This is a genomic window from Mesorhizobium sp. LSJC285A00, assembly GCF_000503155.1.
In the GTDB taxonomy this organism is placed as follows: domain Bacteria; phylum Pseudomonadota; class Alphaproteobacteria; order Rhizobiales; family Rhizobiaceae; genus Mesorhizobium.
Window position 1 is genome coordinate 1 of record NZ_AYVK01000012.1, and the last position, 57671, is coordinate 57671.

The following is a 57671-nucleotide window of genomic DNA, read 5'->3' on the forward strand; positions in this document are numbered from 1 at the left end:
GGCTGCGCCAGCCGCGCCGCGCCCAGCTCCACACTCTCCAGCCCCGCACGCCCCGGCCTCGGAAAGGTCGGGCAAGCGCGGCGTGCCCGGCATCGAGGCGATCATCGCGGTGGCGTCCGGCAAGGGCGGCGTCGGCAAGTCGACCACCGCCGTCAACATCGCGCTTGGCCTCGCCGCCAACGGTTTGCGTGTCGGCGTGCTCGATGCCGATATTTATGGCCCGTCCATGCCCAGGCTGCTCAACATCCATGGCCGGCCGCAGACCGTCGACGGCAAGATCCTGAAACCGATGGAGAATTACGGCCTTAAGGTGATGTCGATGGGCTTCCTCGTCGACGAGGAGACGCCGATGATCTGGCGCGGTCCGATGGTGATGTCGGCGCTGACGCAGATGCTGCGCGAGGTCGAATGGGGCCGCCTCGACGTGCTCGTCGTCGACATGCCGCCCGGCACCGGCGACGCCCAGCTGACCATGGCCCAGCAGGTGCCGCTGGCCGGCGCCGTCATCGTCTCGACGCCGCAGGATCTGGCGCTGATCGACGCCCGCAAAGGATTGAATATGTTCAAGAAGGTCGACGTGCCGCTGCTCGGCATCGTGGAGAACATGAGCTATTTCATAGCCCCCGATACCGGCAAGCGCTACGACATCTTTGGCCATGGCGGGGCGCGGCGCGAGGCCGAGCGACTCGGCGTGACCTTCCTCGGCGAAGTGCCGCTGGAAATGGGCATTCGCGAAAGTTCTGATGAAGGTGCTCCGGTGGTGGCGTCGAAGCCAGACAGCGCCGAGGCGAAGATCTATCGCGGCATTGCTTCGAAGGTCTGGGACCGGGTCAACGAAGAACGCGGCGCGGCCGAAGCGGCGGTGCCGAACATCGTGTTCGAGTAGCTCGGATGGTCCCTCCCCCTTGAGGGGAGGGTGGCCCGAAGGGCCGGGTGGGGTCCGCGGTGACACGCTCGACGCTATTTCTTTACAAGTCGAGGCAGCTCAACTCACGTTGAGGCAGTTGAGGCGACCCCACCCGCCTCGCTTCACGAGGCACCCTCCCCTCAAGGGGGAGGGGAACCCACCTTCTCGCCAAAGCTTGAAAAGAACTGCCCGGCCAGCTTCTTCGAAGTCGATTCGATCAGCCGGCTGCCGAGTTGGGCGATCTTGCCGCCGACTTCGGCTTTGGCCGCGTATTTGAGGACCGTCGCATCCGGCCCGTCCGCCGTCAGCGTCACGTCGGCGCCACCCTTGGCGAAGCCGGCAATACCGCCCTTGCCCTCGCCCTGGATGGTGTAGGAGTGCGGCGGCTTCAGGTTCTTCAACGTCACCTCGCCGTTGAATGTCGCCTTGATCGGTCCGATCTTCAACACCACCGTCGCCGCCATTTCGGTCGGCGATTTCATGTCCAGGTGCTGGCAGCCGGGAATGGTCGCCTGCAAAACCTTCGGATCGTTCAGCGCGTCCCACACTTTCTGCAGGGGGGCGACAATGCGTTCCTCGCCTTCGATCACCAAAGCCATCGACACCTCCCGGACAGACTTCGAAGGCCTAACGCACGGTCTGGTCTGTGTCTATCGCACCAAAGTCCGGTTGCGACGGTGCGCCCTCTTGCCTGCTTCCGCGCGTTGCCATATCGATTTGTCTTACAAATACGGAGACCATGATGGCAGGCGCCCCCACCGGAAAGAAGAAATTTCGCTCGCAGGAGTGGTTCGACAATCCCGACAATCCAGGCATGACCGCGCTCTACCTCGAGCGCTACCTGAACTACGGCCTGACGCGGGCCGAGCTGATGTCTGGCAAGCCGCTGATCGGCATCGCCCAGACCGGCTCGGATCTGTCGCCATGCAACCGCCATCATATCGAACTCGCCAAGCGCGTGCGCGAAGGCATCGTCTCGATGGGCGGCATCCCCTTCGAATTCCCGTGCCATCCGATCCAGGAGACCGGCAAGCGCCCGACCGCGGCACTCGACCGCAACCTTGCCTATCTCGGCCTGGTCGAAGTGCTTTACGGCTATCCGCTCGACGGCGTCGTGCTGACCATCGGCTGCGACAAAACCACGCCGGCGCTGCTGATGGCGGCGGCCACCGTCAATATTCCGGCCATAGCACTTTCGGTCGGACCGATGCTCAATGGCTGGCACAAAGGCAAGCGCACGGGATCCGGCACCATCGTCTGGGAATCGCGCCAGCGGCTCTCCGCCGGCGAGATCGACTATGACGAGTTCATGGACATCGTCGCCTCATCGGCGCCGTCGACCGGCTATTGCAACACCATGGGCACCGCCACCACGATGAACTCGCTGGCAGAGGCGCTCGGGATGCAATTGCCGGGCTCGGCTGCCATTCCGGCACCCTACCGCGAGCGCGGCCAGATCTCCTATGAGACGGGCAAGCGCATCGTCGAGATGGTGCATGAGGATCTGAAGCCATCCGACATCATGACGCGCAAGGCGTTCGAGAACGCCATTGTCGTCAATTCGGCGATTGGCGGCTCGACCAATGCGCCGATCCACCTCAACGCGATTGCCCGCCATCTCGGCGTGCCGCTCACCAATGACGACTGGCAGACGGTCGGCCTCCATGTGCCGCTCATCGTCAATCTGCAGCCATCTGGCGAATATCTCGGCGAGGACTATCATCATGCCGGCGGTGTGCCGGCTGTGGTTGCCGAACTGATGAAGGCCAAGCTGCTGCCCTATCCCGAAGCCATGACCGTCAACGGGAAATCGATCGGCGACAATTGCAAGGGGGTCGCCAACGAGAATACCGATGTCATCCGCACTGTTGCCGAGCCGCTGAAGGCCAATGCCGGCTTCATCAATCTCAGCGGCAATCTGTTCGATTCCGCCATCATGAAGATGAGCGGCATCTCGCCGGAATTCCGCGAACGCTATCTCTCCAACCCGAACGACCCGGAAGCCTTCGAAGGCAACGCCATGGTCTTTGACGGGCCGGAGGACTACCACGCCCGCATCGACGATCCGGCGCAAGGCATCGACGAGCACACCATCCTATTCATGCGCGGCGCCGGCCCGATCGGCTATCCCGGCGGCGCCGAGGTCGTCAACATGCAGCCGCCCGCTTATCTCATCAAGAAGGGCATTCACGCGCTGGCCTGCATCGGCGATGGCCGCCAGTCGGGCACATCGGGGTCGCCCTCTATCCTCAACGCTTCCCCGGAAGCCGCCATTGGCGGCGGCCTGGCGCTGCTCAAGACCGGCGACCGTGTGCGCATCGACTTACGCAAAGGCACTGCCAACATCCTCGTCTCCGACGAGGAAATCACGCGGCGCCGTGCCGAACTGCAGGACGATGGCGGCTATCACTATCCCAAGCACCAGACGCCATGGCAGGAAATCCAGCGCTCCATGGTCGACCAGTTCTCGGAGGGCATGGTGCTGAAGCCGGCGGTGAAATACCAGGACGTCGCCCATACCAGCGGCGTGCCGAGGGACAACCACTAAGCGTTGCAAGTTTGGTGAAATCGAAGGCGGCTTGCCATCGGGTAGGCCGCCTTTTCTCATGGCAACGCTCTTGTATCGATTGGGCCAAGTCTACAGATACGTCGTCTCGACAGGTCCTGCACGAGGGATAACACCCATCAATGACGAAGCGGCGCTCTTCCCTCGGTTTCCTCGGCATGTTCGGCCGCTCGGGTGACTTGCGGGAACTGGACACCGCGCTGCGCGGCGCCGATCTGCATCCGGCGCTTGTCCCTGAGGGGGTAAAGCTCACCATCGTCAATTTGATGAAGGATCATTGGCCGGACGAGCCGCCGCCCGACGCCTACCGGTCCGTGGCGCAGCTGTTCGGCTTTTGCATCGCGGGCCCACAAACCTTCGAGCAGGCCAATGGGCCGGAGCGGCGGCTGGACGCTGAGCGCCGCATCGAGGCTGCGCTTGAAACCGGCGACAGCCTGGATGCCCAGATCGTGTTGATGGCGCTGCATGGCAAGCTGATTAGCGCCGAAGTGGTCGAGCGCTTTGGGTTAAGTGCGGACTGACCTACGTAAGGTGAAGCTTACCCGCCCATGCCGCTGCGTGGCAGCTTGATCATCTCGCCGAAGCGGGCGCGCAATTTGTCGTCGAGCAGCTTCGGCACATGGCGCGGGAAGCGCTCGGCAAGCACGCGCTTCTTTTCGATGATCGCCCGCTGCAAGATGTCGGGCCGGCCCTTCTCGTTCCATTCCTTGGGCGAAAAGCGGTCGCCGACGGCCGGATAAAAATACTCGGTCTGCATCAGGCGCAGCGTCTGCTCGTTGCCGAGATAGTGGCCCGGGCCATTCATGCAGACTTCGGTGATGGTGTCGATCGACAGCGCTTCGTCGGTCACTTCGATGCCCCGCACGCAGCGCAGGCAGTGGCCCAGCATGTCATTGTCTATGATCAGGCTCTCCAGGCAAAAGCCGAGCAGCGAGGCATGCATACCGGCCGATTCATAGACCAGATTGAGGCCGGCAAGGCCGGCCATCACGTCGGTGATGCCCTTTTCATAGCCGGACTGGATGTCGGGCAGTTTCGAATCCGTCATGCCGGCGGCCGAACCGCCCGGCAGATCGTAGAACTGCGCCATCTGCGCACAGGCCGAAGTCAACACTGCCTGCTCGGCCGAGCCGCCCGACATGGCGCCGGTCCTGAGGTCGGAGACGAACGGCCAGGTGCCGAAGATCGCCGGATGCCCGGGCTTGATGGCGTTGACGTAGATGAGGCCGACAAGCACTTCGGCCACCGCTTGCACCACAGCGCCGGCAATCGCCGCGGGAGCGGTGGCGCCGGCCTGGCCGGCCGATAAAAGCAGGATCGGGATGCCGCCGTCGACACAGGCTTCGAGCACGCCGCAGGCGTCCTCGGCAAACTTCATCGGCGGCACGACGAAGCAATTGGAGTTCGACACGAACGGCCGGGCGCGGAAATTCTCCTCGCCGCCGGCGATCGCATAAAGCATTTCCAGCGCCGGCTGCACGTTCTCGCGCACCGTGAACGAGGTGCCGACATGCTTCGACGTCCCCATCACGCAGGCATAGAGCGTGTTGAAGTCCATTTCGAGCGGATCGGGAATGTCGCGCGGCACCATGGGCCGCTGGAAGAAATGGATGTTGTCGAGCCCTTCGACGAGGCGGGCGGCGTCGTAAATGTCCTGCACCAGCGACTCGCGGTATTCGCGCTTTTCGACATCGACCAGATGCACCGCCGCACCCGCCGTGCCGTAATGCACGCGCTTGCCCTGGATCAGCATGTCATGCCTGGGGTCCTGGCCGTGCAGCGTAAAATTCCGCGCGGCTCGTCTGATCGTGTCCATCACAAGCCCGCGTGGGAAGCGGACGCGGCCGTCATCGCCATAGACGGCGCCGACCCCGGTCAGCGCCTCGATGCAGGAGGGAATGGCATTGGCGAAGCCGACGGTCTCCAGCAGCGTCAGCACCGCTTCATGGATGCGCTCCTGGTCGTTCTGGTTGAGCGGCCCGTAGCTGCCGCCTTCGAGGCCGGCGCGCACCGGCCGGATATCGTCGGCAAGCGGTGCGGCCCGCATGGCGCGGCGCGCTTCGCGCCCGCCGGATCGGCGCGAACGCTGGTCGGCTGATGCATCTTTAGGAGCCGCATCCTGCTTTTCAACAGCCACTGACATGGGGGCACTCCACCTTTAGCTCGCGAAACACGGCGCGGTGATTGGTCCACCGTCGGCTTGCTTCGTCCCTCTGTCAGCCGACTATGCCGTTGCCATTGGCCCAGCCTATGGGCCAGTCAACGCAGCCGAGTATGCCAGAGAGCTAATGCAGAATGTTGGTGATCATGCCAAGGGCCGGGACTGTTCAAAGCCCCGGCACAGGCAAATCAGGCTGCAGCGGGCCTGCGTCCGGCTGCGGTCGCGAGCTCGCGAATACCCGGCTCGATGTGCTGCAATGCGATCGAGGAAATGCCCAAGCGCATGAAACGCGACGGCTTTTCGGTGCGATCGAAGAAACGATCGCCGGGCTCGATTATGACGCTGCGCGACGCCGCGGCCTCGGCCAGTCCACGTGAATCGGTGCCGCGCGGGCCTTCCAGCCAGAGCGATGTGCCGCCGGCGGAATCGGTCGAGCGCCATTCCGGCAGGAATGCGGAAATCGCATGGACCAGACGCTTGCGCCGCTCGTCGAAGGCCGACGACAGCCGCCGCACCAGGGCTTCGTGATGGCCGAGCGACAGGAACAGCGCAACCGCGCGCTGGTTGTTGGCCGGCGGGTGCCTGAGCATGAAGCGGCGCAGCGCCCTGAGCTCGGAGATTAGTCCAGCCGAAGCGACGATGTAGCCAAGCCGTAGGCCCGGAGCCAGCGTCTTCGACATCGAGCCGACATAGACGACGCGACCCGAGCGATCGAGGCTCTTCAGCGCCTGCTGCGGCGCCTCGTCGAGAAGCTGGCTGTCATAGCCGTCCTCGATGATGATCTGGTTGTGGCGGTTGGCGCGCGCCAGAAGGTCCTGCCGCCGCTCCGCCGACAGCGGCACCATGGTCGGGCAGTGGTGGCTGGGGGTGACGAAGACAAAGCCGGAATCGTTGGGAATGGACGAGGTGACGATGCCGGACTGATCGACCGGAACCGGCTGGATTTCGGCGCCTGCCAAGCGGAAGATCGAGCGCGCGTCGGGGTATCCCGGGTCTTCCATCGCGACCTTGGAGCCCTTTGTCATCAGCAGTGTCGCCAGCATATAGAGCGCGTTCTGGGCGCCCAGCGTGACGATGATCTCGTCCGGATTGGCGAAGATGCCGCGCCGCGGCAACAGCCGCGCCTGGATCTGCTCGATCAAGAGCGGATCGTCACGATCGACCATGTCGGAGGCCCAGTTGCGGATTTCGAGCACGGCCAGCGCCATGCGGTTGCACTCACGCCATTCGGCTGTCGGGAACAGCGCCGGGTCGAACTGGCCGTAGACGAAGGGGTAGGAGGACTTGATCCAGTTGTCGTGCTTGGCCGGTGGCGGCATGTCGCTGGCGGCGATCTGCCGGCGTGCCTTCCAGTCGATCTCGTTCTGCTGGTCGGGCGCCTTCTGGTGCGGCTTGGCGGGGGTGGCCAGCACATCCGGATTGACGAAATGGCCGCGCCGTTCGCGCGCCACCAGGAAACCTTGGTCGACCAATTGCTGGAACGCCAGCACCACAGTGCCGCGCGCGACGCCGAGTTTTTCAGCCAGGATGCGGCAGGACGGAAGCGGCATCGAAGCGGCGATCTGCCGGTCGAGAATGGCGGCGACGATCGCCTGACGGATCTGCGCCTGCAGGGTCTGGCCCGATTCCGCCGAAATCCGGAACAGGCCGGACCATATGGCCGTGTCGTTACGCTGTGGCATGGAAGGTGTTCCTCGATGGCCAGTCTTTTTTGCTTGGCTGGACCAGCGGAAGGTAACCGTGGCACAAGGGGTTGCGCCAATCAATTTTTCTGATCGCTGGGATTTATGCCAGTGATCTATGCGCGACGCGCAGCGTCGTCTCATCCCCGGGTGACGCTTGCGTCATCCCGCAGCGCGGACGCCCGCGCGATGCGAAGCGTCGTCGCGCCTCATTATCCCCAGCGCGACGCGCAGCGTCGTCGCTACTCCCATCAAATCATCCAGCGCGGCGCGCAGCGTCATAGCTCCATCACATCGCACTATGCTGCACTGCGTCATCCCCACGCATTGAAACATGCGGAATTCGGCTCAATAAGATCAGCGCGACGACACGCGCCGGAAACATCCGGTCTGATAAGATGTCGTGAAAAACGATCAGGAGCCGAAAGTGGATCATTCCTCCTTCGACAAACAGCTTGTCGCCTTGCGTGCTGCGCGCGCGGCGGCATCGGGTACGATGCGCGAGGCTTTTGCCGCCGACCCCAAGCGCTTCGAGACGTTCTCGGCCAGCGACGGCGACCTTTTTCTCGATTGGTCGAAATGCGCGGTCGACCAGGGCACGATGGAACTGCTCGAGAAGCTCGCCGCCGCCGCCGATCTCGAAGGGCGCCGTGCCGCAATGTTTTCCGGCATGAAGATCAACATCACCGAGGACCGCGCCGTGCTGCACACGGCGCTGCGCAACCTCTCGGGCAAGGGCGTCACCGTCGACGGCCAGGACGTCAAGGCGGATGTGCTGTCCGTGCTCGACGCCATGGGCGCTTTCGCCGATGCCATTCGCTCCGGCAAGGCCGCCGGCGCCACCGGCAAGAAAATCACCGACATCGTCAACATCGGCATTGGCGGCTCCGATCTCGGCCCGGCCATGGCGACGCTGGCGCTGGCGCCCTATCACGACGGCCCGCGCGCGCACTACGTCTCCAACATTGACGGCGCCCATATCCACGACACGCTGAAGGGCCTGTCGGCCGAAACCACCCTGTTCATCATCGCCTCGAAGACCTTCACCACGGTCGAGACGATGACCAATGCCGAGACGGCGCGCGAATGGGTGCAGAAGGCGCTCGGCAAGGAAGCCGTCGGCAAGCATTTCGCCGCCGTCTCGACCGCGCTCGACCTGGTTTCCAAGTTCGGCATCGAAGCGGATCGCGTGTTCGGCTTCTGGGACTGGGTCGGCGGCCGCTATTCGCTGTGGGGCGCCATCGGTCTGCCGGTGATGATCGCCATCGGTCCGCGCAATTTCCGCGCCTTCCTCGATGGCGCGCATGAGATGGACGAGCACTTCCGCACCGCACCCCTGCAGAAGAACCTGCCGGCGCTGCTTGGGCTGGTCGGCTGGTGGCATCGCGTGATCTGCGGCTATCCGGCGCGTGCCGTCATCCCCTATGACCAGCGACTGTCCAGGTTGCCGGCCTATCTGCAGCAGCTCGACATGGAATCGAACGGCAAGGGCGTCACCCTCGACGGCACGCCGGTGATGACGCCGACCGGACCGCTGGTCTGGGGCGAGCCCGGCACCAATGGCCAGCACGCCTTCTTCCAGCTGCTGCACCAGGGCACCGATTTCATCCCGGTCGAGTTCCTTGCCGCTGCCGTCGGCCATGAGCCTGATCTCAAGCACCAGCACGATCTACTGCTTGCCAATTGCCTGGCCCAATCGGAAGCGTTGATGAAGGGCCGCACGCTGGACGAGGCTCGCGCGCAGATGCTGGCCAAGGGCATGAAGCCGGCCGATATCGACAGAATAGCCCCGCACCGCGTCTTCTCCGGCAACCGCCCCTCGGTGACGATCCTCTACCGCAAGCTCGACCCGCGCACCTTCGGCCGGCTGATCGCGCTTTACGAGCACCGCGTCTTCGTCGAAGGCACTCTGTTCAACATCAATTCCTTCGACCAATGGGGCGTCGAGCTCGGCAAGGAGCTGGCGACCGGCCTGTTGCCAGTCGTGGAAGGCAAGGAGAGCGCCGCCAAGCGCGACGCATCGACGGCCGGGCTGGTGGCGCGCATCCAGCAACTGCGGGGGGCTCAATGAAAAATCCGGCCGACATCAAGGGCATCTTGTTCGACAAGGACGGCACGCTTGTCGATTTCAACGCGACCTGGCTCGGCATCGCCGATTTCATGGCCATGGATGCTGCCGAGGGCGATCGCTGGAAAGCCGACAGGCTGCTTTCAGCGGCGGGCTTCGATTTTGTCGCCAAGCGCTTCAAGCCGGATTCCATCTTCGCCTCGGGCACCAATATGGATGTCGTCGAACTGTGGTTCCCGCGCCTGTCCGACGAGGACCAGATGCTGGCCGTCGCCCGCTTCAACGAGATCACCTCGGTGCAAGGCTCATCGATGGCGGTGGCCTTGCCCGGCATCGTCGCGGCGCTGACGGCTCTGCACAAGCGATCCTACCGGCTCGGCGTCGCCACCAATGATTCGACTGCCGGTGCGGAAAAGACCATGGTCACGCTTGGCGTCGCGCAGCTGTTCACCGCCGCCTATGGCTATGACGCGGTCGCCAATCCGAAACCGGCGCCGGACACGATCGTCGCCTTTTGCGACCTGACCGGGTTGAAGGCGTCCGAGATCGCCATGGTCGGCGACAACCGCCACGACCTGGAGATGGCGCGTGCCGGCGGCTGCGGCCTGGCGGTCGGCGTGCTCTCCGGCACCGGCACGCGGGAATCGCTGGCGTCGATCGCCGATGTCGTTCTCGATTCTGTTGCCGACCTGCCGGACTTTCTGTCGGCGCGGGTCAAGGAGGCGATCTGACGGGGGAAGTTAGGGCAAGGCGAAAGTCAGCTGGGCTTTCCCGCCAATGGCCGAGATTGGTGGAAAGCGGAACGGCCGATTTCGGATTGGTTAAAGAAGAAGCAGTCTTCAGTAGCTCAACGCTTTCCCGGTTCCCCTAGCGGCGGCGTCCGCGCTCCGAATGCTTGTCGAAGGTTTCTTTGAATTCACGGTATTGGTGATAGAGCTTCGCAACGTATTTCTCATGGTGGCGCAGCAGGTAGAGCACAAAGAGACAGAACGCGACCGAGCCCGCCCAGAGCAAAATGCCAGTCGAATAGCACCAAAAGGCCTCGCATGTCCTCCAGCTAGTGAACCTGCCTTTCCATCGGCCGGTTGTGACAAGCAATATGAGCCGCCAGCTGGAGAAGGCGAGAACCACCAGAACCACGGCGTAGGAGATGATCTTCGCTCTCTTGGTCATCCGACTGCCCCCTCTATAGTATGGCCCCGAAAGCAATTGCCAAGGCCGGGCTCCGGTTCATGACATAGCCCGGGCCGAAGACGGCGGCGAGGGCGTCGGGATCGACACAGCGCACACTGGTACAGGAACCACCTCGCGAAACCGTGAAGATCGCAGTCGGAATCCGAGTTATCAGCGGCGGCGTGCGGCCTCCGGCCATGAACGGCAGAGATGGGGGCGAACTCACTCATTTCGACTGATCTGTTTTTGATCCTGGCGCTAGCTAGCAGTCTTCCTGCTCGAACGAAAACACCCCGCTCGGCCTGGTCACAGCACCCCTCACGTCGCCGAAATCCAGCACCTGATATTCGGCCAGCAACCGCAGCCGGGCTAGCGGCAGGTCGGCGCGGCGGGGATCGCCGACCAGCACCTCGATGCCGGCTGCCAGGCAGCGGTCGAGGAACGGGATCACCCGCAGAGCAACCTCGCGGCCGTAGAACACGTCGCCGGCAAGCACGAGGTCGACGGCCGGCGGCGGGCCTGTGGTGATGTCCTTGTCGACAATGGTGATCTCGACGCCGTTGGCCGCGGCATTGATGCCGATCGCGGCGACGCCGTTGCGGTCGATCTCGGCCGCGATCACCGCGCTGGCGCCGGCCTTGGCGGCGGCGATGCCGACAAGGCCCGAGCCGGCGCCGAGGTCGAGCACGCGGCGGCCGGCCACGCTTTGCGGATGGTCGAGTATATAGCGCGCAAGCACGGCGCCGCCGGCCCAGGCATAGGCCCAGTAGGGCGGCTGCGGCTCAGCTTCGTGCTCCTCGGTTTGGCTGCCGTCTTCCGGTCCATGAGCTCGCCACTCGACAAGCCGCCTCAGGCCGCTGCCGGGATGAGCCGTATAGAGCTGGATTTCAGGGAGCGCGGGAACGGGCGCAAGCCGCAGGTTCGCCCTGATGAACACTACTGCATCGGGACGCCGACTATCGTCCGCCATCCCGCCGTCGCCAGGCTCGGCGTTCAAACTTATTCCCGCAGCGCCCGGCGCAAAATCTTGCCCACCGGCGTCTTCGGCAGTTCGGTTCGGAACTCGATGTATTTCGGCCGTTTGTAGCCGGTCAGGTTCTCGCGGCAATAGGCGGTCAGTGCCTCGACGGTCAGCGCCGGGTCCTTCTTGACCACGAACAGCTTCGGCACCTCGCCCGAATGCTCGTCCGGCACGCCGATCGCCGCCACTTCGAGCACGCCCGGATGCTGGGCGACGACTTCCTCGAGTTCGTTCGGATAGACGTTGAAGCCGGAGACCAGGATCATGTCCTTCTTGCGGTCGACGATCTTGGTGTAGCCGCGCTCGTCCATGAAGCCCATGTCGCCGGATTTGAAAAAACCGTCCTTGGTCATCACCCTGGCGGTCTCGTCCGGCCGGTTCCAGTAACCGGCCATGACTTGCGGCCCGCGGATGCAGATCTCGCCGACCTCGCCGAGCGGCAGGTTGTTGCCGTCATCGTCGCGGATGACGATCTCGGTCGACGGCAGCGGCAGGCCGATCGTGCCGGTGAAATTGCTGTCGCTGAACTTGTTGGCGGTGGCTACCGGCGAGGTCTCCGACAGCCCGTAGCCCTCGGTGATCGAATTGCCGGTCAGCGCCTTCCAGCGCTCGGCAACCCCCTTCTGCACCGCCATGCCACCACCCAGCGTCATGATCAGCGGCTTGAAGTCGAGCTTGCGGAAATCCTCGTTGTTGAGCAGCGCGTTGAACAGCGTGTTGAGGCCGGGGAAAATGTGCATCGGGTATTTCTGCAGCTCCTTGACGAAGCCGGGAATGTCGCGCGGGTTGGGAACGAGCACGTTCTGGGCGCCCTGCTGCATGCCCATCAGCGCGTTCACCGTCAGCGCGAAGATATGGTAGAGCGGCAGTGCGCAAATGAAATTGAGATGCGCCGGTTTCGGCTTGATCGCATAGGCGTCCTGCAGCCACAGCGTGTTCTGCGCGACATTGGACAGCACATTGGAGTGCAGCAGCACAGCACCTTTGGAAATCCCCGTGGTGCCGCCTGTATATTGCAGGAAGGCGACGTCGCTGGCTTCCATCTTGGCCGGCTTGAAGGCGATGCCAGCGCCGGCCTTCACCGCCGCATTGAACTTGACATGGCCGGGCAGCGACCAGGCCGGCACCATCTTTTTCACCCGGCGCACGACGAGGTTGACGATCGTGCCCTTGAGGCCGCCGAGCATGTCGCCCATCGCCGCGACCACCACATGCTTGACCGCCGTCCTGGCAATCACCGCGTCCAGGGTGCTGGCGAAATTCTCCAGAATGACGATCGCCTGCGCGCCGGAATCCTTGAGCTGATGTTCGAGCTCGCGCGGCGTGTAGAGCGGATTGATGTTCACCACGACATAGCCGGCGCGAAGCACGGCCATCATCGCCACCGGATATTGCAGCACATTCGGCATCATCAGCGCCACGCGTGCGCCTTTCTGCAGGCCCTTCGATTGCAGATAAGCGCCGAAGGCGGCCGATTGCCGCTCGAGTTCGGCATAGGAGATCGACTTGCCCATGCAGACGTATGCCGGCTGGCCGGAAAACTGCTTGCAGGCGCCGACGAGGAAGTCGCCGATCGAACTGTAGGGCAGGGCGCCGATCTCCGCCGGCACGACTTTCGAATAGCTTTTTAGCCATGGCTTTTCCGGCAAGCCCGCGGCAAGCGCCGTCAGCGTATTCGGCAGTTTTTTGGCCGCGCCCGGCGACGGCTTCGAGGCGGGCTTCGCCGCGGCTGTCTTCGCGGCTGGCGGCTGGGCGGGCTTTGCAGCGGGTGTTGTCTTCGCCGCGCGCTTGACCGCAGGTTTCGCTGCCGGGTTGGCGCTTGCCTTCGCCGGCGTCGAGGTTGCCGTTGGCTTGACGGCGGGAGTGGCTTTGGCCGGTGGCGCTTTCGACTTGGCGGCAGCGGCGGCCGGTTTTGAAGCTTTCGCCGCTTTTGCTTTCGCCGGGGCCGTTGTCTTTGTTGCTTTCGCCACCTCTAGCCTCCCTCGGTCGTTCTGTTGCCTGCTCCTGCTGCGCCGCCTCGATGTGGTGAGGCGTCCTCCGCTGCAGCGATGTCGCGGATTCCCGGAAAATCCAGCGTGTCATCTATCTATTGCGACTATCGGCGGCCGTGCAAGTCTTGCCCCAGCGGCAGGACGGCAAAGATTTGCCGTCGAAATCCTTCCCGCGATGCCAGCTCAGGCAATGCCGTCCGGTCATCTCGGTGGCGAAACCCAGGCTTGTGGATTTTTGGCTTACGATTGCTGCGATCAATGAAAAAATGCGGTCGTTAACAATCCCGTGATTAGCAGATTTTGCTACTTGTTTCTGCAGTTCGTCAAAGACCGAGAAATATTTTCTGCTTACGGTGGGGTAGGCAAACAGGGTGTTCCAAAGCCGGAAAAACGGTGCTTATATGCGCGCTTCGCGAGCCTATAGAGGGGCTTGGAAGAACATCAGGGAGTGCTCAATGAAAAAGAAACTGACTTTTGCAGCCGCGTTGCTGGCTGCAAGCGTCCTCGGCGGTGTGGCCAATGCCAAGACGCTGGTCTATTGCTCGGAGGCCTCGCCGGCCAACTTCGACCCGGGTACCACGACGGGCGGCAACGACTTCGACGCCTCGTCGCGCACCGTCTATTCGCGCCTAGTCGAGTTCAAGCATGGCGGCACCGAAGTTGTGCCCGGTCTCGCCGACAAATGGGAGATTTCGGACGACGGCCTGGTCTATACTTTCCACCTGCATCCGGGCGTGAAGTTCCAGACGACGGATTTCTTCAAGCCGACGCGTGATTTCAATGCCGACGACGTCGTCTTTTCGTTCGATCGCCAGTTCAACAAGGAAAACCCCTGGAACGGCGAGAAGTACCTGCCGAACCTGACCTGGGACTACTACACCGGCATGGACATGCCGAAATACGTCGCCAAGTGGGAAAAGGTCGATGACCTGACCGTGAAGCTGACGCTGACCGAGCCGAACGCGCCGATGCTGGCCAATCTCGGCATGGACTTCGCCTCGATCGTGTCGAAGGAATATGCCGACCAGCTGGAAAAAGACGGCAAGATGGCCGACTTCTCGACCAAGCCGGTCGGCACAGGTCCGTTCCAGTTCGTCGACTACCAGCTGGATTCGGTCATCCGCTATGCGGCCAACCCGGACTACTTCAAGGGCAAGGAAAAGATCGACGATCTCGTCTTCGCGATCACGCCTGACGCCACCGCCCGCATCCAGAAGGTGCTCGCCGGCGAATGCGATATCGCGCCCTATCCGAATCCTGCCGACATCGGCACGATCAAGGCCAACGCCGACGTGACCCTGATGGATCAGGCTGGCCTCAACATCGGCTATATGAGCTATAACACCACCATCCCGCCGCTCGACAAGCCTGAAGTGCGCCATGCGCTCAACCAGGCGATCGATCGGGAATCGCTCATCAAGTCGCTGTTCCAGGACGCCGGCGCCACGCCGGCCGTAAACCTGATCCCGCCGACCATGTGGTCGTGGAACAAGGACGTGAAGTCCGACGCCTATGATCCGGAAGCCGCCAAGAAGGTGCTGGCCGATGCCGGATTGAAGGAGATCCAGCTTTGGGCCTCCGACCGCGTCCGTCCCTACAACCCGAACTTCCAGCGCGCCGCCGAACTGATCCAGGCTGACTGGGCCAAGGTCGGCGTCAAGGCGGAGATCGTCAGTTACGAGTGGACGAAGTACCGCGAAGAAGGCAAGAAGAAGGAGCGTCCGGGCGCCTTCCAGATCGGCTGGACCGGTGACAATGGCGATCCGGACAATTTCTTCGCCACGCTGTTCGCCTGCTCGGCCATCGGCGTGTCGAACTACTCCAGCTGGTGCGACAAGGACTTCGAGGATCTGATCCAGAAGGCCAAGAAGACCAGCGACCAGGCCGAACGCACCAAGCTCTATGAAGAGGCGCAGGTTGTCTTCCAGAAGCAGGCTCCGGCCTTCCTCATGGCACACAGCCAGGTCTACGCAGTCGTGCGCAAGAATGTCAGCGGCTTCATGATGGACCCGCTCGGCATTCATCGCTTCGACGGCGTCGACAAGGCCGAATAGAACTGTTAGGCGGGCGGCGCGCAATCAGGCGCCGCCCGCTTTTCAAGATGCTCCGATATCTCCTAAACAAAATCGTCTTGGTGCTGCCGACGCTGATCGGCATCACCATCTGCGCCTTCGCTTTCGTCAGGCTGCTGCCCGGCGATCCCATTCTTGCCATGGCCGGCGAGCATGGCGTGTCGCCCGAGCGTTACGCGGAACTGAAGGAACAGTTCGGCTACAATTTGCCGATCTGGCAGCAATACGCGCATTATGTCCGCGATGCCGCGACCGGCAATTTCGGCGTGTCGATTTCGTCCAAGCGGCCGGTCATCGAAGATTTCATGACGCTCTTCCCGGCGACCATCGAGCTCTCAGTCTTCGCCATGATCTTCGCCATGGTGCTGGCCATCCCGGCCGGCATCATTGCTGCGGTCAAACGCGGCTCCTGGTTCGACCAGGGGCTGATGGGCACCGCCCTTGTCGGCTATTCCATGCCGATTTTCTGGTGGGGTCTGCTGCTGATCATCTTTTTCTCCGGCTATCTCGGCTGGACCCCGGTTTCAGGACGCATCGGCCTTCAGTTCTTTATCAAGCCGATCACCGGCTTCCTGACCCTCGACAGCCTGCTCTACGGCAAATGGGATGCTTTCCGCTCGGCATTGAGCCACCTGGTGCTGCCGACAATTGTGCTCGGCACCATCCCGCTGGCGGTGATCGCGCGCCAGACGCGCTCGGCCATGCTCGAAGTGCTGGGCGAAGACTATGTGCGGACCGCCCGCGCCAAGGGCCTGTCGTCGTCCCGCGTCATCGGCGTGCATGCGCTGCGCAATGCGCTGATCCCGGTGGTCACCACCATCGGCCTGCAGGTCAGTACCCTGCTCGCCGGCGCCATTCTCACAGAAACCATCTTCGCCTGGCCGGGCATCGGCAAGTGGATGGTCGAATCCATATCCAAGCGCGACTATGTCGTCGTGCAGTCAGGCTTGCTGCTGATCGCCCTTATCGTCATGGCCGTGAACCTGATCGTCGACGTGCTTTATGCCGTCATCAACCCGCGCATCAGGGCGGCATGATGAGCCAGTCGACCGAAATCGCCCCGATGGCCGCCGGCAACCCTGACCGTCTGACCGGCTTCAGGACCTTCTGGCACTATTTCTCGGTAAACCGCGGCGCCGTCATCGGCCTGTTCGTCTTCATCCTTTTGGTGCTGGCCGCGCTCTTTGCACCGCTGCTGGCACCCTATGCGCCCGACATCCAGGACAAGACAGCTTTCCTGCGTCCGCCGGCCTGGCAGGCAGGCGGCAGCATGGAATATCTGCTTGGCACCGACGCGGTCGGCCGCGACATGCTCTCGCGCCTGCTCTATGGCGCGCGTTTCTCGCTGCTCATCGGCGCCGTCGTGGTCACGCTGGCGCTTGTCGGCGGCATCACGCTCGGCCTTTTGGCCGGCTATTTCCGGGGCTGGGTCGACGTGGCGATCATGCGGGTCATGGATCTGATCCTGTCCTTCCCGTCGCTGCTCTTGGCGCTGGTTCTGGTCACCATCCTCGGCCCCGGCCTGTTCAACGCCATGCTGGCCATCGCGCTTGTCCTGCAACCCCACTTTGCCCGTCTGGTGCGCGCTGCCGTCATGGCCGAAAAGAGCCGCGAATATGTGGTCGCCGCCAAGGTCGCCGGCGCCGGCCATATAAGGCTTATGCTGCGCACCATCCTGCCCAACTGCTTGGCGCCGCTGATCGTCCAGGGCACGCTGTCCTTCTCCAACGCCATCCTGGAGGCGGCCGCTCTCGGCTTTCTCGGCCTTGGCGCCCAGCCGCCGACACCGGAATGGGGAACCATGCTCGCCTCGGCGCGTGAATTCATCCTGCGCGCCTGGTGGGTGGTGACCTTCCCCGGTCTGGCCATCCTCATCACCGTGCTTGCCATCAACCTGATCGGCGACGGTCTGCGCGATGCGCTCGATCCGAAGCTGAGGAGGTCGTAATGGCGCTGCTCGACATCCGCAATCTCGTCGTCGAGTTCCAGACCGCATCCGGCCCGTTCCGCGCGGTCGATGGCGTCTCGCTCCATGTGAACGAACGTGAAGTGCTGGCCATCGTCGGCGAATCCGGCTCCGGCAAGTCGGTGTCGATGTTGGCTGTGATGGGGCTGTTGCCGTGGACGGCGACGGTCACTGCCGACGAGATGAGCTTCAAGGGCCGCGATCTCCTGAAGATGAGCCCGGCCGACCGGCGCAAGATCGTCGGCAAGGACATGTCGATGATCTTCCAGGAGCCGATGGCCAGTCTCAATCCGTGCTTCACCGTCGGCTTTCAGATCGAGGAGGTGCTGCGCTTCCATATGGGCATGGACAAGGCCCAGCGTCGCGAGCGCGCCATCGAATTGCTGACGCAGGTCGGCATTGCCGAGCCGGCCGAACGGCTGAACTCGTTTCCGCACCAGATGTCGGGCGGCCAGTGCCAGCGCGTGATGATCGCCATCGCCATCGCCTGCAATCCGAAGCTTCTGATCGCCGACGAGCCGACCACCGCGCTCGACGTCACCATCCAGAAGCAGATCCTCGACCTGCTCGTGTCGCTGCAGGTTAAATACGGCATGGGCCTGATCATGATCACCCACAATATGGGCGTGGTCGCCGAGACGGCCGACCGCGTCATCGTCCAGTACAAGGGCCGCAAGATGGAAGAGGCCGACGTGCTGTCGCTGTTTGAATCGCCGAAGAGCAATTACACCCGCGCGCTGTTGTCGGCGCTGCCGGATAATGCCGTCGGCGACCGGCTGCCGACCGTCTCGGACATGCTGTTCGAACCAGCTGCCGGGGGCGTCTGATGAGCATCAAGGTCGTCGAAGGCAAGGACATCGTGCGCGACTATCACGTCGGCGGCGGCCTGTTTCGCGGCGCGCGCACCTTGCATGCGGTCAAGGGCGTCTCGTTCAGCGTCGACAAGGGCAAGACGCTGGCCATCGTCGGTGAATCGGGCTGCGGCAAGTCAACGCTGGCGCGCATCATCACGCTGATCGATCCGGCAACGTCGGGCGAACTGTTCATCGACGGCAACAAGGTCGACATCGCAAGGAACGGCCTGACCAGGGAGATGCGCCGCAAGGTGCAGATCGTCTTCCAGAACCCTTACGGATCGCTCAATCCGCGCCAAAAGATCGGCGATGTGCTGGGCGAGCCGCTGCTCATCAACACCGACAAGCCGGCCGAAGAGCGGCGCGACCTCGCCATGAGGATGCTGAAGAAAGTCGGCCTCGGAACCGAGCACTACAATCGCTATCCTCACATGTTCTCGGGCGGCCAGCGCCAGCGCATCGCCATTGCCCGCGCGCTGATGCTGAACCCGAGCCTGCTGGTGCTTGACGAACCGGTCTCCGCGCTCGATCTTTCGGTGCAGGCGCAGGTGCTCAACCTGCTCGCCGACCTGCAGGACGAATTCCAGCTGACCTATGTCTTCATCAGCCACGATCTGTCGGTCGTGCGCTACATCGCCGACGATGTGATGGTGATGTATTTCGGCGAAGCCGTCGAATACGGCTCGCGCGAGGAGGTCTTTGCCGACCCCAAGCACAACTACACCAGGACGCTGTTCGCCGCGACGCCGCGCGCCGACGTCGCCTCGATCAAGGCGCGGCTGGCGAAGAAGAAGGCCGCCTGACCTCTCACCGAGAATTGTTTTTGAACAATCGGAAATGCGTCGCGGCGGTGGTTTGCCGGCAGGATTGATCGCGATCTGCGAGCTGCCGGGCGCAAGCCGCGTCGCAGGTTGGGGTGCGCCCCATCACTCACCCGCTCCGTGCTGGTAAAGCTCGTCCATGCTGAGCATTGCCAGGGTTGCGAAGGGGGCCTGTTTTTTCACCCGACCGCGGCTCAAGATCACCACGTCGTCGCAGAACGATATGGTGCTGTAATGATGACTGATGACAATGGTGGTGCGGCGGCCGGCCCGCGACTTCAGCGTCTCGACAATAGCGGCTTCTGACAACCCATCCACCGCACTGGTGGCTTCGTCGAGGATGAGAATATCGGGATCGCGCACCAGCGCCCGCGCCAGGGCGATCCTTTGCCTTTGTCCGGCTGACAGGTTGATGCCCCGGTATCCGACCAGTGTCGCGTAGCCCTGCGGCAGGTGCTCGATGAATTGATGTGCCTCGGCCAGCCTTGCGGCGCGCATGGCGTCGCTGGCCGACGCCGTGTCGTAGCCGTAGATAATGTTTTCAAAAATGGTGCCATCGACCAGTTCCAGCTCCTGACTGGCCAGGGCAATGTTCCGCCGCCACTGGCTTGGGTCCACTTCATCGAGCGGTGCCCCATCGACGAGGATCCTGCCGCTGTCGGGTTTGACGAAGCGGCACAGGAGATTGACGATCGTCGTCTTGCCGGCGCCCGAGCGGCCGATCAGCGCCGTCGAGCGGCCGCTGCGGATATCGAACACCGCCTTATGCAGCACCGCCTCGCGCGCGTCGGGGCCTGACAGGGGACCGGAATAGGCGAAGCTCACATCATCGAAGCTGATCCCTTGGCGCAAGCCGTCGAACGGCAGGCTGCCCTGCGGCGCCTCGGGCTTGTCGGAAGGATCGAGCAGCCATTGTACCTCCTCCAGCGAGCCGCTCATGCCTTGCAACTGACTCCAGGACATCTGCAAGGCCCGCATATGCGGCTGCAGTCGGTAGAGCAGGATGAGGAAGGCGACGGTCAGCGGGAAGCTTACATTCGCCAGCCAGGCTCCGATCACCACCGCCAGGAACAGCATTGCGTGCAATACCTCGGTCAGTGGCGGCAAGACGCCCTGGCGGATTGAAAGCACGAAAGCCGCCCGCCGCACCCCGTCGGACGCTTTGGCGAAGACCGCCTTTTCGCGGTTCTCCTGCCCGAAGATGCGAATCAGGCGCCCGGCATGCACCAGATGCAGCATCTGCGACGCCAGTGCGCTGTTGCGCGAGACGACGCTGCGGCTCGGCGCCTTCAGATTGGACGACAAAACCCCGTGCGCCAGCTGGACAAGCGCCAGCCCTAGAGTCACCAGCAGCGTCATCTGCCAAGAGAGGAGCAGGAGGAAGGCGAGCAGGATGACGGCGGCCGAGGCACTGACGATCGCGCCGAGCAGGGCCTGGATAGCGTCGGATGCTCGCCAGGATTCGTTGGAGATGATGTTGAGCAGCCGCCCGGGGCTTTGCTGCAGGAAAAAGGGGTAGCCGACCCTGAGCAACTGCTCCGACAGTGCGCTACGGATCGAATAACCTGCCTTGCCGTAGATGTAGCTGGTCAGCAGAGTGTTGGCGAAGGCAAAGACATTTTTCAGTACGATCGAACCGAGGATCGCGGCCGAAATGGCGATCAGCCGCTGGCGCTCGCCGAGGTCCGCTCCAACCTGCTGGAGGAGGGCGGAGAAACCGGCCATGCCTGATGTTTCGCCACGTCCCATAATGATGCCGAGCAGCGGAATGATGAGACCGATGCCGAGGCCTTCCAGCGCGGCGCCCGCAAGCCCGAGCCCCACCACGACGGGAACGAGCCGCAACAGCCTGCCACCAAGCGCGCGGCGCAGCATTGGCAGGGCTGACGGAATCAGTGACATTATCGCGCTCTGGCCTCCGCATTGGCTTCGCTGGCTTCTCGGTCGTGGCGCAGCGGCAGCCGTTTTGGCCATCCCATCATGACGAGCAGCGCAAATCTGGCGGCACCTGCCAGATTCATTACGACAATAGGCCAGTGCGACAGATCGAGGTCGCGGTCAAAGCGAGGACGGCCCGCCAGTTCCCTGAACGCGGCCCGCGCGGACCAATAGACATGGCGAAGCAGCCAAGGGGCGTGGCGGACATGTTTCAGGCACAGCGCACCATTACCGAGGCTATAGTCGCGGTGCAGCCTGTCGATCGATTTGCGGTCTCGCCGGCCGTGATGATGCAAGACCGTCATGTCGGGCACATACTCGACCGGCATGCCGAGCAGCATCGCCCGCACGAGATAATCAGTATCTTCAGCCGAGCGTAGCGGGCCGCCAGCGCCGAAGCGTTCGTCGAACGACCCGATGCGGGCCGCGACGTCGCGGTGCATGGTCATGTTGCAGCCGAGCACGAAGCCGCCGGGGTGGACCGCCGGGGTCAGCCGCTCGCTTGCCTCGCAGAGCTTTATGGTGAAGGGCAGGTCCCGGGCATCACCGAGTTCGACCCGGCCGCCGCGGATCAGCCACTTCTCGCCACTCCGGTAGTGCCGCTCCAGGTCGCGGAGATAGTCGCGGTCGAGCTTGCAGTCGTCGTCGACGAAGACCAGCACGCGGCCTCGCGCTCGCGCCAATCCGGCATTGCGGGCAGCGGCTAGTCCGGGGCGAGTCTCCGAGACGGCTGTGACTGGGATGTCGGAAGTTTCGGCGATAGCGGCCAGCCGCTTTGACGTGCCGTCCTGTGAACCATTATCGACCACCACCAACTCTGCCGCGAAGGTGGCGTGCACCCGGCATGCGGCCTGGATCGAGGCTATGCAAGCCTCCAGCACAGCGGCGCGGTCGCGCGTGCAGACGATGAAACTGACCTCGAGCGACGGCCGCTCCGATCGGGGAGATGTCGGGACCGGCGCACTCGCAAACTGGTGATCGCGCAGGAGCGGGTGGGGCCTGTCGGTCATACCAGTCCCCGCTGATAACGCGCAAGCACCGCTTCGGCCGGCGTGGTTTTGAAGAAGTAGGCCACCGCGTCCGCCCGCTTTCCGGCCCTTATCGAGAGCAGGCTGAGCCAAGGCGCCCAGACGCCGGGACGCAGCGCATATTGTTCGCGGCGCCGGATGAAATTCCATCTCGCCGTCCGCGTGAGCAATTCGTGGGTCAGCGGCGGTTCTCCTTCGTCGCCGACGAGTTGGTAGAGGAAATAGAACAGGTTCAGCGCGCCTGCCTCGAAGCTTGGCCGTGTGTCGGTCGGCAGCTCGGAAATCCGCTCTTCGAGCGCACGGATGAAATCGGCTGCGCGCGAAACCGTGTCGAAAGAGACGGCCTCGCCGATGTCGCGCAGATCCGCTGTGGTTTCCGCAAGCCCCTCACGCTCGAGATTTTCGGCCACGATCCGCAAATGCGTCCTGCGCATTTCCTTGGCATGCCGCATGGTTACGCTTCCCGCATGGATGCGATAGACGAGCAGGCTATCGGGCAATATGGTCGCCGGGAAACGGCCGGCAAGCCGTCTGAAGAGATCAAAATCCTCGGCATGTCTATATTTGGGATCGTAATAGAGATCGTTGTTCCCAATGACATTCCTGTTGTAGATCACCGTCGGATGTAAGAATATCGTAAAGAACATCGACAATATGTCGAGCCGGCCGAGCCGGAACACCGGGTCTAGCCTGCCTTTGGCGATACGGCCGTGAAGCAAGGTATCAACGCAGGCGCCGCAGAAGCCGAGATCGGGCCGCCGCTCGAACAGTGCGACCTGGCGCGAGAGGCGCCGGGGATAGGCGACATCGTCCGCATCCATTCGCGCAACAAGCTCGCCCTGGGCCAGTCGTAGCCCTTCATTGAGGGTGGCGACGAGGCCGCGGTTCTCACGCGAGATGACAGAAACGCGATTGTCTGCCCGGCGGTATCGTTCGAGAATCTCGAGCGAGTTGTCAGTCGATCCGTCATCGATAGCGATGACCTCCAGGCGATCGTAGTCTTGCCGCAGAATGCTCTCCAGCGCAGCGGTGAGATAAGGCCCGGCATTGTAGACCGGCAGCAGGACGGAGACGAGCGGCGCGGTGGTCATCTCTGCGCATCCGTTCGCCGGAGTTCGAGTGCGGCGCGGCCATCGGGGGATCCGCCGGGATAGGCGTCCGCCGCCCTGCCGAGCCAGCCGGCATCGCCAGAGCGTGCCTGGGAGCGGCGGCGCGCTACATAGGGGAAGCGGCGCTTGAGGCCGTTGAGCGGCTTTTCGAAAGCCGTCCACGAGATCGAAGCGACGGCGATCGTGGCGGCGCTCGCGACCAGGAAACGCCCTGGCCCCTGCTCCGAGACATTGAGCGGGATCCAGGGCTGTGACTTGACGGCGAGCGACAGAAGGATCGGATGGTAAAGATAGACGCCGTAGCTGATGCGGCCCAGTGACAGCAGCGGTGGCAGTTCGAAAACCCTGCCGAGGACGCCGCCAAGGCCGGCTGAACAGGCGGCGACAACGGCCACCAGCGGCACCAGGGGCAGGATCTGCAGCAACGCCCAGCGGGCCCATTCCAGCATAGGATCGGCCGGCGCAGGGATAAGCCACTCAATCGCCAGGAAGACAGCCGCAAGGGCTGGCCAGCCTAGCCGCATCCATTGCGGCAGGCCGGCGCCTCTGGTCCGCCGGCAGGCAAGCAAAGCACCAAACGCCAGCGCGTCCATCGATGCTGGCGGCAGCAGGTCGCGCGCTAGCGCCGGGGTGGCGGTGATCGGCCAGTAGAAGCGATAGGCCAGCGACAACAGGATGACGCCGATAGTGATCGCTTCCACCCGCCGGCGGGGTGCGAGAAGCACGACCAGCGGCCAGGCGATATAGAACTGCTCCTCGATGCTCAGGCTCCAGAAATGGCAGAGTAGCCAGGGCGTCCATTCGTTGCGCAGCGCGTACCAAAAATTCGACAGGTAAAGCGCATGCCAGACGAGCGATCCACTGGACTGCTCCAGATCGGTCAGCCAGACGAACCCAAGCACGGCGAAATAGGGCGGGAATATGCGCAGCGCGCGCCTGATGTAGAAGGAACTCAATGCAGGGCCGGCTTTGAATTCGGCCGCGGCGCGCGCTTCGAGCAGCAGTCGTGTGATCAGGAAGCCGCTCAGCACAAAAAAAAGCCGCACCCCGATGTGGCCCCAAAAGGAGGACCCGTTGGGTGCAAGGAAATGGGAATAGAGAACCATCGTGACAGCGATGGCGCGCAGAGCGTCCAACTGATTGTCACGCGCGACCGCCATCAGCCATTTCCGCCGGTCTGAAATCTCCGATGAAGCCAGCGGCCCTGCATTCCGGGCCTCAGGTCGAGGCCTGCCAGCGTCGAGAGTGCGCCGACAACATCAAACCCGCGCCTTTTGCGCGGGGCAGCCTCGAAATCGGTGCTGGCCAGCGAAAAATTCAAGCTGATCAACTTGGCGGAATCCTCCACGGCGCACTTCCCAGTACCAAATCCCCCAAGAAATGGTGCAACCGGGCAATGGTGCAGTGCAACACAAAATATCTATCGAGCTGTAATATTTGTGTGAGTTAGTGCTAAAAATGGGTATGATTTGCGAGTGCGTTGCGTCGCTGAGGGTTTTTCACGTCCGCAATGCTGTACGAGAAGTGGTACCATGTCAGAAAAGACACGGTTTAATTACACAACTATAATCCGGAGTGTCTGATATAGGTCAAAATTGACGAAGATTATTCTAAGATAGTGGTTTTGTATCTTATAAATTATGCTTGTATTGTCGGGTTCTCTAGGCTGTCGATCTTGCGCGATGCAGCATAGTCGATGGTCAAGCGTCTGACGACGCAATCCTGTGGCGGCGGCCATATGGCGCATGTCGACGAGGCAGACAGGAAGTGCCGGTGTTGGCGTAGGGAGTGACGTGCATTAGCCTTGCACCTGCCGTCACGCTTGCGTCGGATGGAGAACTGGTGCCGCTTAGGTGACTCGAACACCTGACCCCATCATTACGAATGATGTGCTCTACCAACTGAGCTAAAGCGGCCCAGGAAGCGCGAAGCCTCCAGGATCGGCTGGGTGATAGACTCAACCGGCCGCTATTTCAAGATGGGCAACCGTGATTTCAAGGCTGGATCCGGCAATTCGTCCCGTCATTTTCCATTGGCGCGGAATAAGCCATCGCCTCGTTTGCTTTTTCGATTACGCGGAGACGTCGCGCCGGACTGCGCGCAAATCGCCCGGCAGGGCGGCAAACGGACTGATTTTATTGCTAAAAGGCATCGAAATGGGCGTTGAACAGGCCTGTAAGGCAGAATGCGGGCGCTCGCCCGTTGATTGATTGGTCGCCTGCGGCTAACGATCATGGCAATGTAAGCGAACGGACAGGGGAATTCGCTTGGACGCGATCGAAAAAGCGATCCGCAACGCCTTCGAGAAAGGCAACGCCGAGGACCGGGCATTTCGCGAGAGGGTCTATCGGTCGGCTTTCGCGGCGCTCGACCGCGTGCTCCAGGCCAATCCCGGCGTGACGGTGGAAGCCGCCATCAAGCGCCGTAAGGCGGTGCAGGAAAAGATCGCCGAGATCGAATCCGAATTCCTGCCCGCGGTCCCCGATGTCGCCGCGCAGACGCAGAGCGCTGCGCAGACACAAGATACCGCGCTGACGCAACGCGTTGCGCAGCCGCAAGACGCCGTACAGGGCGCCGCCGAAGCGCCCGCGGTCGATGCCCCGACAGGTGTCGCGGCCGGACCGTCGCCGGCGATCGTCGTTGATGAACCGGTTCAGCCCGAGGCATCCGACGCGCCGCGTTCGCGCGTGCTGCCGGTCGTCCCCGACATCATGCCTGACGCCACGCTGCCCGGCGCCCCGGCGATCGATATGGCCGATTCCGCGCCGGCCGAGGCCGCGGCGGAAGTGGCGCCTGACCGTGATGAAAGGCGGATAAGGGGCCGCCGCCTGCCGCTGACGGCGATCTTCTTTGGCGTGACGTTGCTCGCCGCCGCCGGCATCGGCCTCTATTTCGCCGTGCAGACCGGGGTCTTCAAGACGCCGGCGCAGCTCGACACGGCGCCGCCCGAAGCGCCGCCGACCGTCGACGATGACGACTTCACGCCGCCTGCCGATACAACTGAGCCGCAGCAGCCTGGCGCGCCGCAGCAGCCTGGTGTCGCCGAACAGACGCGCGACTGGATCAACGTGTTTACACCCACCGATCCAACGCATGTGGCGACCCCGTCCGACGCCAAGGCCGATGTCGTGCAGGACGACACCGGCTCCTTCCTGCGCATCCGCTCCGGTGCTTCCGGCTCGGCCATCAGCTTCGATGTCGGGCAGGGCGTGCTGGAGAAGCTTGCCGGCAAACATGCCGTGTTCGACATCGTCGCCCGCGCCGAGGACGGCAAGGACACGCAGATCTCCGTCGACTGCAATTTCGGCGATCTCGGCGACTGCGGCCGCAAGCGCTATGCGGTCGGCCAGCAGCGTAACGAATATCTGTTCGACGTGAAATTCCCCGACAAGCCCCCGGGCGCGGCCGGCAGCATCGCCATCAATTCCGACTTCGACAAGCAGGGCAAGGCGGTCGACATCTACGAGATCCGCGTTTCGATCGAACCGTAAGCGCCGCCTAGCGATCAAGCAGCGCCTGCAGCGTCTCGATGCGGTCGGCTTCGGCGGTCGGCTTGTCCCAGCGCAGCCGTGAGATGCGGGGAAATCGCATCGCAACGCCGGATTTGTGGCGGGTCGAACGGTTGAGACCTTCGAACGCCACCTCCAGCACCAGGCCTTGGCTGCGGTCGGCGCGCACCGAGCGCACCGGGCCGAAACGCTCGACCGTATTGTCGCGGACAAATTTGTCGATCTGCTTCAACTCCTCGTCGGTGAAGCCGAAATAGGCCTTGCCGACCGGCACCAATTCCTCCGCGCCTTCCGGCCCCGACCAGACGCCGAACGTATAGTCGGAATAAAAGCTCGACCGCTTGCCATGGCCGCGCTGCGCATACATCAGCACAGCATCGACCGTGTGCGGATCGCGCTTCCACTTGAACCACGGCCCTTTCGGCCGTCCCGCGAGATAGGGCGAATCCCAGCGCTTCAGCATCACGCCTTCGATAATCGGGTGCGGCGGCGCGCGGCGCAGTTCCTCCAGCGTTTGCCAATCCCGGAATTCGACGAATGGCGACAGATCGAAACGGTGCGGGTCCAGCGTTGTGATGAAGGCCTCAAGACGGGCCCGCCGCTCGCGGAAAGGTAGCGCGCGCAAATCTTCGCCGTTGATCTGCAGCGCATCGTAGCAGCGCATGAAGGCCGGGTATTGCTGCTGTATCTTCGGGGCCACGCTCTTGCGATTGAGCCGCTGTTGCAGGTCCGAAAAGGTGCCGGTCGCCACCGGCTCGCCGACCAGCAATTCACCATCGAGCGCGGCGGAAAAATCCATTGCCTGGGCGAGATCGGGGAATGCGCCGGACACATCGTCGCCGGTGCGCGAATAGAGCCGGCGCACGCCGCCCTCGCACACCGCCTGAACGCGGATGCCGTCCCATTTCCATTCCGCGGCATAGTCGGCCGGATCGAGCTTTTCGAGGTCGCCGTCGCCGACCGGGTTCGACAGCATCACCGGACTGAACAGGGCAAGTGCGGTCCGCTTCGGCTTCTCGGCCTTGCCTTCCAGCCACGCGAACAGCGAGATATAGGGCGGCGTCAGCCCGTGCCACAGCTCCTCGATCTCGGCGACATCGACCTTGCCGAAATCGGCCAGCGCCTGTTTGGCCAGCCGCGCCGAAACGCCGATGCGCAAGCCGCCGGTGACCAGCTTGATGATGGCAAAGCGCGCTGAAATGCCGGCGCTGTCGAGCAGCCCGGCCAGCACCTTGGGTCCGTCCGAGCGGCTCGCCGCCTGCAGCGTCGCCACGACATCGCCAAGCGTCGGCTCCCGGTTGGGGATATGTCCCGGCGTTTGCGGCCAAACCAGCGAGACGGTTTCGGCAAGGTCGCCGACATAGTCGTAGGAATAGCCGAACAGCACCGGATCCATGCGCTCGGTGACCAGCGTGCGCAGCATCGCCGGCTTGACCGCCGCAATGTTGAGGTCGCCAGTGATAGCCGCCAGCGCCAGCCCGCGGTCGGGGTCCTCGACGCTGCGGAAATAATCGACGAGCAGTGTCAGCTTGCCATTGCGCGACGGCGTCAGCACCAGGCGGTCGAGGAGTTCGGCAAAGCGGTTCATGGATGCAAGGACCGCGTTGACGGCAGAGGTTTGCGCTCTGGCACACCCCCCTCTGTCCTGCTGGACATCTCCCCCGCAAGGGGGGAGATTGGCAGCCTTGATCTTGCCGCCCATCTTGCGAGGTTGGCGATTGGCGAAAGCGGAGGTGACATCTGATCTCCCCCCTTGCGGGGGAGATGGCCGGCAGGCCAGAGGGGGGTGGGAAGGATCGCCGCGCCGGCGATTTCTGGATCAAAAATCACCATCAATCGCCCTCGTCCTCATAGCCCACAAGGTGCAGTGGCGTGGCGGCGATGCCTTCCAGCTCGCACCAGCGCACCAGCGCTTCCTCGCGGCCGTGCGTCACCCAGATTTCGCCGGCGCCCGTCTCCTTGACGGTAGCGGTCAGTTCATCCCAGTCGGCATGGTCGGAAATGATCAGCGGCAGTTCGACGCCGCCTTGCTTGGCGCGCTGGCGGATGCGCATCCAGCCCGAGGCGAAGCATGAGATCGGGTCGGGAAAGCGCCGCGCCCAGCGGTCCGCGAAGGCCGATGGCGGGCCGACAACGATGGCCCCAGTGAAATCCTGCTTGCCGCCGCTGTCGACGGTTGCCGGCTCCAGCGTGCCGAGGTCGATGCCCTGGCTCTGGTAATATTCGCTGAGCTTGGCCAGCGCGCCGTGGATATAGATCGGCCTGTCATAACCGGCATCGCGCAGCAGCCGCATCACCCGCTGTGCCTTGCCCAGCGCATAGGCGCCGACCAGATGCGATCGCTCGGGAAACTGCGCCGCCGATTTGAGCAGCCGGGCGATCTCCTCCGTGTCGGGCGGATGGTGAAACACCGGCAGGCCGAAGGTCGCCTCGGTGATGAAGACGTCGCATTGGACCGGTTCGAACGGTGCGCAGGTCGCGTCCTTCTGGCGCTTGTAGTCGCCGGAGGCGACGATGCGCCTGCCCTTGTGCTCGACCGCGATCTGCGCCGAGCCCAGCACATGGCCGGCCGGATGGAAGGTGACGCTGACATCGCTCAGCGCCATCGCTTCGCCAAGCACGGCCGCTTGCGTTGTCCCGGCAAAATCCTCGCCATAACGCAACCCCATAATGTCGAGCGTCTGCTGCGTCGCCAGCACCGAACGATGGCCGGATCGGGCATGGTCGGAATGGCCATGCGTGATCAACGCCCGGTTGACTGGCCGCACCGGGTCGATGAAGAAATCGCCGCATGGGCAATAAAGGCCTTCAGGCCGGGGATGGAGCAGGTCGCTGGCGCGCATCCAGTCAAGATAGTGGCTAATTCCAGCGCGGGAAGCCTGTTGCAAGAGACTGCTGACTCGGCCTACAGCCAGCCACCGGCCGCATCAGCCGGCGGGGCCATCGCCATGCAACCGCTGAAAATCTTGTCCGGCGACCTGACCGCCGACCGTCGCGCCGACTATGCCGAGATGCTTTTCGGCTCGGGCGAGCACGCGGCAGCGGCGGAGCTGCTGCTCGGCGCGCTGGAACTGGCGCCGCAATGGGCGGCGGGCTGGTTCCGCCTGGGCGAGATGCAGGAGGCAACGGGGCTGCTCGACCTGGCGACGCAGGCCTGGGCGACGGCGCTGAAACTGGACCCGGCGGATCGCCTGGGTGCTGCGCTGAAGCTGCAGCTGATCGGCAAGGCGCCGGCTGCCGCAGCGCCACCCAGCGCCTTCGTCGAGACGCTGTTCGACCACTATGCCGAGACTTTCGAGGACTCGCTGGTCGACAAGCTCGGCTACCGGCTGCCGGAGTTTCTCGATCGCGCCATTCGCGCGGCAAGACCGGGCCGCTTTTCGCTGGCGCTCGACCTTGGTTGCGGCACCGGTCTGATGGGCGAGAAACTGCGGCCGGTCGCCGAACGGCTGGAGGGCTACGACATCTCCACCGCCATGCTGAAAAAGGCCCGCGCCAAAGGCGTCTACGATCTGCTCGCCAAGGCCGATCTGCAGCATTTCGCCTATGCCGGACCGAAAGCCGATCTGGTGGTGGCGGCCGACGTGTTCATCTACGTCGGCGCGCTCGATCGCGTGATGAAGACCGTCGCGGGCATTCTGGCCACCAATGGCCTGTTTGCCTTTTCCGTCGAAAAGCCAGCCAAGGGCGGGGCGGGCGGCGACGCCGGTTTCGCGCTGCAGCCGTCTCGTCGCTACGCCCATTCTCAAGCCTATGTCGAGCGGGTGCTTGCCGCAAACGGCCTGTCGGTGCTGTCGATGCAGCCGACCGTCATCCGCTGGGATCGCCGCCAGCCGGTCGACGGGCTTGCCGCGCTGGCGGTGCCTTCGTCCAAGGGTTGATGTCTCGTCTTGTTCGAAAACGTGAATAGGATTTTTGCGGCTGGCGCGGCATCAGGTAGGATACAAGCCGGGAAAAGCCCTCGGCAGGCATTGAGGAGGAACACATGCGCTGGAACATGATGGTCTTGGTGTCTTGCCTGGCAATGACCGGCTGCATGGGCAGTTCGATGTCGGAGCGGCAGGACCAGGACGTGCAATCGTCGCTGCAATATGACAACGTGCCTTGCGACCAGTTGCTGGCGCAGCGCAACGAACTGGCGCAGCAATACCATCTATCGACGGACGCCAAGCCGAGCTTCTCCAATCCAGCGATGGGCTTCGGCCCGTTTACGCCGGATATGCGCTCCAAAAGCAAGCGCGATACTGATCTGGCAAGTGGCAAGATCGACGCCATGAACCGCTCGATCGTCCGCCGCGACTGCGGCAAGCCCAACAAGCAGAAGAAGTTCACCCTGCCGAGCTGAACCTGAACTTCCTCAGTACCCCGCCTTGCGGTCGACCACGTTATCAAGCTTTTCGCCGCGCTCGAAGGCATCCATCTGCCGCAACATGCTCGGCGCCAGGTGGACAGGGTCGGAGGTCGCCGCCGCGTGCGGCGTCACGAACACTTTCGGGTGACTCCAAAGCGGACTGGTCTTCGGCAGCGGCTCGACCTCGAACACGTCGAGGCTCGCCTCCTTCAGCGTGCCGTCGTCCAGCGCTCGCAAGATGTCGGCGTCCTTCTGCAGCCGGCCGCGCCCGGCATTGATCAGCACCGAGCCGCCGAGGCCGTTTCGCTTGCGCAATTCCTTCAGCACGCCGTAATTGATGATGCCGTGCGTGTCCGGCGTCAGCGGCAACAGCACCACCAGTATGTCGGTGGCGTTGAGGAAGGGGATCAGCCCGGCCTCTCCGGCATAGGTCGCAACGCCTTTCATGGCCTTGTCGCTGCGCGACCAGCCATTTACGGCAAAGCCGAGCGACAACAGCACCGACGCCGCGGCGCGGCCGAGATTGCCGAGCCCCATAATGCCGACCGAGATGTCACCGGCCGGCCGCTGCGGCGGTTCGTGCCAGGTCTTCTTCGGCTGCTGCGCACGATAGAGCATGCCCTGGCGGTGATGGTCGAGCACGCGCCAGACGACATATTCGGTCATGTACTGCGTCAGGTTGTCAGCGACCACTTTGACGATCGGCACATCGGGCAGGCCGGGATCGGCGAAGATATGGTCGACGCCGGCCCCGATCGAGAAGATTGCGCGTAGATTCGGCAGCGATTTCAAGAGGTTCGGCTTCTGCTTCCACACCACCGCATAGGTGATCGACGGGTCAGAGGCGCCGTCCGGCTCCAGCACCACTTCGCGCTCGGCCGACAGCAGCTCGCGCCAGCGCTGCGGATGAAAGCCGGTGACGGCAAGCAGGATTTTGCCTTTTTCCATTTGCGGATTGTATTCCCTGTTATTCGCTAACGATACCGACTGGCGCCGTCTCGATCTTGAACGCGGCCGAGATCAGCGCCTTCGTATAGTCGGTCTGCGGGCGCTCGAAAATCTGTTCGGAAGGGCCGGCTTCGACGATCTTGCCATTGCGCATGACGATGACGTCATTGGCAAGGGCGCGAATGACTTTCAGATCGTGGCTGATGAACAGATAGGCAAGGTCGTGCTTGGCCTGCAGATTGCGTAAGAGGTCGACCACTTGCGCCTGCACGCTCATGTCGAGCGCCGAGGTCGGTTCGTCCAGCATGACGAAGCGTGGATTGAGCACCATGGCGCGCGCAATGGCGACGCGCTGGCGCTGGCCGCCGGAGAATTCATGCGGATAGCGGTTCCTGGTCGCCGGATCGAGCCCGACCTCCTTCAGCACGGCGACGACCTTGTCGTCGCGTTGGTCGGGCGACAGCTTCGGCTCGTGGATCTTCAAGCCTTCCTCGATGATCTCCGAGACCGACATGCGCGGGCTGAGCGAGCCGAACGGGTCCTGGAAAACGATCTGCAACTCGCGGCGCAGCGGCCGCATGGCGTTGAAGGAAAGCTGGTTGATGTCGCTGCCATTGAACTGGATGGTGCCGGTCGATGAGATCATCCGCGCCAGCGCCAGGCCGAGCGTCGTTTTGCCGGAGCCGGATTCGCCGACGACGCCGAGGGTCTGGCCGGCGCGCACGGTGACGTCGATGCCGTCCACCGCCTTCACATTGTCGACGGTGGTGCGAAAGAAACCCTTCTTGATCGGGAACCAAACCTTGATGTCCTTGCCGGTCATAACCGGCTTGGCGGCGTCGTTGGCGGCCGGCGGCTTGCCTTTCGGCTCGGCGGCGAGCAGGTGCTTGGTATAAGCGTGCTGCGGGTTGGCGAAGATGTCCTTCGTCGGTCCGGTCTCGACGATCTTGCCTTTGGTCATCACGCAGACGCGGTCGGCGATCTTGCGGACGATGCCGAGATCATGGGTGATGAACAGCATCGACATGCCCTTACGGCTCTTCAACTCCGCCAGCAATTCGAGGATCTGCGCCTGCACGGTGACGTCGAGCGCCGTCGTCGGTTCGTCGGCGATCAGCAGTTCCGGTTCGTTGGCCAGCGCCATGGCGATCATGACGCGCTGCCGCTGGCCGCCGGACAATTGGTGCGGATAGGCGTCGAGCCGCTTTTCCGGTTCGCGAATGCCGACCTCGTTGAGCAGCGCCAGCGTGCGCGCCTTGGCCTGGCGGTCGCCCATGCCCTGATGCAGCGCCAGGATCTCGACGATCTGCTGCTCGATCGTGTGCAGCGGATTGAGCGAGGTCATCGGCTCCTGGAAGATCATGGTGATCTTGTTGCCGCGCACGCTGCGCAACTGCTTTTCGTTCATCGCCAAAAGGTCGGCGCCCTGGAACAGGATCTTGCCCGAGGGATGGCTGGCCGTCGGGTAGGGCAGAAGCTTCAGCACCGACAGCGCCGAGACCGATTTGCCGGAACCGGATTCGCCCACAAGCGCCACCGTCTCGCCCTTGGCGAGATCGAAGGAGATGTGGTCGACGGCGGTCGACTCGTTGCCGCCTTGGGTGAAGGCAACGCTGAGATCGCGGACGGAGAGCAGGAGTTCGCTCATCGGAACGCCTTGCGCGGGTCGAAAGCATCGCGCGTTGCTTCACCGATGAACACCAACAGCGACAGCATCAGCGAGATGACGATGAAGCCCGATATACCGAGCCAGGGGGCATTGAGGTTACTCTGCGCCTGTTTTAGCAGTTCGCCGAGCGACGCGGTGCCGGGCGGCAGGCCGAAGCCGAGATAGTCGAGCGAGGTCAGTGTCGAGATCGAGGCGCTGACCAGGAAAGGCATGAAGGTCAGCGTCGCCACCATGGCATTAGGCAGAAGATGGCGCAGCATGATGGTGCGGTTGGACACACCAAGCGCGCGGGCCGCGTTGACATATTCGAAGTTGCGTGCACGCAGGAATTCGGCGCGCACCACGCTGACAAGCGACGTCCAGGAGAACAGCAGCATCAGCCCAAGCAAGATGAAGAAGCCCGGCGGCAGGATGGCGGCGACGATCAGCAGCAGATACAGCAGCGGTATCGCCGACCAGATTTCTATGAAGCGTTGAAAGAGAAGGTCGGTCCAGCCGCCGAAATACCCTTGCAGCGCGCCGGCGGCGACGCCGATAACCGACGAACCCGCAGTCAGGATCAACCCGAACAGCACGGAAATCCTAAACCCGTAGATGATGCGCGCCAGCACGTCGCGCGCCTGGTCGTCGGTACCCAGCCAGTTCCAGTTGCCGACAATGCAGTCAGGATCGGCAGCGCCTTGCGGATATTGGCTGCATCGCCTCTGCGCGTCATACTCCCATGACGGTTTTGCGGGAGCGGCGTCGGGGATCGCATTGTTGACGGTGCGGTAGGAATAGCGGATTGGCGGCCAGATCATCCAGCCATTGGCGTTGATCTCGTCGCGGATGACCGGGTCGCGATAGTCGGTGACGGCGTAGAAGCCGCCGAATTTTTCCTCGGGGTAGGCGACCGCCACCGGGAACAGGATCTCGCCTTTGTAGTAGGCGACGATCGGTCTGTCGTTGGCGATCAGTTCGGCAAACAGCGACAGCACGAACAGAGCGAGGAATATCCACAACGACCAGTAGCCGCGCCTGTTGGCCTTGAAGTTCTGCCAGCGCCGCTTGTTGAGCGGCGACAGCCAGGGGCGGGCGATCCTTATCGGTGTGATCTCGGCTGCAGCCTGCGTCATCAGACGTCTCTCCGCTCGAAATCGATGCGCGGATCGACCCATGTGTAGATCAGGTCGGACAACAGCGTCACGAACAGGCCAAGCAGCGAAAATATATAGAGGTTGGCGAACACGACCGGATAGTCGCGCGCCAACACGGACCTGAAACCGAGCAGCCCGAGACCGTCGAGGGAAAAGATGTTCTCGATCAAAAGCGAGCCGGTGAAAAAGGCCGAGATGAAGGCCGCTGGAAAGCCGGCAATGACGATCAGCATTGCGTTGCGGAACACATGTCCGTAAAGCACCCGCCGCTCCGACAGGCCCTTGGCACGGGCCGTCACCACATACTGTTTGCGTATCTCTTCCAGGAAGGAGTTCTTGGTCAGCAGCGTCGTCGTCGCGAAGGCCGACAGCACCAGCGCCGTCAGCGGCAAGGTCATGTGCCAGAAATAATCGACGATCTTGTCGGGCCACGACAATTGGTCCCAATTGTCGGAGACGATGCCGCGCAGTGGGAACCAGTCCCAGAAGGAACCGCCCGCGAACAGCACCATCAGCAATATGCCGAACAGGAAGGCCGGTATGGCATAGCCGACGATGATCACGCCGCTGGTCCAGACGTCGAAGGCGGAGCCGTCCTTGACCGCTTTGCGGATGCCAAGGGGGATCGAGATCAGATAGGACAACAGCGTGATCCACAGCCCAAGCGAGATCGACACCGGCATCTTCTCCAGGATCAGATCGAGAACCGAGATGTCACGGAAATAGCTGTCGCCGAAATCGAAGCGGGCATAGTTCCATAGCATCATGCCGAAGCGTTCGAGCGGTGGTTTGTCGAAGCCGAATTGCTTTTCCAGCTTCTTGATGAATTCAGGATCGAGCCCTTGCGCGCCGCGGTACTTCGAACCGACATCGCCGGCCACATCGAAATTGCCGCCGCCTCCTGCATCGCCGCCGCCGCTGCCGAGGCGGTCGCTGCCGCCCTGGTTGGTCAGGCTGGCGATGACCTGCTCGACCGGTCCACCCGGTGCGAATTGAGTGACGACGAAAGCAACAGCCATGATGCCGAACAGGGTCGGTATCATCAGCAGGATACGGCGCAGTATGTAGGCGCCCATCAGCTTTCACCCTCCCCCTTGTGGGGAGGGTCGATCCGCGAAGCGGAGCGGGGTGGGGGTAGTCTCGATCCGGCGTACGCCGTCACACCCACCCCGGTTCGCCATTCGCGCTGCGCACGAAGTGCTCACCGACCCTCCCCACGAGGGGGAGGGTAAAGTGCCGCGCAACAGCCTACCCTTTGCCAATTTTTGCCGCCTTGCCCTTGTCGACCCACCACAGCGCTTCGACCGGGAAGTCGAAATCGGGTTTCCGCTCGGGAAAACCGAACATGTCCCAATAGGCGCTTCGATGATTCGCCAGGAACCAACTTGGAATCCAATCCCTCCGTGCACGCAAGACCCGGTCGAGCGCGCGCATGGCAATTGTCAGGCTTTCGCGACCCTCGGCGGCACCTGCGGCGTCAACCAGGGCGTCGATGGCCGGGCTCGACGTTCCCGGCAGATTGCGAGAGCCCGATACGGTAGCTGCTCGCGAATGGAAAATGGTTTCGAGGTCGTCACGGGTTGGCGTCGCCGGAAACGAGGCCGCGACCGAGACGAGGTCGTAGTCGAACGAATTCTGCCGCAGCTGATATTGCGCGGCATCCACCAGCCGGATCGAGGCATCGATGCCGACCGCCTTCATGTTTTCGACCCAGGGCGAGTAGACCTGTTCGAAGACTTCGTCGTCGACAAGAAACTCTGCGGACAACCGACCACCCTTGTCGTTCACGACGAAATTGCCGGACCGTTTCCAGCCGGCCTCGGCCAGAAGCTTGGCCGCCTTGCCAAGCAACTGCCGGTCGCGGCCGGAGCCGTTCGACGCGTCCTGGATCACGGCTTCGCCAAAAGCCTCGGCGGGAATCTGCTCACGCAGCGGCTCAAGAAGAGCCAATTCTTGTGGCGACGGTCTGCCCTCGGCGCGAAATTCGGATTTCTCGAAGCAGGATTGCGAGCGCTCATAGGAACCGTAGAAGAAATTGCGCCGCGTCCATTCGAAGTCGAAGCAGAGCCCGATCGCCTGCCGCACGCGCGAGTCGCGAAACTGCTCGCGCCGCTGGTTGACGGCGGTGCCCTGCATCGAAGGCACCGTTTCGGCCGGGAATTCGTGCTTCACTACCTTGCCGGCAGTGAAGGCTGGGAAGTCGTAGCCGGTCGCCCAGACGCGCGAGGTGAATTCCTGCCTGTAGAGGATTTCTCCCTTCTTGAACGCTTCGAAGGCAACGCTACGGTCCTGATAGAACTCAACGCGGATCCGCTGAAAATTGTTCTGGCCGCGATTGACCGGCAGGTCGTTGCCCCAATAATCAGCCACACGCTCATATTCGATCCAGGCCCCGGCCGACCAGCGACCGACCTTGTAGGCGGCTGACCCCAACGGCGGGTTCATCTGCGAGGAATCGAACGGGTTGGCCGTGTAGAACGCCTTCGACAGGACCGGGAACTCGACGACGTTGAGGATGGTGCGGCTTGTCTGCTTGCCGGAAAACCTAAGCTGCAGCGTGTGGGCATCCACGGCAATCGCGTCATCCAGATGCGTTAGCGGCAGGGAATAGTACGGGTGCCCCTTGTCCTTGAGCAGCTTGAAGGTGAAGGCGCCATCCTCGGCCGTCAATGGCGTGCTGTCATGGAAGCGGGCCTGCGGGCGCAGCGAGAAGGTGAAGTCGTTGCGGTCGTCGGAAATCGTCACGCCGTCAGCGATCAGCCCGTAAACGGCGTCAGGTTCGTCGTACGCTCTCACCATCAGTGAATCGAAGCACATCTCCGTGCGCTGGGGCGAATCTCCTTTGGGGACGAACGAATTCAGCGTGTTGAAGGTCAGCGGCGTCTGGTTGGCAAGCCAGTTGCGCGGCAGGAAGTTGAAGACGCCACCTTGCGGCGCATCGACATTGACATAGTCGAAATGAGTGAAGTCCGGCTTGTATTTGAGGTCGCCGAAAGCCGACAGTCCATGCAGTTTCACGCCGGTTGGGCTGGCGGCGAAAGCCTTGCCCGGCAGCAGCGCAGCAACGGCCGCGGCGCCACTGAGGGCCAGGAAATCGCGGCGAGGGAGCCCCGCCATCAATTGCTGCCCTTGTACTTGGCGGCCAGGGCCTTTTCCTTGTCCGCATCGATCCACCAGGAATCGATATCGGCGCCACGGTAGCCGGGCTGCTTTTCCGGGATGCCGAACTTGTTCCAGTAAGCCAGCCACACAACGGCGCGATAGTATTGCGGCACCACATAGTAATTCCACAGCAGCACGCGATCGAGCGCATGGGTGGTGGCGACGAGGTCATCGCGATCCGTGGCAAAAATGATGCGGTCGACAAGGGCGTCAACGACCGGGTTCTTGATGCCGGAATAATTGCGCGATGCCGGTGTGTCGGCGGACTTGGAGCTCCAAAAATCGCGCTGCTCGTTGCCGGGCGATTCCGACTGTTGGAGCTGTCCTGTGATGACGTCGTAATCGAAATTTCTGACGCGGTTGGTGTACTGGCTCGGGTCGACGATGCGCAGTGTCGCATCGACGCCGATCTTGCGCAGATTGGCGATCCAGGGGCTGGAAATGACCTGGTCGGTTTCATTCGAGCCTAGGATTTCAAACTTGAATGGCTCGCCGGTCTTGGCGTTGACCATCTTGCCGCCCTTGATCACCCAGCCGGCCTGGGCGAACAGGTCGACCGCCTGCTTCAGATATTTGCGCTCCGCCTGCGGCGAATCGTAGACCGGCAGCTTGAATTCCTGCGTGAATACTTCCGGCGGCAGCTTGTCGCGGTACTTCTCCAGGATCTCCAGCTCCTTGCCTTGCGGCAGGCCGCTCGAGGCCAGTTCCGTGCCCTGGAAATAACTGTGGGTGCGGGTGTTGAAACCGAAGAACAGCGTGCGGTTCATCGATTCAAAATCGAAGGGATAGGTGAGCGCGGCCCTGACCAGACGATCGGCAAAGAGCTTGTGTCTCTGGTTGAGCATGAAAGCCTGCATCGGCTCGGGCGAGGTGGTCTTGAACTCCTGCTTGATCACATCGCCGGCCTTGATCGCCGCGAAATCATAAAATGTCGCCCAGCGCTTCGAGCTGTTTTCCGGCTTGATATCGTCGAGGCCACCTTTCTTGAACGCCTCCCAGGAGGCGTTGTCGTCAAGAATGTAGGTGAAGTGCTGCGTGTCGAAATTCTCCCGACCGATCTTCACAGCCAGCTTGGCGCCCCAATAGTCGGGGACGCGCTGCCAGACGATTTCCGACCCCGCCTTGAAGCTGGCGATCTTGTATGCAGCCGAGCCCAGCGGCGGCTCCAGCGTCCCCTTGGTGATGTCGCGCTTCTTGCCATTGGCGTCGGTGCCTTCCCACCAATGCTTGGGCAGCACGACAAGGTCGCCGAGGATCTTGGGCAGTTCGCGATTGCCCTTCTGGTCGAAGTGGAACTCGACCTCACGGTCCGAGACAGCGACGGCGTCGGTGACGTTTTCGAAATAGCGGCTGTACATCGGGCTGTTGGCCTTCAGCACCTGGAACGACCAGATCACGTCGTCGACTGTGATCGGCTGTCCGTCATGCCATTTCGCCCGCGGGTCGAGCCGGTAGGTGGCCGAGGAATAGTCGGTCGGGTACTTGTAGGCATCGGCGACGAGCGGGTGGCTGACGCTACCTTCGTCAGTCGCCTGGTCCATCAGCGTGTCGTAGAGCAGGCCGCCGCCAAATGGCTGCAGGCCGGCCGCCGGCGATCCCTGAACGATATAGGGATTGAAGCTGTCGAACGTGCCGGAAACGACCGAATTGTAGGTACCGCCCTTCGGTGCATCCGGATTCACATAATCGTAGCGCTGGAAGTTCTCGCCATATTTGGAGGGGCCGATCAGCGAAGAGGTGGTGTGCCATTCCTGGGGGAAGGATGCCTGCAGGCCGCCTGCGAGGGCGCCCACAACCAGAAAGGACCTCAGAAGCGTTCGGCCAACCGTCATGCGTTCTCCTCGTCGCGATGCCCGGCAATCCTAAATGATTTGACGCCGGTGAAAACCGCCATGCGGCGGCTTTGTCGCCGCATATGCGATTTTCCTAACAAAAAGCCGGGCTGAACCCGGCTTTTTTGAGGTCATGGAGATGACAATTCGGTTATTTGGCGGGCGCCGGTGCCGGCGTCGCAGGGGCTGGAGCTGCACCTTCAGCCGGCTTGGCCGGAGCGGCACCCTCGGCCGGCTTGGCCGGCGCCGTTGCATCGGCGGCGGCACCTGGCGTCGGCAGCGGCTTCGGGCTATCCGACAGCGTGCGCAGATAGGCAATGACGTTGGCGCGGTCCTCGTCCTTCGGCAGGCCGGCAAAGCCCATCGCCGTGCCCTTCACGAATTTCTTCGGCGAGGTGATGAAGTGGTTGAGATTGTCATAGGTCCACTTCTCGGCGCCGCCCTTGGAAAACTCCTTCATGCCGGCCGAATAGGCAAAGCCCTCATGCTCGGCGACGGGGCGGTCGACGATGTCCCAGAGATCCGGGCCGACCTTGTTGGGGCCGCCTTTTTCGCCGGAATGGCAGGCCTGGCATTTCTTAAAGACGGCCGCACCTTGCTCGACATTGGCGGTGGCCAAAAGGTCGGCGATCGGCTTCGCCTCTGCTGCGGGTCCGGCGGCGCCGCCTTCGGCAGGCTCCGTCGCCTCGATGGCAAAGCCGGGTTTTTCCGGCGCCGGCGAGGCAAACAGGGCGTCGGACACCAAACCGACCGAGAAGACGACGAAACAGGTTCCAAGCAACCCGGCGAGCAGTTTGTTGACTTCGTTGGAATCCATACGCCCCAGGGCTCCCTTTTCCGGCGGACCTCTCCGTCCACTCCGTCCGTCGGTATCGTGACCCACCCCGTCGAGCCGGTCAAATCGGGCGGAAACTAGGTCTTTTGCTTGGGCGTTGCAACACCTATAAGGGCGCTTCCAGTGAGACCTTTTGCCACTTTCCCCATCCTCTTTCGAACGCCTTGCAACCTCGATGTCCACGCTCATCCTGATCCCGGCCCGCATGGCCTCGACGCGCCTGCCGGGCAAGCCGCTGGCCGACATAGCCGGCGCGCCGATGATCGTCCATGTCGCCCGCCGCGCCGCTGAGGCTGGGCTTGGCCGGGTAGTGGTGGCAACCGACACGCGCAACGTGGCCGAAGCGGTGCGCGCGCACGGTTTCGAGGCGGTGATGACGCGCACCGACCACGAATCCGGTTCCGACCGTATCTTCGAGGCGCTGACCGCCCTCGACCCCGATCGCAAGGTCGAAACCATCGTCAATGTGCAGGGCGACCTGCCGACCATCGATCCCAAGATCATCGGTGCGGCGCTGAAACCGTTCGAGGACGCTGCGGTCGACATCGCCACGCTCGGCGTCGAGATCGTCCGCGACGAGGAAAAGGCCAACCCCAACGTCGTCAAGATCGTCGGTTCGCCGTTGTCGGCGACGCGGCTGAAGGCGCTCTATTTCACCCGCGCCACCGCGCCCTGGGGCGAGGGGCCGCTCTATCACCATGTCGGCCTCTACGCCTATCGGCGCTCAGCCCTCGAACGCTTCGTCGCGCTAAAACCTTCGCCGCTCGAACGGCGCGAGCGGCTGGAGCAGTTGCGGGCGGTGGAGGCCGGTATGCGCATCGATGCCGAGATCGTGCAATCGCTGCCGCTGGGCGTCGACACGCCGGAAGACCTCGAACGCGCCCGACAAATTCTTTCCTGAGACCTTCAACCTGAGATATCGGCATGCCTGACAAGACCAACAGAATAGCCTTCCAAGGCGAACCGGGCGCCAATTCCGACACCGCCAGCCGCAACATGTTCCCTTCGATGGAGCCGTTGCCGTGCCCCACCTTCGAGGATGCCTTCAACGCGGTCGAGACCAACAAGGCCGACCTCGCCATGATCCCGATCGAAAACACCATCGCCGGCCGCGTCGCCGACATTCATCATCTCTTGCCGGAATCGAAACTCCACATCGTCGGCGAGTATTTTCTGCCGATCCACTTCCAGCTGATGGTGCTGCCAGGCGTCAAACGCGAAGAGATCAAGACCGTGCACAGCCATATCCATGCGCTGGGACAGTGCCGCCAATACATCCGCAAGAACGGTTGGAAGCCGGTGATCGCCGGCGACACGGCGGGCTCTGCGAAGCTGGTCTCGGAGCTCAAGGACCGCACCATGGCCTCGCTCGCCCCGGCGCTAGCCGCAGAACTCTACGGCCTCGACATCATCGAGAAGAACGTCGAGGACACGGATTCGAATGTCACCCGCTTTGTCGTGCTGACCAAGGACAAGCGATTGGCCGAACGGCCCTCGGCCGACACCAAGATGATGACGACCTTCATGTTCCGTGTCCGCAACGTGCCGGCTGCGCTCTACAAGGCAATGGGCGGTTTCGCCACCAACGGCGTCAACATGACGAAGCTGGAGAGCTATCAGTTGGGCGCCTTCACCGCGACGCTGTTCTACGCCGATATCGAGGGCCATCCCGACGATCCACTGGTCAAGCTGGCGCTGGACGAACTGCGCTTCTTCTCGCGCGAAGTGCGCATTCTGGGTGTCTATCCCGCCAGCGAGTCGCGCGAGCAGTGGAAGGTCGCGGACTAAGGTTCCCCTAAACCAGCAGGGTCAGCGGCACATAGTCGATTTCCATGAAGGTTTCGACTTCCGGGATCCAGCGGTCGCGCACGAAGGCAACGTGGTCGGGATGCTCGTTATATCTGGTGTAGGCGGCCTGATCGACGAACTCCATCGAGAAGCCGAAGTGATAGTCGTTCTTCGGGCTGACTTGCCGCAGCGGCTCGAAATGGGTGACGCCCTTGATTGCGCTGAGAATGCGCTTGGCATCGGAGAGGAACCGCTTTTCCTCCAGCGAGTACTGCGGGTGCTTCAGGGTGAAAACCACGGTGTGACGGATCATTTTTTGCTCCCGTTAAGCAATTCCAGGAAAAGTGTGAAGCGGTTTTCCGTCCGGAATTGCGTAAAATAACAAGTCTTATTCGCTGTCGACCCAGGCGCGGATCAGATGATGCGCGATCGCGCCTTTCGGCGGCGTGACCAGATTGTCCTTGTGCGTCTTCTCCAGCATGGAACGCACCTCGTCGCGAAAAAACCAGCGGCAATCTTCCAACTCGTTGAGATCGGCCTGGATGTCGTCACTGAGCGGTTCGCCGAAACAGCCGATCATCAGCGAATAGGGGAACGGCCAGGGTTGGCTGGCATGGTAGACAACGCGGCCGAGCCGGATGCCGGCTTCCTCCAGCGTTTCGCGGCGCACCGCCGCCTCGATCGTCTCGCCCGGCTCGATGAAGCCGGCAAGCGCCGAGTACATGCCGGGCCCGAAATGCCGGCCGCGGCCGAGCAGGCATTTTTCCCGCGTCGCCGTCAGCATAATCGCCACCGGATCGGTGCGTGGAAAGTGCTCGGTGCCGCAATTTGGGCAATGGCGCTTGTAGCCGCCGGCCCGCATTTGCGATTCATGGCCGCATTTGCTGCAGAAGCGATGGGTGGCATGCCAGGCAAGCAGGGCGGCGCCTTGCGCCAGCGCGCCCGCTGCCGCCTCGTCGATCAGCCCCTGCATATAGACCGAGCGATAATCGATCGCCTTCATGGTCTCCGGCAGCTGTTCGGGATCGAGGCCGACCGGCACGGCAAGTACCGGGCCGCTCTCGGCAAAGCCAAGCAGCACGCCTTGTGCGAGTGATGGCTGCAGCTTCTGGCTCTCAGCCAGATCGAACCAAGGGTCGAAGCTGCCATCGTGCAATTTCAGATACAGCCGTCCGCCATGCATCGGCAGAAGACGTGCCGAGGGATCGGCCAACGCCCTTTCGACGGAATCGTCGGCGCGGTTCTCGGATTGCCGATCAATCGTGTTTCCGGCGAAGCCGACGAACTGGCTCGGTTCGCGCAAGGGCGCGTCAAAAAGGCGAAGGGTCATGGAAGCTCGAACGTCTAGGGATGGACACAGGCGGCTTATAGCGCCGCCTTGATCTGTTGCGCAAACTGGCGGATGCCTGAACGCTCATAGGGCTCGCGCATGCCGTGCCCCCACACCGGCCCCGGCCAGCCCGGATCGCCTTCCGAGCGGGCGATGACGTGGACATGCAATTGCCGAACGATGTTGCCGAGCGCGCCGGTGTTGATCTTGGTGCAGCTCGTGGTTCTTTTCAGCGCCTGCGCCACCATGTTGGTTTCGAAGGTCAACATCGCCTGGTCGAGCGGCGTCATGTCGTGGATTTCTTCGGCCCCCGGCCGCTGCGGCACCAGGACCAGCCATGGCCAGCGGCTATCGTTCATCACCCTGAGCTCGCACAGGCCGAGCCACATCAGCTGCTCGCTATCCGCCTCCAGCCTGGAGTCGAGCGTGAATCCGGCCTTGAGGCCCGGTAGCATTGGCGTTTCCCTTGCGCTTCTCGCATTATTCCCAAACTCATCACGCTAGAGCGGCTGCACGGGGGCTGCAAGCGATTCATTGAGCGGCGGAGTTCACGGGCATCCGATTCTCAATGCACCCTTGCATTTGATCGCTGAATTGCCGATATGGAACGCGGGAGGTTGGTGGTGGACGATCCACTCGCCAACCGGGTCAGGTCCGGAAGGAAGCAGCCCTAACGAGCCCGGAACGGGTCATTGTTCCAGCCTCCCACCTCATCGGCCCCTCTCGCGACATTGACGACGCATTGCAGCGCGGGCGAGACTATTGGAGCAATTCCAGGGAAAGTGTGAGCGGTTTCCCGTCCGGAATTGCGTTAAAGCAAAGGGTAGAGCGGTTTGCCGTTTCAGAAAACGGTGAAACGATCTAGCAGGAATCGGCTACGCTGAGACGCGGCCTTTTGGAGCTTTACGGGCGAATGAGCGAAGCCGGAAATTCGGACCCCGAAAACCTGGAGAAGCAAAAGGCCGTCGCCTATCGCGTGCTGGCGCGCAAATATCGTCCGTCGAATTTCTCCGAACTGATCGGCCAGGAGCCGATGGTCCGCACTTTGACCAACGCTTTCTCCACAGGCCGCATCGCCCAGGCCTGGATGCTGACCGGCGTGCGCGGCGTCGGTAAGACCACGACGGCGCGCATCCTGGCGCGGGCGCTCAACTACAAGACGCCGACGGTCGACCATCCCTCGGTCGACCTCGCCCTCCTGGGCGAGCACTGCCAGGCGATCATGGAAGGCCGCCATGTCGACGTCATCGAGATGGACGCCGCGTCGCATACCGGCATCGACGACATCAGGGACATTATCGAGCGCGTGCGCTATGCCCCGGTGTCGGCGCGCTACAAAGTCTACATCATCGACGAAGTGCACATGCTCTCCACCCAGGCCTTCAACGGCCTGTTGAAGACGCTGGAAGAGCCGCCGCCGCACGTCAAATTCATCTTTGCCACCACCGAAATCCGCAAAGTGCCGATCACCGTGCTGTCGCGCTGCCAGCGTTTCGACCTGAGACGCATCGATGCTGGCGCACTGGTCGCGCACCTCTCCTCGATTGCCGGCAAGGAAGGCATATCGGTCGACGACGACGCGCTGGCGATGATCGCGCGCGCCGCCGAAGGCTCGGCTCGCGATTCGCTCTCCATCCTCGACCAGGCGATCGCCCATGGCGGCGGCGCCGTCAGCGCCGAAGCGGTGCGCGCCATGCTGGGTCTCGCCGACCGCGCCCGCATCGTCGACCTGTTCGAACATGTCATGAAGGGCGATGTGGCGGCCGCCCTTGCCGAATTCCGCAACCAGTACGACACCGGCGCCGATCCGGCTGCCGTGCTGACCGATCTGGCCGAATTCAACCACCTCGTCACCCGGCTGCGCTTCGTGCCGACGGCTGCCGACGACGCTTCCCTGTCCGAGGATGAGCGCCGCCGCGGCGCCGACTTCGCCAGCACGCTGTCGGTCAAGGTTCTGTCGCGGACCTGGCAGATGCTCTTGAAAGGCATTCCCGAGGTGCAGTCGTCCAACCGCCCGGTCAGCGCCGGCGAGATGGTGCTGATCCGCCTGGCGCATGCCGCCGACCTGCCGACGCTGGACGAGGCGCTGAAATCTCTAGAGAGCGGCGCTCCGGCGTCCGGTGGTGTGTCACGCCCGAATGGTGCGCCGGTAAATGCCGGCAATGGCGGCGGCGCCAGCGCGGTAGCGCAGACCCGGATGCCGTCCGGGCCAGCCGGTGCGCAAACCATGCGATTGGTCGACGCGCCCCCGGTCGCCTTTGTCGCGCCTCCGCAGCCGGTCGTCGAGCCGCAATCGCCGCCGCTGAAATCGCTGGCCGATATTGTCGCTCTTGCCGACGCGCAGCGTGACATCGCCTTCAAGGTGCTGGTCAAGAGCTGTATTCGCCTGGTGCGCATCGAGCCCGGCCGTATCGACGTCGGCCTGACCGCCGATGCGCCCAAGATGCTGCTCAACGACTTGACGACGAAGCTGCGCGCCTGGACCGGCCGCAACTGGCTGGTGTCATTGTCGAAGGAAGAGGGCGGCCAAACGCTGGCCGAGATGGAATCGACCAGGCGCGAGACTGCTTTCTCCGACGCGAAAAGCGATCCGGCTGTGGCCGCCATCCTGGCGCGCTTTCCCGGCGCCAAGATTATCGACGTGCGCATTCCCGACGCGCCGGAAGTCGACACCGACAAGGCCGAAGCGCCGGTCGAGCCGCCATCCGACGACGACGAAACCTGACCATAGCCACGAATCCGCAAAGGACCCGACCATGAAAGATCTTCTCGGCCTGATGGGCAAGGCGAAGGAAATGCAGGCCAAGTTCCAGGCCATGCAGGACGAGATCGCGACGATTGAAGCAAGCGGGCAGGCGGGCGGCGGGCTGGTCAATGTCACGCTGACCGGCAAGTTCGAAATGAAGTCGCTGAAGATCGATCCGTCGCTGTTCAAGGAGGACGAGGTCGAGATTCTCGAAGACCTGCTGCTGGCCGCTCACAATGACGCCAAAAATAAGGTCGAGCAGATTATGCAGGAGAAGACCAAGGCGCTGACGGCAGGCTTGCCGATCCCGCCCGGAATGAAATTGCCGTTCTGAGCCGGCCCAACCAGTTAATTGATTATGAAGGGAAATCGGCTGCGGAGGCTGTTGTTAAGACTTTCTCGGGCTTTGCTCACGGACATATCCGGGCATTTATAAAGTTTTACCTATGCTGCACGAAAGCTAATCCTTTAGCCATCTTTTTGCCTTTAAGAGTCTCATTCTTGCCACATCTCGGGGCGAGCTGGCATCTGGACAATGAGGCATTTTTGTTGATCGCTACGCGATGGAAGACGCCGCTTCTGCTCGGCATTATCTTCTCTCCTGTGTTCCTGGCCGGTTGCAGCCAGACCACGTCTTCGCATGGCCTGTCGGTCGCCAGCCTGACCGACGCCATCACGCCCAGCTTCCTTTCGACGCGCGCCTACCGCAACACGCCGAAGGAGAAGGAATGCCTGGAGCGGGCGATGTTCTTCGAGTCCAACCGCTCGAGCCGTGACGGCATGATCGCCGTCGGCACGGTGGTGATGAACCGGCTGCGCTCCGGCAATCATGGCAGCACCATTTGCCAAGTGGTTGGCGAACCGGGCCAGTTCGCGCCCGGCGTGATGACGCGGGCGATGAATTCGAAAGCGATGCCCGATGTCGAGGAGGCCGCCGATGCGGTGCTCAAGGGCGAGCGCAAGGCCAAGCTGAAGAACACGATGTACTTCCACACCGCCGGACTGAGGTTCCCCTACAAGAACATGCATTACACCATGGTTGCCGGCGGCAACGCCTTCTACGAGAAGCGCGGTCGCAACTGGCAGCCGCTGCCGGATGAATCCACGACCATGGTTGCCTCGGCGCAGCCGCGCGCGCCTGTGCCTGAAGCGCCGTTGCAGGTTGCCTACGCCGAGCCGGTGGTGAAGACCATTGTCCGTCCAGATCCGGCCAAGCAGGCCGCGGCGGTTCGCGCAGCCAAGGCGACACGTGCCCCGGCCGAGCAGACCTATGTGACGGCTTCCGCGGCGCCCGCCAAGAGCGCCCGCGTCGCCGCCAAGCAGACGGAGGTGGCGATGCAGGAGCCGATGGCCGAGCCCGATGCCTCGCGTTTCGGCGGCACGCTGAACGCCCGCTACATCACCTCGGTTCCATCGGCAACGCAGGAAGCGTCGATGGGCTTCCAGTCGACGCCTGAGAACACCGACGCTATCGGCGCAATGATCGTCGATCAAACCCGGCCGCTCTCAGCCTACTGACGCCTAAAACAGTTTCCGAGCCCGCCATGGCAGCATGGCGGGCTCGGTGCGTATGCGCATGTTTCAAAGCGCGCGGAAAAATCCTAGATCAGTGCGATGTCGAAGCGAATCGCCGGTCCCGAGATCGAACGCCTGATCCAGCTCCTGGCCAAGGTCCCGGGGCTAGGGCCGCGTTCGGCCAGGCGTGCGGCACTGCACCTCATCAAGAAGAAGGAGCAGCTTTTGTCGCCGCTCGCCGCCGCCATGGCTGAAGCCGCCGACAAGGTGCGCATCTGCACGACCTGCGGCAATGTCGATACCTCCGACCCTTGCATGATCTGCACCGATCCGCGCCGCGATGCCTCGACGCTGATCGTCGTCGAGGATGTCTCCGACCTCTGGGCGCTGGAGCGGGCGGCGGCCATGAATGTGCGCTACCATGTGCTCGGCGGCACGCTGTCGCCGCTCGACGGCATCGGCCCCGACCAGCTCAATGTCCGCTCGCTGGTCGACCGCGTCGCCGGCGGCGAGGTGAAGGAGGTGATCCTCGCCGTCAACGCCACCGTCGAGGGCCAGACGACGGCGCATTATCTCACCGACCAGTTGTCGGGCTTCGAGGTCAAGGTGACACGACTTGCCCATGGCGTGCCGGTTGGCGGCGAGCTTGATTATCTGGATGAGGGTACGCTGGCAGCCGCGTTGCGATCGCGGACGGCGTTTTGACGCAATTGGCGGGGATGCTCCGGAGATGACAGCATTCCTTCGGGCCCCCCTCTGTCCTGCCGGACATCTCCCCCTCAAGGGGGGAGATCAGCAGCTTCTCGGGCGGCATTCTTCTTTCAACGCTGGTGGTTGGCGAAAACCGAAGCGACAGCCAATCTCCCCCCTTGAGGGGGAGATGTCCGGCAGGACAGAGGGGGGCGCGACAGAACGCGGATCTTTCGGATTGGCGCTCGTTGCGCTCCTCGCATCCCTTGTTGCCCTGCTTTTTGTAGCCCCCGCCTCCGCTGCCAAAATCGATGACCAGTTCCGCGCCTGGCTGCAAACCGATCTCTGGCCGCAAGCCCAGACCAAAGGCATCTCCAAATCCACTTTCGACGCCGCTTTCGACGGCGTGAAGCCGAACCTCAAATTGCCCGACCTCGTCCTGCCCGGCGAGAAACCCAAAACCCCGCAAAAACAGCATCAGGCCGAGTTCGGTTCGCCCGGCGCCTATTTCGCCGAAAAGACGGTGCGCGCCGTCACGTCAGGTGCGCGCACGCGCGAGGCGGCCAACGCCAAGACGCTGGCTGCGATCGAAAAGCGCTACGGTGTCCCGGGCGAGATACTGTTGGCGATCTGGGGCCGCGAGACCGGCTTCGGCGCGGCGAAAATGCCCTACGACGCCTTCGAGGTGCTCGGCACCAAGGCATTCATGTCGACCAAGAAGGACTTCTTCCGCACCGAGGTGCTGGCGGCGCTCGAGATCGTCGAGCATGGGTTGGCGCCGGTCGGCGCCATGAAATCGTCCTGGGCCGGCGCGCTCGGCCAGCCGCAATTCATGCCGACCTCGTTCCTGAAGCACGCCGTCGACTACGACGGTGATGGGCACCCGGACATCTGGAATTCGACGCCGGACGTGCTGGCCTCGATCGCCAACTTTCTCGTCCACTATGGCTGGGTGAAGGGGCGTGGCTGGGGTTTCGAGGTGACGGTTCCGGAAAGCGTTTCCTGCTCGCTCGAAGGTCCCGACCAGGGCAAGAAGATCTCAACCTGGGCGGCGATGGGAATCAGCCGCGTCGGCGGCAAAGCCTTTCCGGCCAACGAACTGAAGGCGGAAGGGTTCCTGTTGATGCCGGCCGGACGCAGCGGTCCGGCCTTCATCGCCACGCCGAATTTTTACGTGCTGAAGCAATACAACACCAGCGACCTCTACGCCCTGTTCATCGGCCATGGCGCTGACCGCATCGCCCATGGCGATGCTGATTTTGTCCGCAGCTGGGGTGCGGTCGGCGGCCTGCATCGTTCCGACATCGCCGCGCTGCAACGGGCGCTGGAGGCCAAGGGCTACGATGTCGGCAGCGCCGATGGTCTGCCCGGCTTCAAGACCCGCCGCTCGATCGGCTCCTGGCAGGAAAAGAACGGCCGCCCCGCCACCTGCTTCCCCGACGCCGATCTGGTTGCTGCCATCAAGTAACACCGAAAAGAGCAGATTTTTCCCCATCGGCGGCTGCAATTGGCTCGCCCATGCTTCGACGCGCACAGCATATTCCGGTCCAGTATGCCGGCTCGCAAAAATGCCCGTTGCCGGTTGGAGGGCTGCCGGATAGGGTGTTGACCAACTGGAAAAAAATCAACACGGTATGGGGTCTAACGGTCGTCCTCCGGCCGCGAAAAAGATTACTGCAGCCCTGAGCCGGGAACTCGGGGTCAACAATCAACAAAACAGGGAACAATCATCATGATGATGGAAAAGTTTGCTCTACGTTCGCGCGTCTGGCTCGCAGGTGCTGCCATGTCCGCTCTGCTCATTGGCGTCGCGCCGGCCTTTGCCGTGACCCCCGCCGACACGCTGGTCGAAGGTTTTGCCATCGACGACATCATCTCCATGGATCCGGGCGAGGCGTTCGAACTGTCGACCGCCGAAGTCACCGGCAACACCTATGATCTGCTGGTCCGCCTCGACCTCAGCGACACCTCCAAGGTCAAGGGCGACCTTGCCGAGAGCTGGACCGTCTCCGACGACGGCCTGGTCTATACGTTCAAGCTCAAGCCCGGCCTAAAGTTCGCTTCGGGCAATCCACTGACAGCCGGCGATGTCGCCTATTCCTTCGAGCGCGCCATCAAGCTGGACAAGCCGCCAGCATTCATCATCAACCAGTTCGGCATCAGCGGCGACAACGTCGCCGACAAGGCCAAGGCCGTCGACGACACCACCTTCCAGTTCACCGTCGACAAGGCCTATGCGCCGAGCTTCGTGTTAAACTGCCTGTCGGCAACGGTCGCTTCGGTCGTCGACGCAAAGCTGGTCAAGGAACATGTCGCCGCGGTGACGCCGAGTGCCGACTACAAATGGGACAACGATTTCGGCAACGCCTTCCTGAAGACCGGTTATGCCGGCTCCGGCGCCTACAAGCTGCGCGAATGGCGGGCCAATGAGGTCGTCGTGCTCGAGCGCAACGACAATTACAATGGCGAGAAGGCCAAGCTCGCCCGCGTCATCTACCGCAACATGAAGGAAAGCTCGGCACAGCGCCTGGCGCTCGAAGCAGGCGACATCGACGTTGCCCGCAACCTCGAGCCGAACGATCTCGACGCCATCGCCAAGAATGCCGATCTCACCACGACCAGCGCGCCGAAGGGCACGGTCTATTATATCAGCCTCAACCAGAAGAATCCGAACCTCGCCAAGCCCGAGGTTCGCCAGGCGTTCAAATATCTGGTCGACTACGATGCGCTGAGCACGACCATCCTCAAGGGCATTGGCGAGATTCACCAGACCTTCCTGCCCAAGGGCGTGCTGGGCGAACTGGACGAAAATCCGTTCAAGTTCGACGTCGCCAAGGCCAAGGAACTGCTGACCAAGGCCGGCCTGGCCGACGGCTTCAGCGTAACCATGGATGTACGCACGGGACAGCCGACAACGGGCATGGCGGAATCGATCCAGCAGACGCTTGGCCAGGCCGGCATCAAGCTGGAAATTATCCCGGGCGACGGCAAGCAGACGCTGACCAAATACCGCGCCCGTAATCATGACATCTATATCGGCCAGTGGGGCCAGGACTATTTCGATCCGAACTCCAACGCCCAGACCTTTGCCTCAAACCCGGACAATTCGGATGAAGGCAAGACCAAGACGCTGGCCTGGCGCAATGCCTGGGACATCCCGGACCTGACAAAGCAGACCGAAGCAGCCTTGCTGGAGAAGGATGCCGGCAAGCGCGCCGATGTGTACAAGAGCCTTGAAAAGACGATCCTCGACACCAGCCCCTTCGTAATCATCCACCAGCAATTGGAAGTGGCAGGCCTGCGCAAAAACCTGAAAGGCTTTGCGCTCGGTCCGAGCTTCGACACCAACTTCGTCGGCCCGGTCTCCAAGGAATAGCGCCGGCGGACGCGCCCTGATGAGCGCGATTGAAAACCAGGCGACGGCGGGGCAGGGAAGCGCCCGCGCCGTCGCTATCTTGTTGGCGATCGGCCGCTTCCTGGTCATCGCCGTCACCACCTATCTCGGCCTGCTCGCGGTGACCTTTTTCATCGGCCGCGTCATCCCGATCGATCCGGTGCTGGCGGTGCTCGGCGACCGCGCACCGGCCAATGTCGTCGAGCGCACCCGCCGCGAGATGGGGCTCGACCTGCCGTTGATCGAGCAATTCTATATCTATCTCAAGCATGCGCTGAACGGTGATTTCGGCACCTCTGTGCTGACCACCAATCCTGTGATGACCGACATCCGCCGTGCCTTTCCGGCAACGATCGAACTGGCGACTTTGGGCACTTTGATAGGCTCGTTGATCGGCGTGCCGCTCGGCGTGCTGGCAGCGGTAAAACGCGGCAGTCTCATCGACCAGATCGTTCGCATTGTCGGCCTGATCGGCTATTCCGTGCCTATCTTCTGGATCGGGCTTTTGGGGCTTGTCCTGTTCTACGCCAAGCTCCAATGGGTGGCTTTTCCCGGCCGCCTCGACATCGTCTACGAGTACACATTCACACCGATCACCGGCTTCTACCTGCTCGACGCCGCGCTGCAGGGCCAGTGGGATGTCTTCTACGACGCTTACCGCCACATCATCCTGCCGGCAGGGCTGCTGGGCTATTTCTCGCTCGCCTATATCAGCCGGATGACGCGCTCCTTCATGCTGAACGAGCTGTCGCAGGAATACATCGTCGCCGCGCGCGCCAAGGGCCTGTCTGAAACGCGAATCATCTGGGGCCATGCGCTGCGCAACGCCGCGGTGCCGATGGTCACGGTGATCGCGCTGTCCTATGCCGGGCTGCTCGAAGGTTCGGTGCTGACCGAGACGGTGTTCTCCTGGCCCGGCATCGGCCTCTACATCACCAATTCGCTGCAGAACGCCGACATGAACGCCGTGCTCGGCGGCACCATCGTCATCGGTTCGGTGTTCATCGGCATCAATCTCCTGTCCGATGTTCTCTACAAGGTGCTCGATCCGAGGACGAAGACAGGATGAGCGCCGAAGCAATCCAAACGCGCCGCGATTGGCTGCTCAGCGATCGGCCGGCCTCGCGCATGCAGGCACGGCTCGGCCGCGCCTACGTCGCTTGGCGGCGCTTTTCCGCCAACCGGCTGGCGTTTCTCGGCCTGCTCATCATCATCGCGCTGCTGCTGGTCGCAGCCTTTGCCGATGTGCTGGCGCCCTATTTGCCGACCATCGGCGATCTCAAGAATGCCCGGCTTTTGGCGCCGAGTGCGGCGCATTGGTTCGGCACCGACGATCTCGGCCGCGATATCTATTCGCGCATTCTTTTTGGCTCACGCTGGACCCTCTATGTCGTCATTCTTGTCGCTGTCATCGCAGCCCCCATCGGCCTTTTGGTCGGCACCGTCGCCGGCTATGCCGGCGGCTGGACCGATGCCATTCTGATGCGCATTACCGACATCTTCCTCGCCTTCCCCAAGCTGATCCTGGCACTGGCCTTTGTCGCCGCCCTTGGCCCCGGGATCGAAAACGCGGTGTTGGCCATCGCCATCACCTCGTGGCCGCCTTACGCGCGAATTGCGCGGGCCGAGACGATGACCGTGCGCAATTCCGATTACATCAAGGCGGTGCAATTGATGGGCGCCTCGCCGTTCCGCATCGTGCTGCGCCACATCATGCCGCTCTGCATCTCTTCGCTGATCATCCGGGTGACGCTCGATATGGCCGGCATCATCCTCACCGCCGCCGGCCTCGGTTTCCTTGGCCTCGGCGCGCAGCCGCCGCTGCCGGAATGGGGCACCATGATCGCGTCCGGCCGTCGCTTCGTGCTCGACCAATGGTGGGTGGCCGGCGCGCCCGGCTTCGCCATCCTGATCGTCAGTCTCGGCTTCAACCTGCTGGGCGACGGCCTGCGCGATGCGCTCGATCCCCGGAGTGGCGACCAATGAGTGGTGACCAATGAGCGGTGCACTTCTCGATGTCGACGACCTGCGCGTCACCTTCCCGACTCGGACCGGCCTCATCCAGGCGGTGCGCGGCGTCACCTTCTCGCTCGGCCGAGAGCGGCTGGGCATTGTCGGCGAAAGCGGCTCCGGCAAGTCGCAGACCGGCCGCGCCATCATGGGGCTGACGCCGCCGCAGGCTCTGGTTTCGGCCAAGAAGCTCGCCTTGGACGGCATCGATCTTTTGGACATACCCGCCCGCCAGCGCCGGGCGCTGCGCGGCAAACGCATCGCCATGATCCTGCAGGATCCGAAATATTCGCTCGACCCGGTGATGAGCATCGGCCGCCAGATCGTCGAGACGCTGCGCACGCATGAAAAGGTCTCCAAGGCCGAAGCGCGCGAGCGGGCGCTGGCCATGCTGGAAGCTGTGCAGATCCGCGATCCCTCGCGTGTCTTCGACCTGCATCCGCACGAGGTGTCCGGCGGGATGGGCCAGCGCGCCATGATCGCAATGATGCTGATCGCCGGACCGGAACTGATGATCGCCGACGAGCCGACCTCGGCGCTCGACGTCACCGTTCAGCTCGATGTGCTCGGCATCCTCGACCGCTTGGTCAGTGAGCGCGGCATGGGTCTGATCTTCATCTCGCACGATCTGCGGCTGGTCGCCTCCTTCTGCGACCGCGTCATCGTCATGTATGCCGGCAAGGTGGTCGAGCAGCTCAAGGCGTCGGAGCTGCGCGACGCCCAGCATCCCTACACGCGCGGCCTGCTCAACTGCATGCCCAGGATCGGTTACGAACGCCACCCGCTGCCGGTGCTCGACCGCAAGCCGGAGTGGGCGGCATGACGCCAGCCATTTCGATTGAAGGGCTGGAGGTGGTGTTCGACCGTTTTCGCGCGCTGAAAGGGGCGAACCTCGAGGTGAAGTCCGGCGAATCCTTCGGCCTGGTCGGCGAGAGCGGTTCCGGCAAGTCGACGCTGCTCAAAGCCATTGCCGGCCTGGTGCCTGTCGCATCCGGTACTATCACGGTCAATGGCAAGACGCTGGGAGCGCGCCGCGACAAGGCTTTTTATCGCGAAGTGCAGATGGTCTTCCAGGACCCCTATGGTTCGCTGCACCCGCGTCAGACCGTCGACCGCCTGCTACAGGAGCCGCTCGCCATTCACGGCTTTGCCGATGGCGAGCAACGCATCCAGCGCGCCCTCGACGAGGTCGGATTAGGCAACGGTTTCCGTTTCCGCTACGCGCACCAGCTCTCCGGCGGTCAGCGTCAGCGCGTGGCGATCGCGCGGGCGCTCATCCTCGAACCGTCGATCCTGCTGCTCGACGAACCAACCTCGGCGCTCGACGCTTCGGTGCAGGCGGAAGTGCTCAACCTGCTGGAAGAGGTTCGCCGTCGGCGCAAGCTGACCTTCCTGATGGTCAGCCACGACCTCGCCATCATCACCCATATGTGCGAGCGCCTGATGGTGATGCAGAATGGCGAAGCGGTGGAGAACCTGACGGCGGGCCAGCTGATCGGGCACCGCGTGGAGAAGGATTACACACGCAATTTGCTTAGGGCGAGCGAGGGGTTTGTTCGGACGGCGTGAACTAGTTTCTTCCGCAGAATAATCGCTTGGGGAATTCCATGGAAGAATGGAAGTTTGCAGATCCGCCCAATGTCGCGGTGCTATCGGACAAGAGCATATTCAAACGGGGCGACTGGATCGCATACGTTGTGCATGAAGCTGACGATGACGAGAACTACGACGATGAAGGGGGCAGTTGGCAATTCTATAGCAGCGACTCTCGAGATTGGGATGAACGCGAGATAATGCTCGTTGGCCTGCAAGAGGTGGTGCAGCAGGATGAAAGCATCCTGGCATTGGCCGACTTGCCAAAAGGCTGGCATGCTTGGCGGACGTCAAAATCATCGCCATGGCAGCGAGCGAAATCGCGCCCCGAACCCTCTAACGATAACGAATGATCCGGCAAAGCCTTAAGCGGGGTCTTGCGCCAGTTCGCCGTTCTCCGGAACAGATGGTTCGTCCCCCTGCTTAGGCTCCTTGATCCTGAACCACGTCACATAAAGCGCCGGCAGGAACAGCAGCGTGATCGCCGTGCCGGCGATGATGCCGCCCATCATGGCGTAGGCCATCGGGCCCCAGAACACTTCGCGCGCGATCGGGATCAGCGCTAGGCTGGCGGCCGCGGCCGTCAGCGCGATCGGCCGCATGCGGTGCTCGGTCGCTTCGATCACGGCTTCCCAGCGGTCTTGGCCCTCGGCCACCAGATCCTCGATCTGCACGATCAGGATCACCTGAGTTGCGGATCAGGATGCCGATCAGCGCCAGGACGCCCAGAATGGCGACGAAGCCGAGCGGTGCGCCGCTCGGCACCAGGGCCGCGACCACGCCGATCAGGCCGAGCGGCGCCACCGCCACGACCAGGAACAGGCGCTGAAAACTTTGCAACTGGATCATCAGGATGGTCGCCATCACGAACAGCATCAGCGGCACCACCGCTGCGATCGGTCCCTGGCTTTTGGCGCTTTCCTCGACCGAGCCGGCGGTTGCAACGGAATAGCCGGGCGGCAGTTTGGCGATGAAGGCGTCGACCGACGGCTTCAATTCGTTGACGACGGTGGCCGGCAGCACGTCGCCAACGAGGCCTGCGCGAACGGTGATCATCGGGATGCGGTTGCGCCGCCACACCGTCGGCTGTTCGAGGTCGTAGCGGAAGTTCGCCACCGCGGCGAGCGGGATCGCTTCGCCGTTCCCGGTGACGGGTGAGCTGTCACGGACTGCCCCGTACGTGTATCGGTCGGCTGGTTAAGACCGGTCTGTCGAAGTGGCCCGCATCGACGACAGGCCCAATCGCCCGGCGGCGGTGCCAACTTGAGGAAAACGTGAAATAAGGTCAGAAGAGGCCTTGGCATTCATCTAACGAGAACGGGCGTCGGCCCGATGAGGGACGAAATGAAGAACGCAGCCATTTCCGAGCGCAAGAACCAGTCGATCTCGCGCGGCGTCGGCATGACGACGCAGATCTATGCCGACCGCGCCGAGAATTCGGAGATCTGGGATGTAGAAGGCCGCCGATACATCGATTTCTCCTCCGGTATCGCCGTCGTCAACACCGGCCACCGCCATCCCAGGGTGATCGAGGCGGTCAAGGCACAGCTCGACCGCTTCACCCATACCTGCCACCAGGTCGTGCCCTATGAGAGCTATGTCAGGCTGGCCGAACGGCTGAACGGCATGCTGCCCGGCAAGTTCGAGAAGAAGACCATCTTCGTCACTACGGGTGCTGAAGCCGTCGAGAACGCCATCAAGATCGCCCGCAACGCCACTGGCCGCCAAGCCGTCATCGCCTTTGCCGGCGGCTTCCACGGCCGCACCTTCATGGGCATGGCGCTGACCGGCAAGGTCGTGCCCTAC

Annotated in this window: 50 protein-coding genes, 1 tRNA gene, 1 other RNA gene and 1 pseudogene (1 of these 53 running past the window's edge); 28 read left to right on the forward strand and 25 right to left on the reverse strand. The window is 62.7% G+C overall.

The window, feature by feature from the left end; all coding sequences use genetic code 11:
- A partial coding sequence (locus X726_RS156980) for an Mrp/NBP35 family ATP-binding protein (protein ID WP_031214860.1) occupies nt 1-886 on the forward strand: 886 nt, incomplete at its 5' end.
- Between the two features lie 161 nt (nt 887-1047).
- On the opposite strand, the gene X726_RS156975 is transcribed toward X726_RS156980, so the two are convergent.
- Entirely contained in the window at nt 1048-1506 is a 459-nt protein-coding gene (locus tag X726_RS156975) for a carbon monoxide dehydrogenase subunit G (RefSeq protein ID WP_023669480.1), read from the reverse strand.
- 143 nt (nt 1507-1649) lie between these two features.
- On the opposite strand from X726_RS156975, the gene X726_RS156970 reads away from it, so the two are divergent.
- Together X726_RS156970 and X726_RS156965 are read left to right on the forward strand one after the other, a co-directional pair.
- A complete protein-coding gene (locus tag X726_RS156970; protein WP_023669481.1) occupies nt 1650-3455 on the forward strand; it encodes an IlvD/Edd family dehydratase in 1806 nt (601 codons plus the stop codon).
- Nucleotides 3456-3595: 140 nt separating this feature from the next.
- Nucleotides 3596-3994: a hypothetical protein gene (locus tag X726_RS156965; RefSeq protein ID WP_023669482.1), complete on the forward strand. Its 399-nt coding sequence runs from the start codon at nt 3596-3598 to the stop codon at nt 3992-3994.
- Nucleotides 3995-4011: 17 nt separating this feature from the next.
- On the opposite strand, the gene X726_RS156960 is transcribed toward X726_RS156965, so the two are convergent.
- Both X726_RS156960 and X726_RS156955 read right to left on the reverse strand, forming a co-directional pair.
- On the reverse strand, nt 4012-5616 hold the full coding sequence (locus X726_RS156960; protein WP_023669483.1) for a trimethylamine methyltransferase family protein: 1605 nt from the start codon (nt 5614-5616) through the stop codon (nt 4012-4014).
- A 206-nt stretch (nt 5617-5822) separates the two neighbouring features.
- Nucleotides 5823-7316, reverse strand: coding sequence for a PLP-dependent aminotransferase family protein (locus X726_RS156955; protein WP_023669484.1), 1494 nt, complete (start codon nt 7314-7316; stop codon nt 5823-5825).
- A gap of 463 nt (nt 7317-7779) precedes the next feature.
- On the opposite strand from X726_RS156955, the gene pgi reads away from it, so the two are divergent.
- Nucleotides 7780-9387: a glucose-6-phosphate isomerase gene (gene pgi / locus X726_RS156950; RefSeq protein WP_245272103.1), complete on the forward strand. Its 1608-nt coding sequence runs from the start codon at nt 7780-7782 to the stop codon at nt 9385-9387.
- Nucleotides 9384-10115: an HAD family hydrolase gene (locus X726_RS156945; protein WP_023669487.1), complete on the forward strand. Its 732-nt coding sequence runs from the start codon at nt 9384-9386 to the stop codon at nt 10113-10115. Before pgi ends, X726_RS156945 begins: the two co-directional genes overlap by 4 nt.
- Before the next feature lie 136 nt (nt 10116-10251).
- Here the strand turns inward: X726_RS156945 and X726_RS156940 are convergent, their stop codons facing one another.
- The 3 genes from X726_RS156940 to X726_RS156930 form a co-directional block, all read right to left on the reverse strand.
- Complete coding sequence (locus X726_RS156940) at nt 10252-10557, reverse strand: hypothetical protein (protein ID WP_023669488.1); 306 nt, start codon at nt 10555-10557, stop codon at nt 10252-10254.
- Between the two features lie 262 nt (nt 10558-10819).
- On the reverse strand, nt 10820-11527 hold the full coding sequence (locus X726_RS156935; RefSeq protein ID WP_033001814.1) for a 50S ribosomal protein L11 methyltransferase: 708 nt from the start codon (nt 11525-11527) through the stop codon (nt 10820-10822).
- A gap of 29 nt (nt 11528-11556) precedes the next feature.
- Complete coding sequence (locus tag X726_RS156930) at nt 11557-13548, reverse strand: long-chain fatty acid--CoA ligase (protein WP_023669490.1); 1992 nt, start codon at nt 13546-13548, stop codon at nt 11557-11559.
- Nucleotides 13549-14024: 476 nt separating this feature from the next.
- On the opposite strand from X726_RS156930, the gene X726_RS156925 reads away from it, so the two are divergent.
- Genes X726_RS156925 through X726_RS156905 form a run of 5 tightly spaced genes read left to right on the forward strand, consistent with a single transcriptional unit; the run spans nt 14025 to nt 19264 of the window.
- Nucleotides 14025-15623, forward strand: a complete 1599-nt coding sequence (locus X726_RS156925) for an ABC transporter substrate-binding protein (protein ID WP_023669491.1) — start codon at nt 14025-14027, stop codon at nt 15621-15623.
- A gap of 47 nt (nt 15624-15670) precedes the next feature.
- Entirely contained in the window at nt 15671-16678 is a 1008-nt protein-coding gene (locus tag X726_RS156920; protein ID WP_023669492.1) for an ABC transporter permease subunit, read from the forward strand.
- Nucleotides 16679-16704: 26 nt separating this feature from the next.
- The gene (locus tag X726_RS156915) at nt 16705-17589 is read left to right on the forward strand and encodes an ABC transporter permease subunit (RefSeq protein WP_050485757.1); all 885 of its coding nucleotides are present in this window, start codon (nt 16705-16707) and stop codon (nt 17587-17589) included.
- On the forward strand, nt 17589-18434 hold the full coding sequence (locus X726_RS156910) for an ABC transporter ATP-binding protein (RefSeq protein WP_023669494.1): 846 nt from the start codon (nt 17589-17591) through the stop codon (nt 18432-18434). The genes X726_RS156915 and X726_RS156910 overlap by 1 nt, the downstream gene beginning before the upstream one ends.
- Nucleotides 18434-19264 carry a dipeptide ABC transporter ATP-binding protein gene (locus tag X726_RS156905; protein ID WP_023669495.1) on the forward strand — a complete coding sequence of 277 codons (831 nt, stop codon included), beginning with the start codon at nt 18434-18436 and terminating at the stop codon, nt 19262-19264. Before X726_RS156910 ends, X726_RS156905 begins: the two co-directional genes overlap by 1 nt.
- 123 nt (nt 19265-19387) lie before the next feature.
- Here X726_RS156905 and X726_RS156900 read toward each other — a convergent pair whose 3' ends face one another.
- From X726_RS156900 to X726_RS156875, 6 genes are all read right to left on the reverse strand, one after another.
- Nucleotides 19388-21184, reverse strand: coding sequence for an ABC transporter ATP-binding protein (locus tag X726_RS156900; protein ID WP_027049321.1), 1797 nt, complete (start codon nt 21182-21184; stop codon nt 19388-19390).
- Nucleotides 21184-22230: a glycosyltransferase gene (locus X726_RS156895; RefSeq protein ID WP_023669497.1), complete on the reverse strand. Its 1047-nt coding sequence runs from the start codon at nt 22228-22230 to the stop codon at nt 21184-21186. Before X726_RS156895 ends, X726_RS156900 begins: the two co-directional genes overlap by 1 nt.
- A complete protein-coding gene (locus X726_RS156890) occupies nt 22227-23339 on the reverse strand; it encodes a glycosyltransferase (RefSeq protein WP_023669498.1) in 1113 nt (370 codons plus the stop codon). Before X726_RS156890 ends, X726_RS156895 begins: the two co-directional genes overlap by 4 nt.
- Entirely contained in the window at nt 23336-24517 is a 1182-nt protein-coding gene (locus X726_RS156885) for an acyltransferase (RefSeq protein WP_023669499.1), read from the reverse strand. Before X726_RS156885 ends, X726_RS156890 begins: the two co-directional genes overlap by 4 nt.
- Complete coding sequence (locus X726_RS156880; RefSeq protein WP_023669500.1) at nt 24517-24705, reverse strand: hypothetical protein; 189 nt, start codon at nt 24703-24705, stop codon at nt 24517-24519. The genes X726_RS156885 and X726_RS156880 overlap by 1 nt, the downstream gene beginning before the upstream one ends.
- A 492-nt stretch (nt 24706-25197) precedes the next feature.
- Nucleotides 25198-25273, reverse strand: a tRNA-Thr gene (locus X726_RS156875).
- Nucleotides 25274-25624: 351 nt separating this feature from the next.
- Between X726_RS156875 and X726_RS156870 the strand changes: the two genes are divergently transcribed.
- On the forward strand, nt 25625-26848 hold the full coding sequence (locus X726_RS156870) for a hypothetical protein (protein WP_023669501.1): 1224 nt from the start codon (nt 25625-25627) through the stop codon (nt 26846-26848).
- 7 nt (nt 26849-26855) lie between these two features.
- Here X726_RS156870 and X726_RS156865 read toward each other — a convergent pair whose 3' ends face one another.
- Nucleotides 26856-28454 carry a cisplatin damage response ATP-dependent DNA ligase gene (locus X726_RS156865; protein ID WP_023669502.1) on the reverse strand — a complete coding sequence of 533 codons (1599 nt, stop codon included), beginning with the start codon at nt 28452-28454 and terminating at the stop codon, nt 26856-26858.
- A 244-nt stretch (nt 28455-28698) separates the two neighbouring features.
- Nucleotides 28699-29709 (reverse strand): ligase-associated DNA damage response exonuclease, encoded by a 1011-nt coding sequence (locus X726_RS156860; RefSeq protein ID WP_023669503.1) that lies wholly within the window; start codon nt 29707-29709, stop codon nt 28699-28701.
- 105 nt (nt 29710-29814) lie between these two features.
- Between X726_RS156860 and X726_RS156855 the strand changes: the two genes are divergently transcribed.
- Both X726_RS156855 and X726_RS156850 read left to right on the forward strand, forming a co-directional pair.
- The gene (locus X726_RS156855) at nt 29815-30747 is read left to right on the forward strand and encodes a methyltransferase domain-containing protein (protein WP_023669504.1); all 933 of its coding nucleotides are present in this window, start codon (nt 29815-29817) and stop codon (nt 30745-30747) included.
- Nucleotides 30748-30851: 104 nt separating this feature from the next.
- Nucleotides 30852-31211, forward strand: a complete 360-nt coding sequence (locus tag X726_RS156850; RefSeq protein ID WP_023669505.1) for a hypothetical protein — start codon at nt 30852-30854, stop codon at nt 31209-31211.
- A gap of 12 nt (nt 31212-31223) precedes the next feature.
- Here the strand turns inward: X726_RS156850 and X726_RS156845 are convergent, their stop codons facing one another.
- From X726_RS156845 to X726_RS156815, 7 genes are all read right to left on the reverse strand, one after another.
- Nucleotides 31224-32165, reverse strand: coding sequence for a glyoxylate/hydroxypyruvate reductase A (locus X726_RS156845; protein ID WP_023669506.1), 942 nt, complete (start codon nt 32163-32165; stop codon nt 31224-31226).
- Between the two features lie 19 nt (nt 32166-32184).
- Nucleotides 32185-33813 carry an ABC transporter ATP-binding protein gene (locus X726_RS156840; protein WP_023669507.1) on the reverse strand — a complete coding sequence of 543 codons (1629 nt, stop codon included), beginning with the start codon at nt 33811-33813 and terminating at the stop codon, nt 32185-32187.
- Nucleotides 33810-34949, reverse strand: coding sequence for an ABC transporter permease (locus tag X726_RS156835; RefSeq protein ID WP_023669508.1), 1140 nt, complete (start codon nt 34947-34949; stop codon nt 33810-33812). Before X726_RS156835 ends, X726_RS156840 begins: the two co-directional genes overlap by 4 nt.
- Entirely contained in the window at nt 34949-36046 is a 1098-nt protein-coding gene (locus tag X726_RS156830) for a microcin C ABC transporter permease YejB (protein WP_023669509.1), read from the reverse strand. The genes X726_RS156835 and X726_RS156830 overlap by 1 nt, the downstream gene beginning before the upstream one ends.
- Before the next feature lie 172 nt (nt 36047-36218).
- Nucleotides 36219-38087 carry an extracellular solute-binding protein gene (locus X726_RS156825; RefSeq protein ID WP_023669510.1) on the reverse strand — a complete coding sequence of 623 codons (1869 nt, stop codon included), beginning with the start codon at nt 38085-38087 and terminating at the stop codon, nt 36219-36221.
- Entirely contained in the window at nt 38087-39964 is a 1878-nt protein-coding gene (locus X726_RS156820) for an extracellular solute-binding protein (RefSeq protein ID WP_023669511.1), read from the reverse strand. The genes X726_RS156825 and X726_RS156820 overlap by 1 nt, the downstream gene beginning before the upstream one ends.
- Before the next feature lie 151 nt (nt 39965-40115).
- Nucleotides 40116-40781: a cytochrome c family protein gene (locus X726_RS156815; RefSeq protein ID WP_023669512.1), complete on the reverse strand. Its 666-nt coding sequence runs from the start codon at nt 40779-40781 to the stop codon at nt 40116-40118.
- Nucleotides 40782-40974: 193 nt separating this feature from the next.
- On the opposite strand from X726_RS156815, the gene X726_RS156810 reads away from it, so the two are divergent.
- Nucleotides 40975-41700 carry a 3-deoxy-manno-octulosonate cytidylyltransferase gene (locus X726_RS156810; protein ID WP_023669513.1) on the forward strand — a complete coding sequence of 242 codons (726 nt, stop codon included), beginning with the start codon at nt 40975-40977 and terminating at the stop codon, nt 41698-41700.
- Nucleotides 41701-41723: 23 nt separating this feature from the next.
- Nucleotides 41724-42587 (forward strand): prephenate dehydratase, encoded by an 864-nt coding sequence (locus X726_RS156805; RefSeq protein ID WP_023669514.1) that lies wholly within the window; start codon nt 41724-41726, stop codon nt 42585-42587.
- A gap of 7 nt (nt 42588-42594) precedes the next feature.
- Here X726_RS156805 and X726_RS156800 read toward each other — a convergent pair whose 3' ends face one another.
- From X726_RS156800 to X726_RS156790, 3 genes are all read right to left on the reverse strand, one after another.
- Nucleotides 42595-42900, reverse strand: coding sequence for a Dabb family protein (locus X726_RS156800; protein WP_023669515.1), 306 nt, complete (start codon nt 42898-42900; stop codon nt 42595-42597).
- A 75-nt stretch (nt 42901-42975) separates the two neighbouring features.
- Complete coding sequence (gene nudC, locus X726_RS156795; protein ID WP_023669516.1) at nt 42976-43917, reverse strand: NAD(+) diphosphatase; 942 nt, start codon at nt 43915-43917, stop codon at nt 42976-42978.
- Nucleotides 43918-43952: 35 nt separating this feature from the next.
- A complete protein-coding gene (locus X726_RS156790; protein WP_023669517.1) occupies nt 43953-44372 on the reverse strand; it encodes an HIT family protein in 420 nt (139 codons plus the stop codon).
- Between the two features lie 157 nt (nt 44373-44529).
- Between X726_RS156790 and ffs the strand changes: the two genes are divergently transcribed.
- The 12 genes from ffs (at nt 44530) to X726_RS156735 (ending at nt 56218) form a co-directional block, all read left to right on the forward strand.
- Nucleotides 44530-44626, forward strand: an RNA gene (gene ffs / locus X726_RS1000000168830) — signal recognition particle sRNA small type.
- 204 nt (nt 44627-44830) lie between these two features.
- Nucleotides 44831-46642 (forward strand): DNA polymerase III subunit gamma/tau, encoded by a 1812-nt coding sequence (locus X726_RS156785; RefSeq protein WP_023669518.1) that lies wholly within the window; start codon nt 44831-44833, stop codon nt 46640-46642.
- Between the two features lie 31 nt (nt 46643-46673).
- A complete protein-coding gene (locus X726_RS156780; protein WP_023669519.1) occupies nt 46674-46997 on the forward strand; it encodes a YbaB/EbfC family nucleoid-associated protein in 324 nt (107 codons plus the stop codon).
- A 215-nt stretch (nt 46998-47212) separates the two neighbouring features.
- Nucleotides 47213-48181, forward strand: coding sequence for a cell wall hydrolase (locus X726_RS156775; RefSeq protein WP_023669520.1), 969 nt, complete (start codon nt 47213-47215; stop codon nt 48179-48181).
- Between the two features lie 96 nt (nt 48182-48277).
- On the forward strand, nt 48278-48883 hold the full coding sequence (gene recR / locus X726_RS156770; protein WP_023669521.1) for a recombination mediator RecR: 606 nt from the start codon (nt 48278-48280) through the stop codon (nt 48881-48883).
- Nucleotides 48884-49058: 175 nt separating this feature from the next.
- Nucleotides 49059-50336, forward strand: a complete 1278-nt coding sequence (locus X726_RS156765) for a lytic murein transglycosylase (RefSeq protein ID WP_023669522.1) — start codon at nt 49059-49061, stop codon at nt 50334-50336.
- Nucleotides 50337-50603: 267 nt separating this feature from the next.
- Nucleotides 50604-52244, forward strand: a complete 1641-nt coding sequence (locus tag X726_RS156760) for an ABC transporter substrate-binding protein (RefSeq protein WP_031214867.1) — start codon at nt 50604-50606, stop codon at nt 52242-52244.
- Between the two features lie 19 nt (nt 52245-52263).
- The gene (locus X726_RS156755; RefSeq protein WP_023669524.1) at nt 52264-53331 is read left to right on the forward strand and encodes an ABC transporter permease; all 1068 of its coding nucleotides are present in this window, start codon (nt 52264-52266) and stop codon (nt 53329-53331) included.
- Nucleotides 53328-54248: an ABC transporter permease gene (locus X726_RS156750; protein WP_023669525.1), complete on the forward strand. Its 921-nt coding sequence runs from the start codon at nt 53328-53330 to the stop codon at nt 54246-54248. The genes X726_RS156755 and X726_RS156750 overlap by 4 nt, the downstream gene beginning before the upstream one ends.
- Nucleotides 54249-54258: 10 nt before the next feature.
- Nucleotides 54259-55095 carry an ABC transporter ATP-binding protein gene (locus X726_RS156745; RefSeq protein ID WP_023669526.1) on the forward strand — a complete coding sequence of 279 codons (837 nt, stop codon included), beginning with the start codon at nt 54259-54261 and terminating at the stop codon, nt 55093-55095.
- Nucleotides 55092-55841: an ABC transporter ATP-binding protein gene (locus X726_RS156740; protein ID WP_023669527.1), complete on the forward strand. Its 750-nt coding sequence runs from the start codon at nt 55092-55094 to the stop codon at nt 55839-55841. The genes X726_RS156745 and X726_RS156740 overlap by 4 nt, the downstream gene beginning before the upstream one ends.
- A 38-nt stretch (nt 55842-55879) precedes the next feature.
- Nucleotides 55880-56218 carry a DUF2185 domain-containing protein gene (locus X726_RS156735; protein WP_023669528.1) on the forward strand — a complete coding sequence of 113 codons (339 nt, stop codon included), beginning with the start codon at nt 55880-55882 and terminating at the stop codon, nt 56216-56218.
- A 12-nt stretch (nt 56219-56230) separates the two neighbouring features.
- Here X726_RS156735 and X726_RS1000000168835 read toward each other — a convergent pair.
- Nucleotides 56231-57014, reverse strand: a pseudogene (locus tag X726_RS1000000168835) (efflux RND transporter permease subunit); the annotation flags it as partial.
- 195 nt (nt 57015-57209) lie between these two features.
- Between X726_RS1000000168835 and X726_RS156725 the strand changes: the two are divergent.
- Nucleotides 57210-57671: the beginning of a 4-aminobutyrate--2-oxoglutarate transaminase gene (locus X726_RS156725; RefSeq protein ID WP_023669533.1), read on the forward strand. The gene runs 816 nt beyond the window's last position; only the first 462 of its 1278 coding nucleotides appear in the window; its start codon is at nt 57210-57212; its stop codon lies beyond the right edge, outside the window.

Bases quoted from the DNA above. Each gene is read 5' to 3' on its own strand.
- X726_RS156755 (WP_023669524.1), top strand. From the start codon at position 52,264: ATGAGCGCGATTGAAAACCAGGCGACGGCGGGGCAGGGAAGCGCCCGC.
- X726_RS156855 (WP_023669504.1), top strand. From the start codon at position 29,815: ATGCAACCGCTGAAAATCTTGTCCGGCGACCTGACCGCCGACCGTCGC.
- X726_RS156885 (WP_023669499.1), bottom strand. From the start codon at position 24,517: ATGGCGGTCGCGCGTGACAATCAGTTGGACGCTCTGCGCGCCATCGCT.
- nudC (WP_023669516.1), bottom strand. From the start codon at position 43,917: ATGACCCTTCGCCTTTTTGACGCGCCCTTGCGCGAACCGAGCCAGTTC.
- X726_RS156960 (WP_023669483.1), bottom strand. From the start codon at position 5,616: ATGTCAGTGGCTGTTGAAAAGCAGGATGCGGCTCCTAAAGATGCATCA.
- X726_RS156735 (WP_023669528.1), top strand. From the start codon at position 55,880: ATGGAAGAATGGAAGTTTGCAGATCCGCCCAATGTCGCGGTGCTATCG.
- recR (WP_023669521.1), top strand. From the start codon at position 48,278: ATGTCGAAGCGAATCGCCGGTCCCGAGATCGAACGCCTGATCCAGCTC.
- X726_RS156825 (WP_023669510.1), bottom strand. From the start codon at position 38,087: ATGGCGGGGCTCCCTCGCCGCGATTTCCTGGCCCTCAGTGGCGCCGCG.
- X726_RS156750 (WP_023669525.1), top strand. From the start codon at position 53,328: ATGAGCGCCGAAGCAATCCAAACGCGCCGCGATTGGCTGCTCAGCGAT.
- X726_RS156805 (WP_023669514.1), top strand. From the start codon at position 41,724: ATGCCTGACAAGACCAACAGAATAGCCTTCCAAGGCGAACCGGGCGCC.
- X726_RS156970 (WP_023669481.1), top strand. From the start codon at position 1,650: ATGGCAGGCGCCCCCACCGGAAAGAAGAAATTTCGCTCGCAGGAGTGG.
- X726_RS156955 (WP_023669484.1), bottom strand. From the start codon at position 7,316: ATGCCACAGCGTAACGACACGGCCATATGGTCCGGCCTGTTCCGGATT.
- X726_RS156975 (WP_023669480.1), bottom strand. From the start codon at position 1,506: ATGGCTTTGGTGATCGAAGGCGAGGAACGCATTGTCGCCCCCCTGCAG.
- X726_RS156835 (WP_023669508.1), bottom strand. From the start codon at position 34,949: ATGACGCAGGCTGCAGCCGAGATCACACCGATAAGGATCGCCCGCCCC.
- X726_RS156920 (WP_023669492.1), top strand. From the start codon at position 15,671: ATGCTCCGATATCTCCTAAACAAAATCGTCTTGGTGCTGCCGACGCTG.
- X726_RS156860 (WP_023669503.1), bottom strand. From the start codon at position 29,709: ATGCGCGCCAGCGACCTGCTCCATCCCCGGCCTGAAGGCCTTTATTGC.
- X726_RS156745 (WP_023669526.1), top strand. From the start codon at position 54,259: ATGAGCGGTGCACTTCTCGATGTCGACGACCTGCGCGTCACCTTCCCG.
- X726_RS156935 (WP_033001814.1), bottom strand. From the start codon at position 11,527: ATGGCGGACGATAGTCGGCGTCCCGATGCAGTAGTGTTCATCAGGGCG.
- X726_RS156910 (WP_023669494.1), top strand. From the start codon at position 17,589: ATGGCGCTGCTCGACATCCGCAATCTCGTCGTCGAGTTCCAGACCGCA.
- X726_RS156915 (WP_050485757.1), top strand. From the start codon at position 16,705: ATGGCCGCCGGCAACCCTGACCGTCTGACCGGCTTCAGGACCTTCTGG.
- X726_RS156810 (WP_023669513.1), top strand. From the start codon at position 40,975: ATGTCCACGCTCATCCTGATCCCGGCCCGCATGGCCTCGACGCGCCTG.
- X726_RS156800 (WP_023669515.1), bottom strand. From the start codon at position 42,900: ATGATCCGTCACACCGTGGTTTTCACCCTGAAGCACCCGCAGTACTCG.
- X726_RS156790 (WP_023669517.1), bottom strand. From the start codon at position 44,372: ATGCTACCGGGCCTCAAGGCCGGATTCACGCTCGACTCCAGGCTGGAG.
- X726_RS156925 (WP_023669491.1), top strand. From the start codon at position 14,025: ATGAAAAAGAAACTGACTTTTGCAGCCGCGTTGCTGGCTGCAAGCGTC.
- X726_RS156840 (WP_023669507.1), bottom strand. From the start codon at position 33,813: ATGAGCGAACTCCTGCTCTCCGTCCGCGATCTCAGCGTTGCCTTCACC.
- X726_RS156815 (WP_023669512.1), bottom strand. From the start codon at position 40,781: ATGGATTCCAACGAAGTCAACAAACTGCTCGCCGGGTTGCTTGGAACC.
- X726_RS156890 (WP_023669498.1), bottom strand. From the start codon at position 23,339: ATGACCACCGCGCCGCTCGTCTCCGTCCTGCTGCCGGTCTACAATGCC.
- X726_RS156845 (WP_023669506.1), bottom strand. From the start codon at position 32,165: ATGGAAAAAGGCAAAATCCTGCTTGCCGTCACCGGCTTTCATCCGCAG.
- X726_RS156760 (WP_031214867.1), top strand. From the start codon at position 50,604: ATGATGGAAAAGTTTGCTCTACGTTCGCGCGTCTGGCTCGCAGGTGCT.
- X726_RS156940 (WP_023669488.1), bottom strand. From the start codon at position 10,557: ATGACCAAGAGAGCGAAGATCATCTCCTACGCCGTGGTTCTGGTGGTT.
- X726_RS156830 (WP_023669509.1), bottom strand. From the start codon at position 36,046: ATGGGCGCCTACATACTGCGCCGTATCCTGCTGATGATACCGACCCTG.
- X726_RS156965 (WP_023669482.1), top strand. From the start codon at position 3,596: ATGACGAAGCGGCGCTCTTCCCTCGGTTTCCTCGGCATGTTCGGCCGC.
- X726_RS156900 (WP_027049321.1), bottom strand. From the start codon at position 21,184: ATGTCACTGATTCCGTCAGCCCTGCCAATGCTGCGCCGCGCGCTTGGT.
- X726_RS156905 (WP_023669495.1), top strand. From the start codon at position 18,434: ATGAGCATCAAGGTCGTCGAAGGCAAGGACATCGTGCGCGACTATCAC.
- X726_RS156865 (WP_023669502.1), bottom strand. From the start codon at position 28,454: ATGAACCGCTTTGCCGAACTCCTCGACCGCCTGGTGCTGACGCCGTCG.
- X726_RS156895 (WP_023669497.1), bottom strand. From the start codon at position 22,230: ATGACCGACAGGCCCCACCCGCTCCTGCGCGATCACCAGTTTGCGAGT.
- X726_RS156820 (WP_023669511.1), bottom strand. From the start codon at position 39,964: ATGACGGTTGGCCGAACGCTTCTGAGGTCCTTTCTGGTTGTGGGCGCC.
- X726_RS156740 (WP_023669527.1), top strand. From the start codon at position 55,092: ATGACGCCAGCCATTTCGATTGAAGGGCTGGAGGTGGTGTTCGACCGT.
- X726_RS156780 (WP_023669519.1), top strand. From the start codon at position 46,674: ATGAAAGATCTTCTCGGCCTGATGGGCAAGGCGAAGGAAATGCAGGCC.
- X726_RS156765 (WP_023669522.1), top strand. From the start codon at position 49,059: ATGTCCGGCAGGACAGAGGGGGGCGCGACAGAACGCGGATCTTTCGGA.
- X726_RS156785 (WP_023669518.1), top strand. From the start codon at position 44,831: ATGAGCGAAGCCGGAAATTCGGACCCCGAAAACCTGGAGAAGCAAAAG.
- X726_RS156850 (WP_023669505.1), top strand. From the start codon at position 30,852: ATGCGCTGGAACATGATGGTCTTGGTGTCTTGCCTGGCAATGACCGGC.
- X726_RS156945 (WP_023669487.1), top strand. From the start codon at position 9,384: ATGAAAAATCCGGCCGACATCAAGGGCATCTTGTTCGACAAGGACGGC.